The following is a 54,924-nucleotide window of genomic DNA, read 5'->3' as shown; positions in this document are numbered from 1 at the left end:
GACCAGCCACATCGCGCTCTCCGGTCGGCACCTGGTCTACGTGCCCAACGGCAACGCCTCCGGGATCAGCCGCAAGCTGCCGGACAACGAGCGCAAGCGGCTGCGGGACGTGCTCAAGAAGCTGGTCCCGGACGGCGCGGGCGTGATCGTCCGGACGGCCGCCGAGGGTGCCAGCGAGGACGAGCTGGCCCGCGACGTCAAGCGGTTGCAGGCGCAGTGGGAGGACATCCAGGCCAAGGCCGCCGAGGGTGGCGCGCCGGTGCTGCTCTACGAGGAGCCCGACCTGGTCATCCGGGTGGTCCGGGACCTGTTCAACGAGGACTTCCGCGAGCTGGTCATCGAGGGCGAGCAGTCGTACGGCATGGTCGAGTCGTACCTGTCGCACGTCTCCCCGGACCTGGTCGACCGGGTCCGCCGGCACGTCGGCACGAACGACGTGTTCGCCGAGTACCGGATCGACGAGCAGATCATCAAGGGTCTGGACCGCAAGGTGTTCCTGCCGTCCGGCGGTTCACTGGTGATCGACAAGACCGAGGCCATGACGGTCGTCGACGTGAACACCGGCAAGTACACCGGCTCCGGCGGCAACCTGGAGGAGACGGTCACCCGCAACAACCTGGAGGCGGCGGAGGAGATCGTCCGCCAGCTCCGGCTGCGGGACATCGGCGGCATCGTGGTGATCGACTTCATCGACATGGTGCTCGAGTCGAACCGGGAGCTGGTGCTGCGCCGGCTCACCGAGTGCCTGGGTCGGGACCGCACCAAGCACCAGGTCACCGAGATCACCTCGCTCGGCCTGGTGCAGATGACCCGCAAGCGGATCGGCGCGGGCCTGCTGGAGGCGTTCAGCGAGACCTGCGAGTGCTGCAAGGGCCGGGGCGTCATCATCCACACCGAGCCGGTGCCGGAGAAGCCGCGCAACGGCGGGGCCGCGGAGAAGGTCAAGGCCGTCGCGTCGTCGGCACCGGCCGCCCCGGCCGCCCCGGCCGCGGAGAACGGCACGCCGTCCTCCCGCCGCCGGGCGCGCAAGAGCACCCCGGCCGAGCGCGCCGTGGTCGAGGTCGTCGACACCGACAACCGCGCCGAACCGGACGCCGACTACCAGGACACCATGGGGTACGACCTGTCCCGCTACGAGACGGAGACGGAGGCCGCCCCGGCGGTGTCCGACAGCCAGCGGGGTGAGTCGGCCCGGCTGGCCGCGGCGGACGACCCGGACGCTCTCGCCGACGCCGACGGCGACGAGGAGGCCGCCGAGGGTGGCACCGGACGTCGTCGTTCCCGCCGGGGTGGCGCCCGCCGACGGACCCGCCCCTGACGGCTGACCGGCCCGGTGTTTGACGAGGTCCCTTTCCCGGCAATGTGACGGGCGAGGGACCTCGCCGCTCGGGTCACCCCGACGCGGGAACGGTCGGGCCCGGTCAGGAGAAGAACATGCGTCGCCTGCTCGCTCGTACCCTGCTGGTGGTCGTACTCCTGACCGGAGCGGGCTGTTCCGACGACCGCTCGGGTGGCACGGGCCCGACCGGGTCCGGGGGGTCGACCGCCACCCCGGCCGGTCAGGTGGTGGGCGGCGACGTCCAGGTCTGTGCCGGGGCGCGGCGGGCCGGGGCCACCGCCGTCCGGGAATATGTCGAGGAGCTGGGCCGGATGGTGGCCGCGGTCGGCGCGGGTGACACCGTGACGGCCGACGCGGCCCGGACCCGGGCGCAGGCGGCGCTGGCCGGCTGGCGGGCCGCGCTGCGGGAGCAGCGGGCACAGGCCACCGACGCGCAGCTCAGGACGCTGCTCAGTGACCTCGGCACGGAGGTCGCCGCCCTCGGCGTCGACGTCGAGTCGATCGACGAGACCGAGCTGGACCGGCTCCAACAGCGCCTCGATCAGCTCTGCCCCCGGTGACCAGGGCGGGCCGGTTTGGGGTCCACGGCGGCGATGGCGTACTCTTGCCTACGGCCCACCTTTGGTGTGCCGAGTTCCCGCGTGCCCGCGCCGCCGTGCACTGCTACCCGGCGAGCCGCCGCGGGGACGACCAGTCAGCAGCCTCAACGACAGGGAGTCCGCCTCCGATGTACGCGATCGTCAAGACCGGCGGCAAGCAGTACAAGGTCGCCGAGGGCGACGTGATCGAGGTCGAGAAGCTCACCGGTGCCCCCGGTGACGCGGTGAAGCTCACCGCGGTGCTCCTCGTCGACGGTGACGACCTGGTGACCGACGCGGCGAAGCTTGCCGAGGTCGCGGTGTCCGGCGAGATCGCCGCGCACACCAAGGGCCCGAAGATCCGGATCCACAAGTTCAAGAACAAGACCGGCTACCACAAGCGCCAGGGTCACCGCCAGCCGTTGACCCAGGTCAAGGTGACCGGCATCTCCAGCGGGAAGTAGGTCGTCCTCCAATGGCTCACAAAAAGGGTGCGTCCAGCTCGCGTAACGGTCGTGACTCCGCGGCCCAGCGACTTGGCGTGAAGCGCTTCGGTGGTCAGGTCGTCAGCGCCGGTGAGATCCTCATCCGGCAGCGTGGCACCAAGTTCCACCCCGGTGACCTGGTCGGCCGTGGCGGCGACGACACGCTGTTCGCCCTGGCCGCCGGCTCGGTCCTGTTCGGCACCAAGCGCGGTCGCAAGACCGTCAGCATCGTTCCGCAGCAGTAGTTCTCTTCGCTGAGCGGGCCGCGGACCTCCGGGTCCCGGCCCGCTCGGCTTTTTCGACGTGCGGGGTCGACCCTCGCTGGAAGGATTGACGCCGTGGCGACGTTCGTTGACCGGGTCGTCCTGCATCTGCAGGCCGGCGATGGTGGGCACGGTTGTGTCTCGATCCACCGCGAGAAGTTCAAGCCCTTCGGTGGGCCGGACGGCGGCAACGGCGGCCACGGCGGCAGCGTGTCGCTGGTGGTCGACCCGCAGGTGACCACGCTGCTCGACTTCCACTTCCACCCGCACGTCAAGGCCGACAACGGCAAGGGCGGCGCCGGGTCGAACCGGGACGGGGCCAACGGCCACAACCTGGTACTCAAGGTGCCCAACGGCACGGTCGTGCAGACCACCGACGGCACCGTGCTGGCCGACATGGTCGGCGCCGGCACCACCTTCGAGGTGGCCCGGGGCGGGCGTGGCGGGCGCGGCAACGCCTCGCTGGCCAACGCCCGGCGCAAGGCGCCCGGCTTCGCCGAGTTGGGGGAGCCCGGCGACCAGCTCGACATCGTGCTGGAGTTGAAGAGCGTCGCCGACGTCGGCCTGGTGGGTTTCCCGTCGGCCGGCAAGTCGTCGCTGATCTCGGTGATCTCCGCCGCGAAGCCGAAGATCGCCGACTACCCGTTCACCACCCTCGTGCCGAACCTCGGCGTGGTCCGGCTGGACAACCACACCTTCACCGTCGCCGACGTGCCGGGCCTGATCCCCGGCGCGGCCACCGGCAAGGGCCTGGGCCTGGAGTTCCTGCGGCACATCGAGCGCTGCGCGGTGCTGGTGCACGTCATCGACTCGGCGACCCTGGAGCCGGGCCGCGACCCGGTCGCCGACATCGACGCGATCGAGGCCGAGCTGAGCCAGTACGGCGGGCTGGCCGACCGCCCCCGGTTGGTGGCCGTCAACAAGGTCGACGTGCCGGACGGCCGGGACCTCGCCGAGATCGTCCGCCCCGACCTCGAGGAGCGCGGCTACCGGGTGTTCGAGGTCTCGGCGGCCACCCGGGAAGGGCTCAAGGAGCTGACGTACGCGATGGCCGAACTGGTCGAGGCCGAGCGTAAGGCCGCCCCGCCGGCCGAGCCGACCCGGATCGTGATCCGGCCGATGGCCGTGGACGACGCCGGCTTCACCATCACGGCGGAGGCCGACGGGTCGTTCACCGTGCGCGGCGTACGCCCGGAGCGGTGGGTCAAGCAGACCAACTTCGACAACGACGAGGCGGTCGGCTACCTCGCCGACCGGCTGGCCCGCCTCGGGGTGGAGGACAAGCTCGCCAAGGCCGGCGCCGAGCCCGGTGACCTGGTCCGGATCGGTGAGCGCGAGTTCGACTGGCAGCCGACGCTCTACGCGGGTGTGGAGTTCGTGCCCGGTAACCGGGGCACCGACGTACGCCTGGAGGAGAAGTCGAGCCGGGCGTCGGCGGCGGAGCGGCTGGCCGCGCGCAAGGCCCGCCGGGTGCGCCCGGCCGACGAGGTCGGCGTGGACGAGGTCGGCGCGGACGCGGGCGACGACGACATCGAGGATGACGCCGAGTAGCCGGTTGCGCTCCGTGATCGGGTTGATTGCTGGAAACCTTCGCGAAATCCATCCCGCTTAACGTCGGGTGATGCTGATCGAGTCGCGGCCCGCCATCGATCCCGAGATCGCCGCCCTGGTCGTCGCCCAGCAGCGTGAGCTGCGCGACGCTGACGGCGGGTTGGACGGGCAGGTCACCGTCACCCACGACGACATCCGCTACCTGGCCGTGGTGGTGCGCGGTCGGGCGGTCGCCTGTGGCGGGCTCCAGTCGCTCGACGCCGCCACCGGCGAGGTCAAGCGGATGTACGTGCGGCCGGCGTACCGGGGCCGGGGTATCGCCCGGCAACTGCTCGCCGCCCTGGAGGAGTGCGCTTTCCAGCAGGGGCACACGGTGGTCTGCCTGGAGACCGGCACGTACCTGCCGGCGGCCATCGGGCTGTACACGTCGTGCGGCTACGAACCGATCCCGGTGTACGGCGAGTACGTCGGCAACCCGTACAGCGTCTGCTTCGCCAAGCGGCTCCCGATCGCGGCCTGACGGGCCACCGGTGCTCCGGTCGGCAGTGGTGGCCTCAGGCGCCGGTCTCGGCGTGCGCGACGGTGACCGGCTTCGACTCCGGTGAAGCGTGCTGCCGCAGCACGATGCTCAGCAGGATGAGGGCGCCGACCGCCAGGAACTCGCTCTGCCAGTTCTGCATGGACTGGAACCAGAAGTCGCTCGTGCCGAGGAAGTCCCACACACTGACCGGCGGCGCTCCGCTCTGCAACGCCTGCTCCTGGTTGTAGGCGGCCGTGCCGCCGAGCAGGTGCCCGACGAACGAGCCGGCGAAGATCAGCAGCAGCGCGATGGAGAGGCTGTTGCGGTAGACCACCAGGGGCAGGCCACCGGCGCGTACCGGCCACGGCGACCGCGCGGTGGCCCGGCGGGCGTCGTCCTCCGGCCGGTCGGTCTGGTCGACCGGCTTCGACTCGGCCGAGCCGCGCTGCACCAGGTACGCGGTGAGCAGCACGTACCCGCCCATCTGGAGGAACTCCGACTCCCAGTTCTCGAAGACGGCCTCGGCGAAGTGCCCGCTGGTCAGGTACGCGGGCCAGCTCAGCGGGGCCGCGCCGAACTCGGTCAGCTCCTCGTTGTGGGTCTGCCAGCCGAATACGCTCTGCAGGACCAGGAACACCACGAAGGCACCCAGCATCGCGGCGGCGAGCGCGTTGTCGCGTATCCAGCGAGGCATCATCGACCTCCTTCACGGATCATCACCCGTGACGTACCCCTGCCGCCGTCGCTCTCAAACGTGCGAAGCAGCAGCTCAGGGTCGGTCGATCGGGGTGTCGAGGCGTCCGCCGGTCCCGGCCTCGTTCGACAGCAGCAGGCCGAGCGCCAGCATGCCGAAGCCGAGCGCGAGGTGCAGCCAGTTGTCGGCGCCGTTGACGGGCAGGATGTTCGCGCCGCCGCTCTCGTCGATCGCCTCGATCGCCAGTCCGTACAGCCAGAGGGCCAGGTAGATCGCGCCGCCGCCGGCCAGGAAGACCCGCGCGCCGGCGACGCTGCGGGCCAGCGCCAGGCCCACCAGCCCGAACAGCAGGTGTACGGCGTTGTGCAGGATCGAGACCTGGAACACGCCGAGCAGCTTGGCCTCGGAGTGGTGCCCGGCGAAGCTCAGCTCCCCGTAGTCGGTCGTGATGCCGGGGATGTAGCCGAGGACGCCGATCAGCAGGAAGACCCCGGCCACGACCAGCGCGGCGACCTGCACCCGGGGTCGGGGCGCGGCGGGCCGGCCGCCCCGCGCGTCTCGTGCCATCGGTGCCCCTTTCGTGGATCTGCCCGGTCCCGCGAACGTCACTGTCCGCAGCGGCGAGGTGACGCAGCCCGACGATCCTCCATTTTGAAGTCGGTCCCGGCCCTCGCGCAGAGAAATGCACGAACAGGTATGGAAGCCAAAACGCCGGGTAGGTGAGTTGTCAGCGGCCACGGGCGACACGGCCGCATCCCCCCAGCACAACCGCGAAGACACTTCCGAGCGGAAGGGAAATCATGACTTACGATCTGTCACCCACGACCTCCACCTACGGTCACGAGTCCACCAACGGCGGCGGCGTCCGCGAGCAGGCCCGGCACGTCGGGTCCGAGGCGGCGCACGCCGGTGGCGCGGTCGCCCAGACCGCCAAGGAGCAGGGCACCGAGGTCGGCCGCGAGGCCGTCCGGCAGGCCCGCAACCTCTACGGCGAGGCCCGCACCCAGCTCGCCAGCCAGACCGGTGAGCAGCAGCGCCGGGCGGCCGGCGGACTGCGGTCGATCGCCGACGAGATGCGCTCGATGGCCGAGCAGGGTGGTCAGGCTGGTCCGGTGAGCGAGCTGGCCCGCCAGGCCGCCGACCGGGTGCACGGCGTGGCCGGCTGGCTCGAGGAGCGCGAGCCCGGCGACCTGATCAACGAGGTACGCGACTACGCGCGGCGCAACCCGGGCACGTTCTTGGTCGGCGCGGCGGTGCTGGGTGTGCTGGCCGGTCGACTGACCCGCGGCATCTCGGCCTCCGGTGACGACTCCGGCAACGGCTCCGCCGGTTACCGCGGCGCGGGCGCGTACGACCCGGAGCGCACCGCGGTGATCCCCACGCCGCCGCCGGCGCCCCGTACGGCTGCGGACACCACCCCGGCCGGCGGCTACCTCGACCCGACCCCGGGCACCTACACCGAGCCGACCTCCGGCGGTTACGCCGAGCCGACGCCGGGCGGCTACCGCGACCCGGCCCGTCCGGGCGGTTACACCGAGCCGGCGAGCACCGGTCAGCCGCTGCCGCCGGTGACCCAGACCGACCCGCTGCCGGGCGTGCCGTCCAGCGGCAGCCCCCGCCCGTGAGGCGCCGAGTCATCCGAAAGGAGGCGGCGGCATGAGCATGCCGACGCAGGGGTCCGGACTGGACTCCGGTTACCACCCCGACGCGGGTGCCCCGCACACCGCGGCCGAGGTGAAGGGCAGCTCGATCGGTGACCTGATGCGTCAGGTCACCACCGACCTGTCGACGCTGATGCGCCAGGAGGTCGAGCTGGCCAAGGCCGAGATCCGGCAGGAGGGCAAGAAGGCCGGCAAGGCCGCGGGTCTCTTCGGCGGCGCCGGCTTCGGCGGCTACATGGTGGCCCTCTTCGTGTCGATCGCCATCTGGCAGTTCCTGGACAACGTCATGGACTCCGGCCTCGCCGCGCTGATCGTGGCCGTGATCTGGGCCGTGGTCGCCGCCGTCCTCTACTCGGCAGCCAAGAAGAACGCCCAGCACGTACGCGGGCTCAAGCAGACCAACGACAGCGTGCAGCGGATCCCCGACGCGCTCAAGCCCCACCCGGAGGGAGTCACCCGATGAGCACCGATCCCGACCAGATCCGCCGGGAGATCGAAGCCACCCGCAACAGCCTCAGCTCCGATGTGGACGCGCTGGCGTACAAGGTCAGCCCCAGCCGCATCGTCGACGACCGTAAGCAGCGGGCCCGCTCCGCGCTGCAGAATGTGAGGGACAAGGTCATGGGAACCGCTTCCGACCTCGGCCACGGCACCGGCCACGCCGCCCACTCGGTGGGCGACCGGGCCTCGTCGGCGGCGTCCAGCGTCAGCGACGCCGCGCACTCGGCGGCCTCCTCCGTCAGCGACGCCGCCCACAGCGCGCCCCGGGTCATCCGGCAGAAGTCACAGGGCAACCCGCTCGCCGCCGGTCTGATCGCCTTCGGCGTGGGCTGGCTAGCCTCCTCGCTGATCCCCGCCTCGCGCCGGGAGCAGCAGGCCGCCGCCCAGGTGAAGGAGAAGGTCGGTGAGCACAGCGGCGTCGTCAAGGAGAAGCTGGGCGAGGTGGCCAGTGAGCTCAAGGACGAGCTGCGCGAGCCGGCCCAGCACGCGGCCGAGTCGGTGAAGAGCACCGCCCAGGACGCCGTGCACGCGGTCAAGGACGACGGTCGTTCGGCCGCCCAGGACGTCAAGGATCAGGCCCAGCAGGCCCGCCAGCAGGTCAGCTCCTGAAGACACCAACGTCCACGACGGCTCGCGGCCACCCGGTGGCTGCGAGCCGTCGCCGCATCTCCCCGCGATCTTGCAGTTGCTGTTGCCGTTCTGTCGCCTAACGAGGCTTCTGTCCCAGCAGAAAGTGCAAGATCGCGGGGACTTGGGGGTGGGGCTGGGCCGGGGTGCGGATTCGGGTGTCGCCGTAGCGGGTGCCGCCTCTCAGGAGGCGCTGGGTCAGCGCCAGCCAGCTGCAGATGCCGCGTTCGAGGAGCCAGAGGGGCGCGGCCAGCGCGGTGCTCGGTGGGAAGACGGCGGTGCCGGCGGCGCGGCGGCGACCCGCCTCGGCCAGCGCGACGACGGTGGCCGTCATGCCGAGCAGCAGCCGGGGCCGGCGGGACGCGACCGCCGTGGCCAGCGCGGGCAGGACCGCGAGCGCGGTCAGCAGGCGGACCGGCTGGGCCAGGTCGTCGTACGCCTGCCGGACCCGCTGGCCCCGGAAGTGCGCCGTGTCCGGCGGCAGCCGGCGTACGTACAGCCACGGCGGCGCGGCCTCGCTGCCGCCGTACGCGTGCACGGTGCGGATCAGCTCCAGGTTCTCGAAGAGCACGTCGGGGTCGTACCCGCCCATGGCGACGAACGTGCTGCGGCGTACCGCCAGGGTGCCGGGGTAGTCGTTGCCGAGGGCCCGGTTGAGCAGCGTCCGCCCGGTGTCCCACCAGGCGTGCCAGGGCAGGGGGTCGAAGTAGTTCTGCGGCCGGACCAGGTCGACCCGGTCCAGCAGTCGGTGCACCGCGTGGAGCCCGGCCTCGTCGTAGCGGACGTCGTCGTCGGCGATCACCACGTGCTCGTGGCGTGCCGCGCCCACGCCGGTGTGCACCCCCACCACCTTCCCGTTGAGCCCGCGCCGAGCGGGGTCGGGCCGCAGGTGCCGGACCAGCCCGTGCCAGGCCGCCGCGTGCCGGGCGAACAGCTCCGGAGTCGACCCGTCGACCACGACCACGTCGACGAGACCGCCCAGCCGGCGCAGGTAGCCGGTCAGCTCGTCCAGGCCGGCGTCGGTGTGCCAGCGCAGCGGCAGGACGTACGCCATCGGCAGGGCCGTCGGCGGCAGGGCGGCCGGCGGTGTGTCGGCGTCGCGCCGGTCGGCGCCGGGTGCCGGGGAGAGCATCGGCGCCTCCTGGGCAGGTGGATGCGGTGCGTCGCCGCGCCCTGCGCCTGCCCGTTGCCCGGCCGTCCAAACCCGGACGAGGCGTCGGCGCCCACACCTGCGGGTGGGGCGAGATCAGGCGCGGCGGACGTTGGTGACGGTCATCCGGCCGGGCGGCAGGGCGGGCATCCGGTGCAGCTCCAGGCGTAGATCCTGTGGCGGCACCTCGTAGCGCATGCCGCCGGTCAGCTGGGTGACCGCCCGCTTCATCAGGTCGATGGTGATCCACTCGCCGGCGCAGCGGTGCCCGGCGGTGTGGTCGCCGCCGCCCTGCGCGATCAGCGCGAACGGGTCCACGCGCCGGTCGGCGAACCGCTCGGGGCGGAACAGGTCCGGTTCGGGCCAGAGCGCCGGATGGTGGTTCGTGCCGTACAGGTCGAGCAACACCCGTCGCCCCTGCGGGAAGTGGTGGCCCTGCCAGTCGAAGGAGCGCCGGACCCGGGCGGCGGCCATCGGGAAGAACGGGTAGTAGCGGCGTACCTCCTGGACGAACTGCTCGGTGGCCTCGTCGTCGCCCCGGACCCGCTGACGCCAGCCGGGATGGTCGCGCAGCGCGAGCGCGGCGAAGACGATGTACCGGTCCACGGCGACCGTGGGACGAAGCAGGTTGAGCAGTTCGACGGCGGCGATCCGGCGGGGGAGCAGCGCGCCGCGCGCGTCGCGGTACTCGGCGACCACCCGTAGCGGGCTGTCGGTCGGAGCCGGGTGGATGCCGACACGGGTCCGTTCGACGAGGTCGCCGATCCAGCGTTCGGCGCGGCGACGGGCGAGCAGGCCCCGCCAGTGCCGTGGGCCGACGACCGCCGGGCCCTCGATCATGGCGTGCAGGTCGACGGCCCGGCGGTCGACCTGCGACGTGGCCAGCGGCACGCCGGCCCAGGCGCAGACCACCCGGGTCAGCAGCCGACCCAGCTCGTCGTAGAGCGGCACCGCGCCGGCCGCCTCCCAGGCGGGAATTCGTGCCTGCCACTCGGCGTCGAAGAGGTGCCCGAGTCGCCCGATCGCCGTCGGCGTCATGATCGACATGAACATGGCCTTGCGGTCGGTGTGCGCGGCGCCGTCCAGCCCCTGCACGCCGCCCCGGCCGGTGAGGGTCCGCTGAATCCGCAGCGGCATGGCGCCCTCGCGCTGGAAGCGCCCGGTGTCGTAGAACAGCTCGGCGGCCGGCCGACCCCGCAGGCAGATGGTCGGCGCGAGCAGGATCCGGGTCGAGAAGACGTCGCTGCCCACCCGGTCGCAGCGTTCCCCGATGAACCGGTAGCCGGTGCGCAGCAGGGTGAGGGTGCTGTCCGGCATGATCGCCATCGGGCCTCCTCGGGTTCCGGCGGCGGCCCGTGTCGCCGCCGTGGCACGTCTACCCTCGTGGCCGCCGCGCAATCCCCGCGTCGACAGCGCGTCCGCTGGCCCCTCCCACGGGCGGCGGGACCTGGTTTGCTAGCCGGTGGGGGCGTCGCCGACCGGCACCGTCGGACGACGGAGGCGACCCCGCCGGGCCGACGTCCACGACCACGGGGGAGGACCCATGAACGACAACAGGTCGCCGCGCTGGCGGCTGCGGCGGGCGGTCGAGACGCCGGGTGCGGGTCGGGCCGCGCGGCCGCTGATCGGCCCGCCCGGTCGGCCGGCTCGGCCACGCCGGTTCTTCACCGTGCACCTGGGCTTCACCGCGCCGGGCCCGGCCGACGCGCTCGAACAGGCGGTGGCGTACGCGGAGGCGCTGAGTCTGCTCCGCCCGGAGCTGGCGCTCGGTGCGGCGGCCCTGTCGCCGGCCGATGCGTGGCACCGGGCCGAGCGGCTGTTCTGCGGCGCGGTCGGCCCGGACGGCGAACGCTGCGTCGACGTGGCCGACCATCCGGGCTTCCACCACGCGCCAGGCCCGGGTGGCCTGGGCTGGGGCGACGGCGACTAGGGGGTTGTGTGACGACGTGCCCCAACCCGGCTGACAAGCCGCACCGCACGCTCGCACCCATCGGCGCGACCCGTGCCGGTGTCCTCTCTTTCGAAGACGCCGGCACGGGCGACCGACGGTCGATCAGTCGAGGTCGAACTCGCCGTCCTGCGCGCCGGCCACGAACGCGTCCCACTCGGCCTGGGTGAAGACCAGCACCGGGCCCTCCGGCTCGGCGGAGTTGCGCATCCCGATCAGGTCGTCGACGAAGGCGACCTCGACAGCGCTCTCGGAGGTGTCCCCCTCGGCCCGTTGCCAGACCGCGCGGGAGAGGTCGAAATCGCCCTTGGGGTGCTGCGCCATGGTTCTTTCCTCCACTGCAGGGGGCCAGGTGGGGACCGCATGCCGATCCCCATCGGGCAGGATAAGCGGATGCCGAGCCTGACCCGTGTAGAGGCGACCGCGCGTGGCGCGGCGATTACTGTCGAGTCCTATCAGGTGGACCTCGACCTGACCGGCGACGGCGACCTGTTCCGGTCCCGCGTCGAGATCCGGTTCCGGGCGGCCGCCGGCACCGCCACCTTCGCCGAGGTCAAGCCCGCAAACCTGCTTTCGGTACGCCTCAACGACCGCCCCGTCGACCCCGCCACCCTGACCGACAACCGGCTGCCGCTGGGCGAGCTCGATCCGACCAACACCCTCGTCGTCGAGGCGGAGATGGCCTACTCCAACACCGGCGAAGGGCTGCACCGCTTCGTCGACCCGGCGGACGGCGAGACCTACCTCTACGCGATGTCGTTCCTCGACAACGCCCAGCGCATCTTCGCCGCGTTCGACCAGCCCGACCTGAAGGCCCCGTTCACCCTCACGGTCACCGCGCCGCCGCAGTGGACGGTCTCCGGCAACGCCGCGGTGGCAGCCACCCCGGCCCCGGGGCGCTGGGAGTTCGCCCCGACCGCGCCGCTGGCGACGTACTTCTTCTCGCTGATCGCGGGGCCGTACCACGTGCGCCGGGCCGAGCACGACGGCATCCCGTTGGCGATCTACTGTCGACGGTCGCTCGCCGAGCACCTGGACACCGACGCCGAGGAGATCTTCGACATCACCGGGCGGTGCCTCGACCGGTTCCACCAGCTCTTCACCGAGCGCTACCCGTTCGGCAAGTACGACCAGGCGTTCGTGCCCGAGTTCAACGCCGGCGCGATGGAGAACCCCGGCATCGTCACGTTCCGCGACGACTACGTGTTCCGGTCGGCGGTCACCGACAGCCAGCGCGAGGTGCGGGCCACCACGATCGCGCACGAGATGGCGCACATGTGGTTCGGTGACCTGGTCACCATGCGCTGGTGGGACGACCTGTGGCTCAACGAGTCCTTCGCCGAGTACCTGGGCACCCGGGTCACCGCCGAGGCGACCCGCTTCGACCAGGCGTGGACGACGTTCGCCATGCGCCGCAAGGCCTGGGGGTACGCGGCCGACCAGCGTCCCTCCACCCACCCGGTCGCGCCCGAGGAGGTCGCCGACGCCGACGAGGGCCTGCTCAACTTCGACGGGATCTCGTACGCCAAGGGCGCCGCCGTGCTGCGGCAACTGGTCGCCTGGCTCGGCGACGAGGCCTTCCTCGCCGGCCTGAACGCGCACTTCGCCGCGCACCGCTTCGGCAACGCCACCCTGGCCGACCTGCTGGCCAGCCTCTCCGCCGCCAGCGGCCGGGACCTGTCCGGTTGGGCCGAGCTGTGGCTGCGCCGGCCGCAGGTCAACACGTTGCGGGCCGAGGTCGGCGTCGACGCCGACGGCCGCTACACCGAGGTCGCCGTGGTGCAGACCGCCCCCGAGTCCCACCCGGTGCTGCGTCCGCACCGCATCGGCGTGGGCCGGTACGCGGCGGACGGCACCGTCCAGCGCGCGGAGGTGAGTCTGGATCCGGCCGTCGACGGTGGTCGTACGGTGCTCGGCGCGCTGACCGGCGAGCCGGCGGTCCCGGTGCTGCTGCTCAACGACGGTGACCTCACGTACGCCAAGGTGCGCCTCGACGCGGCGTCGGCGGACGCCGTCGCGCTGGTGCTGCCGGGCCTGACCGACCCGCTGGGCCGGGCGGTGCTCTGGGGCGAGGCGCTGGACGCGGTGACCGACGGTGAGCGGCCGGTCGGCGGCCTGGTCGACCTGATGGTGGCGGCGCTGCCCGCCGAGACCGAGGTGATCATCGCGGAGGACGTGCTGCTCCTCAGCCGATCGCTGGTGGACCGGTACCTCGACCCGCTGGCCCGTGCGACGGCGCTGGCCCGGATCGCCGAGGCGTGCCGGCGTCTGCTCGACGGCGCGCCGGCGGGGGAGTCGGTGCAGCTCGCCGCCGCGCGCGGCTGGATCGCCGCGACCACCGACAGCGACCTGCTCGTCGGCTGGCTCGCCGGGCGGGACGTGCCGGCCGGGCTGGCCGTCGACGCGGAGCTGCGCTGGGCGGTACTGCGCCGGCTCGTGGTGCTGGGCGCGGCGGGCGAGGCGGAGATCGCCGCCGAGGCGCGGGCCGACGTCAGCGCCGCCGGGGCGGAACAGGCCGCCTACTGCCGGGCCGCCGTGGGCGACCCGGCTGCCAAGCAGGCGGCGTGGGAGATCATCGTGCGGGAGACCGAGCTGTCCAACCGGCTGCTGGAGGCGACGGCGGAGGGGTTCTGGCAGCCCGAGCAGGCCGACCTGACCGCCGGGTACGTCGGGCGGTACTTCGCCGAGATGCCGGCCGCCGCTCGTCGGCGTACCCCGTGGACGGCCGACCGGGTGGCGAAGCTGGCGTTTCCCCGCTACGCCGTGGCGCAGCCGACCCGGGAGGCGGCCGCGGCGTTGCTGGCCCGCGACGACCTGACGGCGGGCCTGCGGCGGGTGGTCACCGACGCCGACGACGACCTGCGGCGGGCGCTCGTGGCCCGCACGGCGGTGGCCGCCGCCTCGGCCTGAGGCCGACGGGGTGGCGTGGCCGGCTCGGTCCGAGACCGAGCCGGCCACCCCCGCAAGTGGTCGGGCGCGGGGTGGCCCAGGGGTCACCCCCGCGCCCGTGCTCAGCGCAGCGCGGGCTCGGCCGTGACCGGGGCGTCGAAGTCGATGACGTAGCGCTGTTCGTGGGCGATGGTCCGCTCCGGGTCCATCGCGGTGCGCACCAACAGCGGCATCAGCAGGGGCAGCAGCGTCCGGGCGACCGGGCCGGGGGCCTTGGCGTGGTTGATCCGTGCCGCGCGGGCGGCGACCTTCTCGACCCGGGTGCGACGCAGCCGCACGTACGCCTCGAACGCCGACGTCACGTCGGGCAGGTCCCGCAGGCACCGGGCGAGCTGCACCGCGCTCTCGATGGCGAGCGACGCGCCCTGCCCGGAGCTGTTCGACGGCGCGTGCGCGGCGTCGCCGACCAGCACCATGCGCCCCCGGTGCCAGTGCGGCACGGGTGGCATGATCTGCAACGCGCCGACCACCTGGAGATCGTCGGCGGAGCTGGTGGCCATCAACTCGCGGCCCGGGTCGTCGTCGCCGTAGGTGGCGCGCAACGTGTCCAGCCACTGCCGCGCGGGCACCGCACGGGCCTCGACGAGGCTCATCGGCCGTTGCCCCGGCAGGTTGACGCCCCACCGGGTGCCGCCACCCGGCTCCGGCCAGTACAGGTAGTAGCCGCGCCGACCGAAGGCGAACGTCATCGTGCCCGCCTCGGCGTCCACCTCGTGCCGGGCGACCGCCTCGAAGCCGAGCAGTCCGGTGAACCGGGGGCCGGGCGCGGCCGGATCGATGAGGCCACGGACCGTGGACCGGATGCCGTCCGCGCCGATCAGGACGTCGGCGGTCACCGTGCTGCCGTCCGCGAAACGCGCGGTCACGCCGTCGTCGGTCTGCGTGACGTCGACAAGTCGTCTGCCGTACGCGAAGGTGATGCCCGCGGCGACGGCCCGGTCGTGCAGCACCCGGTGCAGCTCGGCCCGGTGCACCACGCGCAGCGGCGGCACCCCGGCCAGCGTCGGCAGGTCGACGCGTCGGGCGCCGACGGCCATGACGCTGCGGTGGATGGGTGTGGCGATCGCCGTCACCGCCTCGTCCGCGCCGACCGTCCGCAGGGCTGCCACGCCGTTGGGCGCGAGCGCGAGGGTGCCGCCGATGCCACCCGCTCCGCTGGCGGTCGCCGGGTACGCCTCGGCGACGGTGGCGGTGATGCCGGCGCGGTGCAGCGCGAGGGCCGTCACCGGCCCGGCGATGCCGCCGCCGATGACGAGTGCGGTTCGTACCGTTGTCATGCTCTTTCTCCCTGGTGTCGTCGCGTGGGTGCGGACGAACCGTCCTGGGAGGGAACCCGGTTATCCTCGTGGTTGCCGCTTCGGGCCGGGTGCCTGCTCAGGTGTCGGTTCGAGGTAGGGCTCCGGCGGGGTGTTGGCGCACCCCGCCGGAGCTGTCTTCTCAGTCGGCGGTGTCGGGGTCGCTGCTGGTCCTCGCGGCCAGCTCGGTCAGCTCGGCCGGCATCTCGCCGGTCTCGTGGAAGGCTCGCCACGTGTCCAGCCCCGGGTAACTCCCCGAGGTCAGCTCCGCCAGCAGGGCCCGCAGCCAGGTGGCCTCGGCCTCCCGGATGGCGAGGTCGTACTCGGTCTCCACGAGGAACAGTCGCGGGATCTCGCGCAGGTGGGCGTCGAGCGTCGCGCGGTCACGGCGGAGCGCGTCGTCGAGGTGGTCGAGCCGCTGCCGGAGCAGGTCGGTCGCCTCGTCGGGGTGCAGGGCGGCCAGCACGGAGAGGCCGGCCCGGAAGCGGGGATGTTCCGGCATGGGTGTGCCGACCAGCTCCCGCGCCCAGTCGACCAGCTCGGCCCGGCCCGCGTCGGTGATCCGGTAGACGGTGCGTTCCGGGCGTCGTCCCTCGCGGACGCTCTCCACGGCGGCGATCAACTGGTGTTTGTCCAGGTTGCGGATCACCGTGTAGAAGGAGCCCCACTTGAACTCCATGTCCTGGTCCTTACCCCAGGCGCGCAGCGTGCTGGCCATCTCGTAGGGATGCATGGGCCGTTGGACGAGGGCGGAGAGCACGGCCAGCGCCAGCAGGTTGCCGACCTTGCGCCGCTTCGGCATGACGCACCTCCCAAATACTCGTCGACGAGTATACGCATGCGAGTATCCGGGTCGCCAGGTCTCGGGCCGATACGACCGGTTCGGACGCCCGGCCTACGATCACGGGGTGGAGGAAGATATCCGGCGGATCGGGATCATGGGTGGCACCTTCGACCCGATCCACCACGGGCACCTCGTCGCGGCCAGCGAGGTGGCGGACCGGTTCGGCCTGGACGAGGTGGTCTTCGTCCCCACCGGCCAGCCGTGGCAGAAGGCCGACGAGCCGGTCAGCCCCGCCGAGGACCGGTACCTCATGACGGTCATCGCCACCGCCTCCAACCCCCGCTTCCAGGTCAGTCGCGTCGACATCGACCGCAGCGGCCCGACCTACACGGTCGACACGTTGCGCGACCTGCAGGCCGAGTACGGCTCCAAGGTCCAGCTCTTCTTCATCACCGGAGCGGACGCGCTGCAACGCATCCTGTCCTGGAAGGACCTGGACGAGATCTTCGAGCTGGCCCACTTCATCGGAGTGACCCGGCCCGGTTTCGCGCTGACCGACAAACACCTCCCGGCGGACACGGTCAGCCTGATCCAGGTGCCCGCGATGTCCATCTCGTCGACCGATTGCCGCGCCCGGGTCGCCCGGGGTGAGCCGGTCTGGTACCTGGTGCCCGACGGTGTGGTGCAGTACATCGCCAAGCGACGCCTCTATCAGTCCTGATTGCGTCCGGTATGTGCCGGTTAGTGGGTCTAACCGACCAGAACTGACGGGTCGGGACCTCGCCGGGTGTGAGACGCTTGGAGGATCGCACGCCTGATCGAAGGAGAACGGTGACAGTTTCCGAACGCGCGCACGAGCTGGCGATCGCCGCCGCGCAGGCCGCCGCCGACAAGAAGGCGCAGGACATCGCGATCATCGACGTCGGCGACCAGCTCGCCATCACCGACGCGTTCCTGCTCGCCGCCGCCCCCAACGAGCGTCAGGTGCTCGCCATCGTCGACGCCATCGAGGAGCGCCTGCTGGAGCTGCCGGAGAAGGCGAAGCCGGTGCGCCGCGAGGGCGAGCGGGGTGGCCGCTGGGTGCTCCTCGACTACGTCGACATCGTGGTGCACGTCCAGCACACCGAGGAGCGCGAGTTCTACGGGCTCGACCGCCTCTGGAAGGACTGCCCCACCATCCCGTTCGTCGACCGCGACCTGGTCGAGGCCGACGCCAGCGGGTCCGTCGCAGCCGAATGACCCGGCTGATCGTCTGGCGGCACGGCAACACCGACTGGAACGCCGCCAACCGCGTCCAGGGCCAGACCGACGTACCCCTCAACGAGCGGGGCCGCGACCAGGCCCGCGCCGCCGCGCCGCTGCTCGCGTCGCTGCGACCGGACGCCATCGTCTCCAGCGACCTGAGCCGCGCCGCCGAGACCGCCGCGGCGCTGGCCGCGATCACCGGGCTCGGGGTACGCACCGACGCCCGGCTGCGCGAGCGGCACTTCGGCCAGTGGCAGGGCCTGCACCTCAGCGAGGTCGCCGAGCGGTTCCCCGGCGAGTACGCGCGCTGGCGGGCCGGCGACCCGACGCCCGGCGCGGACGTGGAGCCGCTGCACGAGCTCGGTGAGCGGGTCGCCGCCGCGTTGCTGACGGCGGCCGACGCGACGCCCGGCGGGACGGTGGTCCTCGCCACCCACGGCGGCGCCTCCCGCCAGGGCGTCGGCCACCTGCTCGGCTGGCCCTCCGACGTGCTGCGCACCATCGGCTCACTGGCCAACTGCCACTGGACCGAGCTGCGGCACGACGACGTCCGGGGCTGGCAGCTCCGCGGCCACAACGTCGGCGTCGTCACCGCCCCGGCCGTCGTCGACGCGGTCTGAGCGCCGACCGGCTCCCGGCCGGCGCTCGCACCTCGGCGCGGCGCGGCGTGATCGGCTAGCGTGCCGGGCATGCCCGTCGCGGTCGTCACCGACTCCACCGCCTACCTCGCACCCGAGCTGGTGCGGCGGCACCGGCTGACCGTCGTCCCGCTGACCGTCGTGCTCAACGGCGCGGAGGGACTGGAGGGGGTGGAGACCCAACCCGCCGACGCCACCCGAGCGCTGGGGGAGCGGCGGGTGTCGGCCAGCACGTCCCGCCCGGCGCCCGAACAGTTCGCCCGGACGTACCGCCGTCTGCTCGACGACGGTGCCGACGGCGTCGTCTCGGTGCACCTCTCCGCCGGCCTGTCCGGCACCGTCGAGGCGGCCCGACTGGCCGCCGTCGACCTCGGCGGTCGGGTCGAGGTCGTCGACAGTCGCTCCACCGGCATGGGGCTCGGTTTCCCGGCCATCGCCGCCGCCACCGCCGCCGAGGCCGGAGCGGACCTGGCCGGCGTACGCGACGCCGCGCTCGCCGCGGTCGCCCGGACCACCGTCTGGTTCTACGTCGACACGTTGGAGTTCCTGCGCCGGGGTGGCCGGATCAACGCCGCCGAGGCGCTGCTCGGCACCGCCCTGTCGGTCAAGCCGATCATGCACATGCCGGACGGCGCGATCGTGCTGCGCGAGAAGGTGCGTACCGCCAGTCGGGGAGTCGCCCGCCTCGTCGACCTGGCCGTCGAGGCGGCCGGCGACGACGACGTCGACCTCGGCGTACACCACCTGGCCGCACCGCAACGCGCCGAGACGCTGCTCGCCGCGCTCAGCACGCGCCTGGGCGAACGGGTGCACGACACGTACGTCTCCGAGGCGGGCGCGGTGGTCGCCGCGCACGCCGGGCCGGGTCTGGCGTGCGTGGTCGTGCACCGTCGGCCCCGGAGCTGACCGCAGTGGCCGGCACGTGCGTGGTGACCGGCGGTGGCCGTGGCGTCGGCCGGGCCGTGACGCACCGGCTGGCGAGGGCCGGCGTCACCGTCGTCGTGGTGGAACGCGACGCCGAGGCGGTGGACTGGCTCGCCGGGCACCCGGCCGCCGACCGCCTGCTCGCGGTGGTCGGCGACGCCGCTGACGAGCGGGTGGCCGAACACGCCGCCGAGATGGCCGAACGCGTCGCCCCGCTCAGCGGCTGGGTGAACAACGCGGCGATCTTCCGGGACGCGGCCCTGCGCACGGCGTCGGCCGACACCGTGCTGGACCTGATCGGGCTGAACCTGCGCCCGGCCGTGGTCGGCGCCACCGTGGCGGTACGCCGGTTCCTGGCCGCCGGCACGGGCGGGCGCCATCGTGAACGTCTCGTCGCACCAGGCCCGCCGGCCCGTGCCGGGCGCCCTGCCGTACGCCACGGCGAAGGCCGCCGTGGAAGGGCTGACCCGGGCGCTGGCCGTCGAGTACGGGCGGCACGGCATCCGCGCCAACGCCGTCGCGCTCGGCTCGATCGCCACCGAGCGGCACGCCGAGTTCCTCGCCGCACAGGAGCCCGCCCGGGCCGAGCAGGTCGACGCCGAACTGGCCCGGCTGCACCCGGTGGGCCGGATCGGGCGTGCCGACGAGGTGGCGGAGGCGGTCGCCTACCTGCTGTCGCCGGCCGCGAGCTTCGTCAACGGGGTGACCCTGCCGGTGGACGGGGGACGAGCGGTGCTCGGCCTCGACCCGGAGGCCCGCTGATCCGGTGCCGTCGGGCCGCCTCCATCCGGAGGCGGCCCGACCGCTGCCCGCTCAGCTCCGCAGGGACCACTGCTGGTTCTGGCCACCGTTGCAGGCCCAGAGGATGAGTTTCGTGCCGTTGGCGGTGGCGGCACCGTTGGCGTCCAGGCACAGCCCGGACTGGACGCCGGTGACGGTGCCGTTGGCGTTGACGTTCCACTGCTGGTTCGTGCCTCCGTGGCAGTCCCAGATGATCACCTGGGTGCCGTTCGCGGTGCCCTGGCCGTTGGCGTCGAGGCACTTGTTGCCGTACACCTGGATCTGCTTGCCGGCCGTGTAGGTCCAGCGCTGCGCGGTGCTGTTGCTGATGCAGTCCCACAGTTGCACCTGGGTGCCGTTGGTGCTGGTGCCGTTCGGCACGTCGACGCAGCGACCGGACTGCGCGCCCACGATCTGGGCGTTCTGCTGCGGGTTGCCGCCGCTGGCGGGGGTGTACGCGGCAGCGGCGATGTTGGCCTGCACGGCGTCCTCGGTGGCCGCCGTCGGGTAGCCGGAGGTCAGCACACCCTCGAAGAAGGTGCCGCGACCGGTGATGCTGTTGTCGCCCCCGATGCCCAGGAGGATCGCCCCCTCCTTCTTCATCGGGTGGTAGCCGTTGGGCCGTCGACCGTCGAAGTAGGTGGTCAGACCACCCGACTGCGAGTTCCCGCCGCGGATCGCCCAGTGGTTCGGCTCGCCCTTGACCATGGCCGTCACGAAGCGGTGGTTGATGGACGGGATGTTGTTGTAGCCCGCGTTCACGCCGGAGAACAGGCCCCACTCCAGGTCGGCCATGATCCAGGGGCCCGCGCCCGCGCCGTAGCCCCACTGCTTGTTGGCGCCGAAGTAGACCGTCTCCATGATGGCGCGCTCGTCGGCCAGGACGTTGGTCTGCGCGTTGCCGTAGTCGAAGCAGCACCACTGGTTGTAGTGCGTCCCGTCCACGACGGCGTAGATGCCCTCGGGCTGGTCGCCGGTCGCGACGCCGTTGGTGTTGTTGTTGCGGTAGCCGGTGCCGGGGGCGATGTAGACGCCGTACGCCTTCTGGCCGCCGATGGTGACCGGGGCCGCCTTCGCGTCGGCGAGGTTGTCGTACCCGCCCGGCGCCGGGCCGGTGAAGCCACCCGGAGGGGCCTGGGTGAGGCGGTTGTTGCGGCCGGACTGGTCGTAGATGATCGTGATGACGCAGCTCGTGTTGGCGCAGAACGTGTCCTGGGTGGCGGCGTTGGCGACGCCACCGGCGCTGAGCACGCCGACGTCGCGGGTGGTGTTGTCCGACGATCTGCGGACCTGGTAGAGCGGGCCGTTGTACGCCCCGTACAGGGCCCGGGTGGTGCTGTGCGCGGCGACGCACGGCGTGCCGCCGGAGGCGTAGATGTCGCACGGGCCGGTGCCGGCCGCCCGGGCGACGCCGGGCGTCTCCGTGACCAGGTAGACGCCGGCCCCGGCGACGAGGACCAGCAGGGTCCCCGCTGCGGCCAGCAGGCGGTGCAGCCTTCTCTTCACGTCCATGGTTCCCCTCAGGTGGCGGTGGTGGTGGGGGGCGATGATAGCGTTAACATTAATCCTCATCCATGAATGCGCGCTACCTCCGGGCGGCCGGTGTCCGGTGCTCCCGTAGCAGAAGCGAGCATGATCAGGCCGTTGTCCACAGAGGCCTCGGCTGTCCACAGGCCGGGCCAGCGAGGCAGCCGTCGTGGCGTCCGGCGTCCTAGCGTCGCGGCGTGGCAGAGGACGAGGAGACAGCGGTACGTCAGCGGCTGCGCCGGTTGACCGCCGCGACGGGCGGCGCGGCGCCGCCTCCCTCGGGGGCCGACGCGTCGGCAGCGGACGTGCCCGCCGAGCCCGGCGCAACGGCACGGCTGCCCGGCCCCGGAGCATTCGACCCGGGCAGACGCGGCGTACGGGCGTTGGCCGCGGTGGCCCTCGTGGTGGTGCTGGCCGCCGCCGGCTGGGCCTGGCGCTCCCGACCGCACGCCGAACCGGTCACCCCGCCGGTCGGCGAGGCCACCTCGACCGTCGTGGCCGGGCCGGCCAGCGCGTCCGCGTCCGGCGAGCTGGTGGTGGCGGTCGCCGGCAAGGTGCGCAAACCGGGACTGGTGCGCGTACCGGCCGGGGCCCGACTCGCCGACGCGCTCCGGGAGGCCGGTGGCCCGCTGCCCGGCGTCGACGTGGCGCTGCTCAATCCCGCCCGCAAGGTCACCGACGGCGAGTTGATCGTCGTCGGGGTGACGCCACCGCCGGTGCCGGGCGCGGCCGGTCCCCTGGCCGGCGGGACGCCGGCCCCCGGGGGAGTGCTGAACCTCAACTCCGCGACGCTCGCCCAACTCGACGCGCTGCCCGGGGTGGGGCCGGTGCTCGCCCAGCGCATCCTCGCCTACCGGGACCAGCACGGCGGTTTCACGGCCGTCGGTGACCTGCGCCAGGTCGAGGGGATCGGCGACGCGCGTTACGAGCAGCTCAAGGACCTGGTGACGGTGTGAACGTCCCGCCGGTCGTGGGCGACCCGCCGCCACCGGACCTCCGGCTCGCCGGGCTGGCCGTGGCCGCCTGGCTCACCGCGCTCGCCGGCCTGCACCTCGGCCCGCGACCACTGCTGCTGGTGGCCGGCGCGGCAGCCGTGTCGACGGCGCTGAGCACCCTGCACCTGCTCGGTCGGCTCGGTCGCCCCGGGACTCTCGCCCGCCGTTTCGGCTGGATCGTCGTCGCGGTCGGCCTCGGCGTCCTCTGCGGCGCGGCGGCGACCTCGGCCCGGCTGGTCGTGCGGGACGCGCCACCGGTCCGCACGCTGGCCGAGGAGCGTGCCCCGGTCACCGCCGACCTCGTCGTCCGGGACGATCCCCGGCCGATCCGTTCCGCCGGGCGTCCCGGCATGCTGCTGGTGTCGGGCCAGCTGACCCGGCTGACCGGTCCCGACGGCCAGCCGCTCCGGGTATCGGTACGGGTGCTGGTCCTCGCCACCGACCCCGGCTGGCGAGGGCTGTTGCCGGGGCAGCGGCTGACCGCCGAGGGGCGGCTCGGCGTTCCGCGCGGCGGTGACCTCACCGCAGCGGTCCTCGCGGCCACCGGTCCACCGGAGCGGCGCGGTACGCCGTCGTGGGCGCAGCGCGTCGCCGGCACCCTGCGCGCGGGTCTGCAACGGGCCTGCGCGCCGCTGCCCGACGACCCTGGTGGCCTGCTACCGGGACTGGTGGTGGGGGACACCAGCCGCCTGCCGCCCGCCGTCGAGGAGGACTTCCGGGCGACCGGCATGACGCACCTCAACGCCGTCTCGGGCAGCAACGTCGCGATCGTGGTGGGTGCGGTGCTGCTGCTGGCGCGCTGGGCCCGCGCCGGCCCGTTGCTCGCCGGTGTGCTCTGCGGGGTGGCGCTGGTGGGCTTCGTCATCCTGGTGCGTCCGTCACCGAGCGTCGTACGGGCCGCCACGATGGGGGCGATCGGGCTCGCCGCGCTGGCCGCCGGTCGATCCCGGGCCGCGCTGCCCGCGCTGGCCGCCGCCGTCACCGTGCTGGTGCTCGTCGACCCCGAGTTGGCCGGCGACGCCGGGTTCGCGCTGTCCGTACTGGCCACCGGGGGTCTGCTGCTGCTCGCGCCGCGGTGGCGGGACGGGCTGCGCCGCCGGGGCGTACCGGCCGGGTTGGCCGAGGCGTTGGCGGTTCCGGCGGCCGCCCAGGTGGCCTGCGGGCCGGTCGTCGCCGGGATCTCCGGCACGGTCAGCCTGGTGGCGGTGCCGGCCAACCTGCTGGCGGTGCCGGCCATCGCACCGGCGACGGTGCTGGGCGTGACGGCTGCCGTGCTGTCGCCGGTCTGGCCGGCCGGGGCCGGGTTCGTCGCCTGGCTCGCGAGCTGGCCGGCCTGGTGGCTGGTCGTCATCGCCCGGCACGGCGCTCGCCTCCCGGCCGGCACCCTGGCGTGGCCGGGCGGGGCGTGGGGCGCCCTGCTGCTGGCCGGGCTGACCGTGGCGCTGCTGGTGGCGGCACGCCGACCGCTGGTGCGCCGGCTGGTGGCGGTGGTCGCCGTCGCCGCCCTGGTGGGCGCTCTCGGGGTCCGGTTGGTCGCCAGCGGCTGGCCGCCGCCCGGCTGGGTGGTGGTGGCCTGCGCCGTGGGGCAGGGCGACGCCCTGGTGCTGCCCGTCGCGCCCGGCCGGGCGGTGCTGGTGGACACGGGGCCGGAGCCGGGCGCGGTGGACGCGTGTCTGCGACGGCTCGGCATCCGGGAGGTGTCGCTGCTGGTGGTCAGCCACTTCCACCTCGACCACGTGGGCGGGGTGGCCGGGGTGTTCCGGGGGCGACGGGTGGCCGCCGTGCTGACCCCGCCGTCGACGGAGCCGGCGAGCGGCCGGGCGGCGGTCCGCGCGGCGGCGACCGGCGGCCGGGCCACGATGCGGGACGCCACCGCCGGGGCACGGCACCGGGTCGGCGGTGTCGAGCTGCTGGTGCTCGGTCCGCCGTACCCGCTGTCCGGCACCCGCTCGGACCCGAACAACAACTCGCTGGTGCTGCGGGCCACGGTCGCCGGCGTCTCGGTCCTGCTGCCCGGTGACGCCGAGACCGAGGAGCAGCACGCCGTCCTGGCCCGTACGCCGCCCGACCAGCTACGGGCGGACGTGCTGAAGATCGCGCACCACGGTTCGGCGTACCAGGACGAGGGCTTCCTCGTCGCTGTGCGGCCGGCCGTGGCGTTGGTGCCGGTCGGCACGGGCAATACGTACGGGCACCCGAATCCGGCGCTGCTGGCCCGGCTGAGCAGGAACGGCACCCGGGTCCTGCGCACCGACACCGACGGCGACGTGACGGCGGTCCGGACGACGGACGGGCTGGCGGTGGCCCGTCGCGGGGTACCGCCGGGACGACCACCACCGGGATAGGCACGTGGAAATTGCGCGTACTCGGCCCGGAATCTTTACCATTTGCGGATTAGGTGGTGAACCGAGATAAATGTCTGGATTTGCGCTAAGTGCGGGCTGCGCCGACCGGGCGACGAATGAGCAGGCCCGTACCCGCCACAGGCCGTGCGAATATGGGCGACGTGACCCCCGCCAGCCTCGCCCCCATTGTGCTCGTCCTCGGCGACGAGGAGCTGCTCGCCACGCGCGCGGTCTCCGAAGCTGTCGAACAGGCCCGCGCCACCGACCCCGAGGTGGACGTTCGCGAGTACCAGGCGGGTGCGCTCACCGTCGGCGAGATAGCCGAGATGCTCAGCCCGTCGCTGTTCGGCGGCCGGCGGCTGCTCATCCTGCGCTCCGGCCAGGACGCCCGCAAGGATCTGGTGGCCGCGCTGCTGGCGTACGCGAAGAATCCCGACCCGGAGGTGCAGCTCTTGGTGCTGCACCTCGGCGGGGCCAAGGGCAAGGCGTTCGCCGACGGGCTGCGGTCGGCCGGCGCGACGGTGGTCCCGGCGGCCAAGCTCAAGGGTCACCGCGACCGGGTCGCCTTCGTCCGCGACGAGATCCGCCGGGCGGGCGGCCGATGCGCCGACGATGCCGCCGAGGCGCTGATCGCGGCGGTCGGCAACGACCTGCGCGAGCTGGCCGCCGCCTGTTCCCAGCTCATGGCCGACACGGACGGGCGGATCAGCGCCGAGACGGTGTCCCGTTACTACCGGGGGCGCGTCGAGGTGACCGGCTTCACCGTGGCGGACGCCACCATGGTCGGCGACGTGCCGGCCGCCCTGGAGGCGCTGCGCTGGGCCCTGCACGTCGGTGTCGACCCGGTGCCCATCGCCGACGCCCTGGCCGACGGGGTGCGGACGGTGGCGCGGGTGGCGTCGGCCGGGCGCGGCAACGCGTACCAGCTCGCCAGCAGCCTCGGCATGCCGGCGTGGAAGATCGAGCGAGCGCAGCGACAGGGGCGCGGCTGGACCCCGGAAGGTCTGGTCCGGGCCATGCAGGTCGCCGCGGAGTGCAACGCGGCCGTCAAGGGCGGCTCGGACGACCGGGCGTACGCCCTGGAGCGGGCGGTCTTCTCGGTCGCGGCGGCCCGGCAGGGCAGCAGCCGGTGACGGGGCCGAACCGTACGGCCTGGGCCACCGTGTCCGCCGACGAGGAGCGGTACCGGCCGCTCTACGCCCGGCTCCTCGGCCTGCGGTTCGTCAACCCCGGTGGGGTGCTCTGCTTCCTGTTCTTCGAGGGCGTCATCGCCCTGGCCGTGCTGCTCGCCCTCGCGGAGCTGGTCAGCTGGTGGGCGGTGCTGGTGCTACCCGTGGTGGTGGCGGCGATGGTCAAGCTCAACGACATGGTGGCCGCGGTGGTGGTCCGGTCCGCCGCGCTCGTACCGGAACAGGAGCGGGACCGCTTCCGCCGGCAGATGGAGCCGGTGGTCGGCCGGGCACGGGTCGAGTGGAGCGCCGTGACTCCGGTGGTGGTCAGGCCCGACGCGGTGCGGCCCAGGCGTCGTAGGGACCCGCTGGACTGACGGCCGTCCTAGCCGCGGGCGCGTCCAGGTCGGGCGATGGTCCGTGGACACACGGAAGCCCCGGACCGAGGTCCGGGGCTTTCCGAATCAGTCTGACGATGAAGCGTCAGGCAGAGAGGGCCACCACGCGCTTCGCGATCGCCGACTTGCGGTTCGCGGCCTGGTTGGCGTGGATCACGCCCTTGCTGACGGCCTTGTCCAGCTTGCGCGAGGCGTCCTGCATGAGAGCGGTGGCCTTCTCGACGTCACCGGCCTCGGCGGCCTCGTGGAACTTCCGGACGGCGGTCTTCAGCGACGACTTGACCGACTTGTTGCGCAGCCGGGCCTTCTCGTTCTGCCGGTTGCGCTTGATCTGGGACTTGATGTTCGCCACGCGACAGCCTCGTCTTGATAGCTCGGGTTGGTCAGCTTGTGCACGGCATGACGACACGAGTCATCGCCGCGCGAAAAGCCAGGTTACCAGGTCGTCCGGGACGAGCCAAAACGGCTCCGCCGCCCGCGTCCACCCGGGCGTTCAGGCCGTGATCCACTCGGCTTCCTGGAAACCAGGGTATCCGCCGCCTGCTGACCGCCCGACTTCCCGCAACCCGAGTGGATCACGCCGCGTGTTCACCCCCAGCCCTGCCGGCGGGCGAGCCAGCCGAGGGCCTGTTCGCCGCTGAACCGCTGGTGTGCCGACCGGTGCGGCGAGGCCGTCACCGGTGTCGCGTCCGCCCCGGTGATGTAGTAGCCGGCCAACGCGGCGAGGGTGGCGTCCAGCGCGTCCGGGGGAGCGCCCGCGCTCGCCGGGTGCGCGGCGAAGATCCGGTCGACGTCCAGGCCGCTGGCGTACGCGGTGAGCAGCAGGGTCACCAGGTCGAACCAGGCCGGCCCGGTGCAGGCCCAGGTCCAGTCGCAGATCCAGGCCCGGCCGTCCGCGCCGATGAGCACGTTGTCCACCCGCAGGTCGCCGTGGATCACGCCGGTCACCCCGTCCGCGTACGCGGGGAGGCGGGACTCCAGCGCCACCAGCTCGGGAAGTCGGCCCCGGGCGGTGGCGGGCAGCGCGGGGAGCGGCTCCCGGCCCGCGGCGACCTCCTCCCACCAGAGGACGTCCGAGCGGGCCAGGTCGGCCAGGCGGGGCAGGCCGAGCGCGGTCAGACCGGCCGGCGGGTCGGCGAGGGCGGCGGCGACCTCGGCGTACGCGGTGAGGGTGGCGTCCAGCTCGGCACCCGCCCAGGGCAGGCGGGGGACGTGGCCGTCGACCGCGTCGGCGCAGAGCGCGAACCAGCCGGCCTCGTCCAGCGTCCACCGCAGGCGGGGCACGGGCAGGTCGGCCGGCAGCCGGTCGAGGATCGCGGCCTCCCGGGCGTACCCCTGGACCAGGTGCGGTTGCGCGGCGGCGGGTGCGGCCTTGACGAAGGCCCGGCCGCCGTCGGCGGTGTGCAGCACGGCGGCGAAGCCCCGGGTGAAGCCGGCGGCGGCGGCCCGGGCGGTGACCACCGGCGCGCCGAGCCGATCGGCGATGGCGGCCCGCAGCGCCGCCGGCAGCTCCGGCCACGACGGGCGCAGCGCGCCCACGTGGTACGGCGGTGGAGAGGACACCCCACCATGCTGCCCCGGGGTACGTGCGCGGCGCGCGGCGACACTGCCAGACTGCCAAGCCATGAGGACCGAGGACTTCTGGCAGCTGATCGACCAGGCCCGCGCCGGGGGCGGGGGTGAGCCGGGGCCGGTCGCCGCGCGGGCCGTGGCGCTGCTCGCCGAGCGCGATCCGCAGGACATCGTCGGGTACGCCCAGCACCAGGCCCGGGTGCTGGCGGCCTCGCACAAGGCGGACCTGTGGGGTGCGGCGTACCTGATCAACGGGGGCGCCTCGGCGGAGGGCTTCGAGCACTTCCGGGGCTGGCTGATGACCCAGGGGCGGGCGGTCTTCGCCCGCGCGGTCGGCGACCCCGACTCGCTGGCCGAGCTGCCCCAGGTGCGGGCCGCGTCGCTCAGCGGGGAGGAGTTCTCCGCCGAGCAGATGCTCGCGGTGCCGTGGGACGCGTACCGCCGGGCCACCGCGGCGGAGCTGCCGACGGACCGCGAGCCGGTCCGGACACCGGACCTCAACGACTTCTGGGACTTCGACGACGAGGACGAGGCCCGCCGCCGGCTGCCCCGGTTGGCCGCGCTCTTCGTGGAGCCGCCGATGGAGTGAACGGTCTTCGGGACCGATCCGTCGCCCGCGCCGTGGGCGTACCCCGGCGGCGTGGGAACATGGAGGGGGTCGGCGGCGCGCCGGCCTGTTCACGTCAGCCGACCAGAACGGACCGCTGTGCCACCGAAGCTCGATCCCGGCGCGAACGCCCCTGGTGCCACCGACCCCGGTCGCATCCGGAACTTCGGCATCATCGCCCACATCGACCACGGGAAGTCGACCCTGGCCGACCGGATGTTGCAGCTCACCGGCGTGGTCGACCCCCGGCAGATGCGCGCTCAGTACCTGGACCGGATGGACATCGAGCGCGAACGCGGCATCACCATCAAGAGCCAGGCCGTCCGCATGCCGTGGACCATCCGCGAGGGCGAGCGGGCCGGCGAACAGGCCGTGCTCAACATGATCGACACCCCGGGGCACGTCGACTTCACGTACGAGGTGTCCCGGTCGCTGGCCGCCTGTGAGGGCGCCGTGCTGCTGGTCGACGCCGCGCAGGGCATCGAGGCGCAGACCCTGGCCAACCTCTACCTGGCGCTCGAGAACGACCTGCGCATCATCCCGGTGCTCAACAAGATCGACCTGCCGGCCGCGCAGCCGGAGAAGTACGCCGAGGAGTTGGCGCACCTCATCGGCGGTGACCCCGCCGACTGCATCCGGGTCTCCGGCAAGACCGGCGAGGGCGTACCGCACCTGCTCGACGAGATCGTCCGGCAGTTCGTCCCGCCGGTCGGCGACGCCGAGACGTCCGCCCGGGCCATGATCTTCGATTCGGTGTACGACGTGTACCGCGGCGTCGTCACGTACGTCCGGGTCGTCGACGGCCGGATCAGCGCCCGCGACCGGATCAAGATGATGTCCACCGGCGCGGTGCACGAGCTGCTGGAGATCGGCGTCATCTCGCCGGAGATGGTCAAGGCCGACGGCCTCGGCGTGGGCGAGGTCGGCTACCTGATTACCGGCGTGAAGGACGTCCGGCAGTCCCGGGTCGGTGACACGGTCACCATCAACAGCCAGCCGGCGGCCGAACCCCTCGGTGGCTACAAGGACCCGAAGCCGATGGTCTACTCCGGCCTCTACCCGATCGACGGGTCCGACTACCCGAACCTGCGCGAGGCGCTGGACAAGCTCAAGCTCAACGACGCCGCCCTGGACTACGAGCCGGAGACCTCCGGCGCGCTCGGCTTCGGCTTCCGCTGCGGCTTCCTCGGCCTGCTCCACCTGGAGATCATCCGGGAGCGGTTGGAGCGGGAGTACAACCTCGACCTGATCTCCACCGCGCCCAACGTGGTGTACCGGGCGATCCAGGACGACGGCGCCGAGATCGTGGTGACCAACCCGAGCGAGTACCCGACCGGCAAGATCGCCGAGGTGTACGAGCCGGTGGTGCGGGCCACCGTGCTGACGCCCAACGACTACGTGGGCGCGGTCATGGAGCTGTGCCAGGGCCGGCGCGGCAGTCTGCTGGGCATGGACTACCTCTCCGCCGACCGGGTGGAGCTGCGCTACACGCTGCCCCTCGCCGAGATCATCTACGACTTCTTCGACCAGTTGAAGAGTCGTACCAAGGGGTACGCCTCACTGGACTACGAGCCCTCCGGCGAGCAGGCGTCCGACCTGGTGAAGGTGGACATCCTGCTGCACGGCGAGCCGGTGGACGCGTTCAGCGCCATCGTGCACAAGGACAAGGCGTACAACTACGGCGTCACGATCGCCGCGAAGCTCCGTACGCTGATCCCGCGCCAGCAGTTCGAGGTGCCCATCCAGGCGGCCATCGGCAGCCGGGTGATCGCCCGGGAAACCATCCGCGCCATCCGCAAGGACGTGCTCGCCAAGTGCTACGGCGGTGACATCAGCCGTAAGCGCAAGCTGCTGGAGAAGCAGAAGGAGGGCAAGAAGCGGATGAAGATGGTCGGCCGCGTCGAGGTCCCGCAGGAGGCCTTCATCGCCGCTCTCTCCTCCGACTCCGGCGACGCCAAACCCACCACCAAGAAGTAACCCGGCCGACCCTCCCGGCCGTCACCCCACCCGCTGCCCGCGGTGATCAAGAGGTTCGCGTCATCCGAAGCCCGGATCCTGACGCGAACCTCTTGATCACCGAGGCGGGGTGGGGATTTTTTTGGGGTCGAGGTCTGGGGTTGTTGCCCGGGGCGACAGGTTGTCTGAGCTGTGTGGACGTCGGGCCGGGCCAACCGACGCAGCCGATCGACATCGATGCCGGCAACTTCTTGTGCGGCTGAGTCGGTTTGGATTTTTGGTGGGTCGGGAACTTAGCGGTCACGACAGGAAGCACACGTTGTGTGTCAGACATTCTTTGAAGGAGGGCGACCGTGGAGCTCACCGTGTGGGGCATCATCACTGCCATCGTTGTTGGTCTCATCGTCGGGGCGCTCGGCCGCCTGGTCGTTCCGGGCCGCCAGAACATGCCGATGTGGTTGCACCTGCTGATCGGTATCGGCGCGGCTCTGCTGGGCACGGTGCTGGCGCGGGCGATGGGTATCGCGACCGAGACCGCCGGTGTGGACTGGGCGGAGTTGCTGGTGCAGGTCGTGGTGGCGGCGATCGCGGTCGCGCTGGTGGCCGGTGTGGGTGGCCGCCGCCGCGTCACCCGGTAACACCACACACCTGTAGCACCGCAACACTTTCGAAGGGCGCTCGGCCATCAGGCCGGGCGCCCTCGGTGCTTTGCTGAACCTGGATCGCCGAGGCATCGCGCCCCGGCGATCCGGGCCTGTCTCGCGCCCGTCCCGCGCCAAGATCGTGCTCGATCCCGAGACGCAACGCTGCGCGCGGCGGACCCCCCCCCACCACCCCCACCCGCGCCGATCTTGCACTTTCTGCTGAGACACAAGGCATTCCACTCCTACCGACAACGGAAAGTGCAAGATCGGCGGGGTGCGGGGTGCGGGGTGCGGGGTGCGGGGTGCGGGGTGCGGGGTGCGGGGTCTGGTGGTACGTGCCTCTGTTCACCAAGTCGTGATCGTTTGGGCGATCGAAACGGTTTGGATTTTTGGTGGGTCGGGAACTTAGCGGTCACGACAGGAAGCACACGTTGTGTGTCAGACATTCTTTGAAGGAGGGCGACCGTGGAGCTCACCGTGTGGGGCATCATCACCGCCATCGTTGTTGGTCTCATCGTCGGGGCGCTCGGCCGCCTGGTCGTTCCGGGCCGCCAGAACATGCCGATGTGGTTGCACCTGCTGATCGGTATCGGCGCGGCTCTGCTGGGCACCGTGCTGGCGCGGGCGATGGGTATCGCGACCGAGACCGCCGGTGTCGACTGGACCGAGTTGCTGGTGCAGGTCGTGGTGGCCGCGATCGCGGTCGCGCTGGTGGCCGGTGTGGGTGGCCGCCGCCGCGTCACCCGGTAACAACCTGGCATCACCGCAGGAAGCGAAAAGAGCGCCCGGCCGGACGGCCGGGCGCTCTTTCGTGACGTCCTGCCCTTATTCGGCCCGGTTTTGCGAGCTGCTCGCGTCGGCCACCTGCGATACGGTCGCCAGGCTTCGGCCCGGCCGCCCACTGTCGTAAAGGATTTCTTCGTACTAAGGTGCGGCGGAGAAGGTTAGTTCCAGGCGGCGCGAGGGGAGAAGTGGCGTGAACAGGTGGAAGCGGCTGGCCCCGGTCACCGCCGTGGTGGCCTCGGTGGCCATGGTGATGGGCGGCTGTGGCGGCTCCGGCGAGAAAGCGGCCGACGACAGCAAGCTCACGGTCTGGATGATGGGCGAGGGCGGCGACGCCCAGAACGCCTTCCTCGACAGCGTGGAGACCGAGTTCCGGCAGAAGCACCCCGACACCGATGTGGTGGTGCAGTACATCCCCTGGCTGGAGGCGCCGAAGAAGTTCCAGGCCGCGCTCGCCGGCGGTGAGGGCCCGGACATCACCGAACTGGGCAACACCGAGACCCAGGGCTGGGCCGCGCAGGAGGCGCTCGCCGACGTCAGCGGTCGGATGGGTGGCTGGGCGGACGGCAAGGACCTGCTGCCCGACCTGGTGCGCAACGCGCAGCTCGACGGCAAGCAGTACGGCGTCCCCTGGTACGCGGGCGTGCGGGCCATCTACTACCGCACCGACTGGTTCGCCGAGGCGGGCGTGCAGCCGCCGAAGACGTGGGACGACCTGGTGACCGTCGCCAAGGCCGTGCAGGCCAAGAAGAAGGGCACCTACGGCATCGCGCTGCCGGGCAACTCCGAGCTGCCCTTCTACTCCTTCCTCTGGGGCGCGGGCGCGGAGATCGCCACCAACCAGGGTGGCGCCTGGAAGTCGGGCTACTCGACGCCGGAGGCGCAGCGGGCCGTCAAGTACTGGACCGACCTGGTCACCGTCCACAAGGTCGCCCCGCCGGCCGCCGCCGGTTGGAACGAGATCGACGCGCGGACGCAGTTCGCCACCGGCAAGGCCGCCATGGCGTTCGCCGGTAGCTGGCAGCAGGCCGCCATCAAGAAGGACAACCCCGAGATCGAGAAGGTCTGGGGTACGTTCCCGATCCCCGGCCCGGACGGCAAGGCCGCGCCCGGTTTCGCCGGCGGCTCCGACGTGGCGATCTGGAAGGACAGCGAGCGCCAGGACCTCGCCTGGGACTACCTGACCGTGCTGCTGAACAAGAAGAACGCGCAGAGCTTCGCCAGCAGCCTCGGGTTCTTCCCGGTCTACAAGGACCTGGTCGCCAGTGACACGTACGCCAACGACAAGGTGATGGCGGCGTTCGCCACCACCATGCAGAACACGAAGCTCACGCCGCTCACCCCGAAGTGGGTGGAGGTCAGCCGGACGAAGACGGTGACCCAGGCGATGAACAGCTCGGTCATGAAGGGTCAGAAGACGGTCGAGAAGGCTACCGCCGACGCGGCCGGTGAGATGGAAAGCATCCTCAACTCCAAGTGACCACGCTGACCGAGGTGCCGGAGACGTCCGCCGCGCGGGAGAACCCCGCGCGGCGGCGTCCCCGGGTCGACCGCCTGCCCTATCTGCTGCTCCTGCCCGCGCTCGTCATCATCGGGGTGCTGCTGCTCTGGCCGCTCGGCCAGGTGGTGGCGATGTCCTTCTACCGGCTCAACAGCGTCCGGCAACTGCGCGGCGACCGGGAGTGGCCGTGGGTGGGGCTCGGCAACTACACCGACATCCTCACGGACCCGTTCTTCCTGACCGTACTGCGCAACACCGTGCTGTTCGCCGCGGCGAACGTGCTGCTCACGATGGTGCTGGGCACCCTGGTCGGGCTGCTGCTCAACCGGCTCGGTCGCAAGATGGCGACCTTCGTGGCCAGTTGCGTGATGCTCGCCTGGGCCACCCCCGCGCTGACCGGCACGATCGTCTGGAAGTGGATCTTCGACGATACGAGCGGACTGGTCACCTGGCTGTTCAACGCTCTGCCCGACGGGCTCTCGAACGCCCTGTTCGGTCGCAGCGACTGGACCGGTTACGGCTGGTTCAACTCGCCGCTGCTGTTCTTCGCCATCCTCACGCTGGTGGTCGTGTGGCACTCGTTCCCGTTCATCGCGGTGAGCGTGCTCGCCGGCCTCAAGAGTGTGCCGAGTGAGCTGCACGAGGCGGCCCGGGTGGACGGCGCGAGCCCGTGGCGGGTCTTCTGGAAGATCACGTTTCCGCTGTTGCGACCGGTCTTCGGGATCCTGATCGTGCTCTCCACCATCTGGGACTTCAAGGTCTTCACCCAGCAGTTCGTGCTGGCCGGCGGCACCCAGGACCGGCCCACGTTCATGCTGTCGATCTACTCGTACGCCGAGGCCTTCTCGCCGCCGCCGAAGTACGGGCTCGGCGCGGCCATCGCGGTGATCCTCACGCTGATCCTGCTCGTGGTCACCGGCTTCTACGTGCGGATGGTGCTCAAGCAGGAGGACGAGTCGTGAAGAAGGTCGCCCTCAACGCCGCCGGGCTGCTGGTCGCGCTCTTCGCGGCGTTCCCGGTCTACTGGATGATCTCGACGTCGCTGAAGCCGAGCAACGAGATCTTCTCGGCCACCCCGCAGCCGGTGCCGACCCATCCCACGCTGGCGCACTACCGGGAGATCCTCACCGGCAACCTGATCCCCGGGGTGACCTTCCTCGACTTCTTCGTGAACAGCGCGATCGTCGCGGTGTCCACCGTGGTGCTCAGTGGGCTCGTCGCCCTGCTCGCGGCGACGGCGGTGGCCCGGTTCCGCTTCAAGCTCCGGACCAGCTTCCTGATCATGCTGCTGATCGTGCAGATGATCCCGTTGGAGGCGCTGGTCATTCCGCTGTTCCTGATGATCCAGCGGCTCGGGCTCTACAACACGCTGCCCAGCCTGATCCTCACGTACCTCGGCTTCTCGCTGCCGTTCGCGGTGTGGATGCTGCGCGGGTTCGTCGCGGCCGTGCCCAAGGAACTGGAGGAGGCGGCGGCGATCGACGGCGCGAGCCGGGCCCAGACCTTCCGCCGGGTGCTGTTCCCGCTCGTCGCGCCAGGACTGGTCGCCACCAGCATCTTCTCGTTCATCACGGCGTGGAACGAGCTGATCTTCGCGTTGACGTTCGTCAACGACCAGGGGCGCTACACGCTGCCGGTGGCGATGACCTTCTTCTTCGGCCGCGACGACACCAACTGGGGGCCGGTGATGGCCGCCTCCACGCTGTTCACCCTGCCGGTCATCATCTTCTTCCTGCTGGTGCAGCGGAAGATGGTCTCCGGCCTGGTCGCGGGAGCGGTCAAGGGCTGACAGACCCTAGGCTGGCCGTCATGACGGGCAGGGTGGCAGCGGTGAACCTCGGCATCGTGACCGAGGCGGAGTGGGCCGGCGACGCGAGCGGTCGCAGTGGCATCGACAAGCGTCCGGTCGACGGGCCGGTGTCGCTGCTGACGGAGGGCTTGGCCGGTGACTTCATCGGCGAGCGAGCCCACCACGGCGGGCCGGAGAAGGCCGTCTACGCGTACGCCGAGGAGGACGCCGCGTGGTGGTCGGCCGAGATCGGTCGGTCCATCCGCCCCGGCGGCTTCGGGGAGAACCTGACCACGTACGCGGTCGACGTGACCGGGGCGGTCATCGGCGAGCAGTGGGCGGTGGGTACGGCGCTGCTCCAGGTGACCATGCCGCGTACCCCGTGCACCACGTTCGCCGGCTTCTGGGGCGTACCGGATCTGATCAAGCGGTTCACGGTCCGGGCCACCCCGGGGGCCTACCTGCGGGTGCTCCGCGAGGGGGAGGTGGGCCCGGGTGACCCGGTCGACGTGGTGGACCGGCCCGCGCACGGGGTGACCATCGGCGAGGTGTTCCGGGCCACCAGCCTGGAGCCGGAGCTGTTGCCCCGGCTGCTGGAGGCACCTGACCTGCCGGAGCCGATCCGGGACAAGGTCCGCCGCCGTCTCGCCACCCGTAGCTGACGTCCAGGGTCGAGCCCCACCGCTCGTGTGGACACCCGCCGAGCGATGTCGCCCTTTCATTATCACTATCGATAGTGATAACGTCTGGTCGTGGAGATGTCGCGAGAGCGCTGGGCGGACCTGGCGCTGCACCCGCTGCGGATCCGGATCCTGCGTGCGGTCGCGGGCACGCGCCTGACCACGCAGGGCCTGCTCGAGCTGCTGCCCGACGTCCCGCAGGCCACGATGTACCGGCACCTGGCGATCCTGGTCAAGGCCGGGCTGGTCGAGGTGATCGACGAACGCAGGGTGCGCGGCGCCGTCGAGCGGGTGTACGCGTTGCCCGCGCGCGGCGCGACGCTCGACCCTGCGGCCCTCGCCACGGCGACGCCGGAGGACCACGCGCGTTACTTCACGGCGTTCATGTCGAGCCTGCTGTCGGAGTTCTCCCGCTACCTCGCCCGGGAGCGGATCGACTTCACCGCCGACGGTGCGGGCTACCAGCAACTCGTGCTGCACCTGACCGACGCCGAACTGGGCGAGTTCGCCGCCGGTCTCAGCGCTCTGGTGGGCCCGTTGCTCGGCAACCAGCCCGGCGATGGACGGATACCGCGACTGTTGGCGACCGTTCTGCTGCCCACCGACCTGCCGGCTGCCGACAGGCGCGCGCCGCCGCCGACGGACAACTCCGACACGACGAGAGGGGATGACTGATGGCATCGGTCATGGTGACCAACGATGTGATCGACATTCGGTTCACCGGATGGGAGCGGGTCTGGGTCGGACGGGCGCGGTTCGCAGTGCCCCTCAGCGCGGTGCGGCGGGTCGCCCTGGCGGACAACCCACTGCGACTGGCCCATGGCGCCCGCCGGGGATACGTGGTGTCCGGCTTCGTCAAGATCGGAGTGTGGGGCCTGTACGGCGGTCCTCGACAACTCGTGGCAGCCCGCCGGTCGGAGCCGGGGCTGCACCTCGTCCTGGACCGGGCGGCTTCCGGCGGCGAGTTCGACGAGGTCGTGCTCTCCAGCCCGGTCGCGCCGGGCATCGTGGAGACGGTCATGGCGGCCCGCGCATGACCGGCGACCACCTCGCGATCGAGGTGTCGCGCCTGACGAAGCGCTTCGGTGACGTCACCGCCGTGCGTGATCTGAGCTTCACCGTGCAGCCCGGCGTGATCACCGGATTCCTCGGCCCGAACGGCGCCGGCAAGACCACCACGATGCGCATGATGACCGGGCTGGTGTCGCCGACCAGTGGCACCGCCACGATCGGCGGGCAGCCGTACGGCCAACTGGCCCGGCCGTCGCGCACGGTTGGCGCCGTGTTCGACGCCAACGCCTTCCACCCTGGACACACCGCCCGCGACCACCTGCGCGTCTACGCCGCCATGGGCGGGTATCCGGACAACCGCGTCACCGACCTGCTCGACCTGCTCGGCCTCGCCGAGGCTGCGCACCGTCGGATCAGGGGATTCTCCACGGGCATGCGGCAGCGGCTCAACCTCGCCACGGCGTTGCTCGGCGACCCCCGCGTCCTGCTGCTGGACGAGCCCGGCAACGGCCTGGACCCGGAAGGGATGTCGTGGCTGCGCGGCTTCCTGCGCCAGTTCGCCGACGAGGGCCGCACCGTCCTGATCTCCAGTCACGCGCTCGGCGAGATCCAGCAGCTCGTGGATGACGTGGTGGTGATCCGGCGCGGCGAACTCGTCGCCGCCGGGCCCTGTTCCCGGCTTGCCGGCCCGCCGGCGGTGCTGATCACCTCACCCGACGCGGACGCGCTCGCCGCCGTCCTGACGGCCGAACCGGCAGACGGCGGCACGGCACCGCACGTCGAGGCCGCCGGGCCCGATCGGCTGCGCGTACGGGGGCTGGACGCGCCGGGCGTCGCCGACCTCGCCGCCGCCCATCATGTCCGGGTGCACGAGCTGGTCGTCGAGACCACCGGCCTCGAAGAACTCTTCCTCCACCTCACCAGGGACAAGGCGGCCAGCTGATGAACCTCCTGATCAGAGCGGAGTTCCGCAGGCTGCTGGCCACCCGGATGTGGGGTGGCCTGCTGCTCGCCGCCGCCGCGCTGGGCGGCGGCATGTTCGGGGCCATGGCGCTGGTGGGGCCGGAGAACTTCGACCCGCCGATGCCCGGCCTGGACACCGAGGCCGGTCTCCGCGCGATCCTCGGCATCCTCGGCTACACCGCATTCGTACCGGCCGCGGCCGGGGCCCTCGCGGTCACCTCCGAGTACCGACACCACACCGCCGCGGTCACCTTCCTGTTCGCCCCGCGCCGTGGGCGGGTGCTCGCCGCCAAACTCACCACGTACGCGGTCGTCGGTCTCGCCTACGGGCTCGTCCTCGCGGGCACCGCCGCGGTGGCGCTGTTCGCCGTCGTCGCCGTCCGCGACGTCCCGCTCGGTATGCCAGTGACCACCGTGCTGGCGCTGCTCGGTCGGATCGCCGTCGCGATGGTGGTCTACCTGCTCCTCGGGGCCGGGGTGGGCGCTCTCGTCCACCACCAGATCGCGGCGCTGTGCGTCGTGGTCGGCTATCTGTACGTGGGGGAGCCGGTGCTGATGATGATCCCGGGCGTCAATACGCTGTACCCGGTGCTGCCCGGCGGAGCCACGGCCGCGCTCACCGATTTCACCTACGTCGCCGACGCCATCTCCGCGGAACTCGGCAGCGGCACCGTCCATCTGCTCCCGCCGGCGGCCGGCGCTCTCCTGCTCACCGCGTACGCGTTGGCCGCCTCGGCGATCGCCGTGCTGCTCGCCCTGCGCCGGGACGTCGCCTGACCGTCCTCGCGCCGCCGGGACGACGCGCGGTGAGAACCGTCGACCCCTGGGGGAGGCGGATACGGGAACGACCCCCCGCCGATGGCAGGGGGTCGTTCGCAGGCGCGGGTGATCAGCGCAGCCAGGGGATGTTGCGGTCGAGCAGACCGCGCTCCTTGAGCTCCTTGCGCAGCGGGATCTCGTCGTCGACGTACCCGTCCCAGTTGATGCCCCAGTAGTTGGCGGTGTGGGTGCCCTCACCGATCAGCTGGCGCTGCACGGGCGTGCGGTTGCGGTACCACTCGCCGTTCACGTCGGGGTGCAGCTCGTCCAGCGGACGGATCCACCGGTAGGTGTAGCCGACGAAGAGCATCTTGCGGGTGATGGTCGACAGGTTCGTCGAGCGCGAGTGCCACTGCCGCCGGTCGAAGATGAACGCGTCACCCGGGTTGGCGGTGATCTCCACCGTGCCCTCCGGGTCCGGGTTGTGCACGCTGAGGTCCTTGGGACGGTCCAGCGAGTTCCACAGGTGGCTGCCCGGGATGACCTTGGTGGCGCCACGGCCGGTCTCCGACAGGTCGGAGAGCACGTAGGCGACCTTCAGCGAGAACATCGGGCGGGGCAGGTTCGGGTCCATCGTCTCCGGGTCGGAGTTCTGCCGGTACCCGTCCTGGTGCCAACCCCAGTACGGCTTCTCCGGCTCGGCGGCCGGCGGGGTGACGTCCAGGTGGTTGTGGTGGGTGTAGATGTTCCAGCCGGCCAGCCCCCACATGTACGGGAAGGCGATCGGGTGGGTGAGCAGCTCGCCGAAGAGCTCGTCGCGCTCCAGGAAGCCCAGCAGGTGCAGGGTGCCGTCCTTCTTGGTGGTGCCCTTGGCCTGCTCCTCCGCGTAGACGCGGTCGACAGCCGCCTCCAGCGCCGCCCGGTGGTCCTCCGTCAGGACGTTGCGCAGCAGGAGGAAGCCCTGCTCGTGGAACTCCTTGCGGTCAGTGTCGCTGATCGGTTCGTAGCCGGTCCGGTCGCCGTAATCGAACACCGCGTCGTACCCCTCCCCATGAGGTGAAACCATTTCTGGCACAGGCCGCCGATCGTAACGCGAGCGCCGGGGCGGTGGGAGGGCGAGCGGCGGCGGTACGGCCCGGGGCCGGACCGCGTGCAGCGGAACCAGTGCGGGGAGTCACATTTACGCGACCACCAGCCAGCTATGTAGGCTTTTGTCCGATTGTGCGGTCACTGCCGGTTAAGAGATCCGGGTTCGGTCAGCCCTCGGCGAAGACCTCGGCCAGCACCTGGCCGGCGGGACCCTGTTCGCCGGTCACCTGGCTCCAGGTGCCCTTACGGGCGGTCCACTCCAGGTCGCCGAAGCGGACCCGCTTCACCCCGTGGTCCTGGGCGTGCGAGACCAGCCAGTGTGCGTACCGCCAGCCGTCGCGCTGGTCCTGCGCGGTCACCGCCAACCCGGTCTGACTGGCCTTCTCGGCGCTCGACACACCCCAGTCCAGCGCCAGGTTGCGGGTCAGCTGCGCGGCCGCCGCCGCGCCGTGCATCACCGGGGTACGCCCCACCGTGCAGGCCACCGCCTCGGTGGCGTCGCCGAGCAGGGCCTTGGTGAGTACCTCGGAGTCGTCGGCCCACTTCTGGTACGCCTCGGGGAACGCCGACCGCTGCACCCGCTGGGCGGCGTCGGTGACCCGCATCTCCTCCCAGCCGCGCACCTTCTTGAGCGCCTTGTAGAACCTGTTCGCCGCGTAGCGGGGGTCGCGGATCTGTTCCGGCGTGCCCCAGCCCTTGCTCGGGCGCTGCTGGAACAGCCCGAGCGAGTCGCGGTCACCGTGGTCGAGGTTGCGCAGCCCCGACTCCTGGTACGCGGTGGCCAGCGCGACCACCACGGCGCGCTCGGGCATGCCGCGCTGGACGCCGATCGCCGCGATGGTCGCCGCGTTCGCCATCTGCTCGACGTCCAGGACCACCCGGCCGTCGGCCTGGACCGTGCAGGTGCGTCCCGCCAGCGGCAGCCGCAGTTCGTCGCCGACCCGCTTGAGGACGAGCCAGATCGCGATCACGGCGACGAGAATGAGCACCACTCCGCCCGCCACGGCTGCCCGAGTTCGCACCCACACCTCCTGATCGACAGTTCGACAAGCGTACGTCCCCGTCGGCGTCGTCCGGGTCGTTCGACCGGTTCGGGCTCCGCTCCGCCGTCGCGTACGGATCGGGACGTTCCCGCTCCCGCGCCGAACTCACCTGCCGCTGGAGATCGTGTCTGCCACGTCACCCCTCGTCAACCGGCGGAAGATATTGCCTGGTCACGGGCTTTTCTCGGTTGACACGTCAATCGGACGTGGGAGCCAAGGAGGAGTGCGATGGGAACGCTTGACGGCAAGGTGGTGCTGGTGACCGGCACCGGCGGCGGGCTGGGTCGCGTCGCGGCGCTGACCTTCGCCCGCGAGGGCGCGAAGGTGGTCGGGGCCGACATCCAGGTCGACGGCAACACCGAGACGGTCGAGCTCGTCCGGGCCGCCGGTGGGGAGATGACGAGCATCGCGCCCGTCGACCTGACCGACCCGGAACAGGTCCACCAACTGGTCGAGGACGCCGCAGCCGCCTACGGCGGGCTCGACGTGGTCTACAACAACGCGGCCGCGCTGCGCTTCGGCCCACTGCCGGACTTCTCGGTCGAGGACTGGCGGTACACGATCGCCGGCGAACTCGACATTCCGTACCTGGTGTCCAAGTTCGCCTGGCCGCACCTGGTGCGGCGCGGCGGCGGCGTCATCATCAACGCCGCCTCGATGGCCGGAATGATCGCCGGTCACGTCCCGCCGATGGTCGGCCACACGGCGGCCAACGCGGGCGTCATCGGGATGACCCGGCAGCTCGCGCTCGAAGGGGCGCCGCACGGCATCCGGGCGGTGGCGGTCAGCCCCGGGCCCATCCTCACCCCGGCCAGCGACCGCGACCTGGGGGACAACCAGGCGGACCGGGACGCGATCACCGCCAAGACGATGCTGAAGCGGTTCGCCCGCCCCGAGGAGGTCGCCGAACTGGTGGTCTTCCTCGCCTCCGACCGGGCGTCGTACATCACCGGTGCCAACTACGCGGTCGACGGCGGCGCGAGCGCGTGGTGACCGACCTCGGGGCACCGCCGCGCCGGGGCCCCGCCCCTTCCGGGCGGGGCCCGGCCCTCATCGAGAACCTTTGCTCTGCTTCACCGGACGCAACACTCGAAGCCCTCGAATGTTGCGCCTGTTGAAGCAGAGCAAAGGACGTGCGGGAGGGCATGGGCACCCGGCACCCCGGCGATCACCGCGACCGGGCGACGCCCCCGGTCCTACCCGGTGTGATCAGCCGAACCAGCGTCCAGAGCGGCAACCCACCGCGCCGGCCTCTTCTCCCGGAACGCCATGACCCCCTCGCGGCCCTCGTCGGAGAGGAAGTAGCCGGTCGAGAGCGCGGACAGTCGGGCCAGGTCGCCCCGCAGCTCGGCGGTGCCCGGTCGGCGCAGCAGATCCTTCGCGCCGGCCAGCGCGCCGGGCGCGCCACGGACCAGCGAGTCGCAGTAGTTCCGCACCGCGTCGTCCAGCTCGTCAGCCGGCACCGAGGCCGTCACCAGGCCGACCTCGGCGGCCCGCCGCCCGTCGAAGGTGTCCCCGGTCAGGTACAGCTCGGCGGCGGCGCGGGGGTGTAGCCGGGGCAGCACGGTCGCCGAGATCACCGCCGGGATCACCCCGATGCGGACCTCGGTGAACGCGAAGGTCGCCTCATCGGAGCAGACCGCGAGATCGGCGGCGGCGATGAGGCCCAGCCCGCCCGCCCGCGCGGGCCCGGCGACCCGGGCCAGGACCGGCTTCGGGCACTCCCAGAGCGCCGCCAGCACGTCGCCCAGCATGCCGGCGGGCACGGTGCCGCTGGCGTACGCCGCGGCGGTCTCCTTCAGGTCCGCGCCGGAACAGAAGACCGGCCCGGTGTGGTCGAGCACGATCACGCGGACCGCCTCGTCGGCCACCGCGTCGGCCAGCCCGGCCAGCAGCTGGGTCATCAGTGCGGTGGAGAGCGCGTTGCGGTTGTGCGGGCTGTCCAGGGTGAGGGTGGTCACCCCACGGGCCGTGGCGACCCGCACGAGCACGTCGGGAGAGGTCATGCCGGGCACACTAGTGGCCATGCCCGGCGTCCTTCCAGATGGTGAGACCGTCCCCGTCGACGGATCGTTGCCCGCCAGCGCCACCACGGCGGTCGGCGCGCGCGGCTTCGGCGTGTACGTGCACGTTCCGTTCTGCGCCAGTCGGTGCGGCTACTGCGACTTCAACACGTACACGGCCGCCGAGCTGGGTGGGGGCGCGAGCCGCGAGGCGTACGCCGACACCGTGCTGGCCGAGCTGGCGCTCGCCGCCCGGGTGCTCGGCGACAACCCGCCGCCCCGCGTCGACACCGTCTTCGTCGGTGGCGGCACGCCCACCCTGCTCCCCGCCGACGACCTGGCCCGCATCCTCGACGGCATCGACCGCACCTGGGGGCTCGCCGCCGACGCCGAGGTGACCACCGAGGCGAACCCGGAGTCGGTCACCCCGGAGTCGTTGAAGCTGCTGCGGGCAGCCGGCTACACCCGGATCTCGCTGGGCATGCAGTCCGCGTCGCCCGGGGTGCTGGCGATCCTCGACCGCAAGCACAGCGCCGGCCGGGCCACCGCCGCCGCCCGCGAGGCACGTGAGGCCGGATTCGAGCACGTCAACCTGGACCTGATCTACGGCACGCCGGGGGAGCGGACCGAGGACTTCGCCGCCACGTTGGAGCAGGTCGTGGCCGCCGGGGTCGACCACGTCAGCGCGTACGCCCTCATCGTGGAGGACGGCACCCGGCTCGCCGCGCGGATGAAGCGCGGCGAGGTGCCGTACCCCAGTGACGACGTGGCGGCGGACCGCTACCTGGCCGCGGAGGCCGCCCTCGACGCGGCCGGCCTCTCCTGGTACGAGGTGTCCAACTGGGCGCGCACCGACGAGGCCCGGTGCCGGCACAACCTGCTCTACTGGACCGGCGCCGACTGGTGGGGCCTCGGCCCGGGCGCGCACAGCCACGTCGGCGGGGTGCGCTGGTGGAACGTGAAGCACCCCACGACGTACGCCCAGCGGCTGGCGGCCGGCGCGTCGCCCGGCCTGGCCCGCGAGGTGCTCACCACGGACGAGGCGCACATGGAGGACGTGATGCTCCGGCTGCGGCTCGCCAGCGGACTGCCGCTCGGGGTGCTCGACGACGCGGGCCGGGCCGGTGCCGCGCGGGCCCTCGCCGACGGTCTGCTGGACGCCGAGGGGTACGCCGCCGGACGGGCGGTCCTCACCCTGCGCGGCCGACTGCTCGCCGACGCGGTCGTGCGGGACCTGCTGCCCTGAGCCGGACGCCCGCCCGGCCGGCGGCGGTGTGCCGGACCGGCCGGGGAGCGGCCGGCCCGGATCACTTGATGAAGGTGGCGGAGAGCGGGTAGCGGTAGACCTGCCCCTCGTTGGCCTTGATGCCGGCGAGGATGCCGCACACGGTCCCGAGGATGACGGCCGCCGCGACCGCGATGAAGCCGATCAGGATGCACGACAGCACCCAGCCGACCAGGCCGACGATCGACCAGATGAGCTGGAAGTTGAGCGCCGACACGGCGTGCGCCCGGACGGTCGGGGACTGGCTGCCCCGGGCCAGCAGTGCCACCAGCGGGGCGATCCAGCCCAGCACGCCAGCGCTGATGATCATGCCGGCAGCGCCGCCGAAGTGGGCGACGAGCGCCCAGGTCTTGTCCTCGTTGTTGGCGTAACCGCCGCCGGGACCGCCGTACGCGCCGCCGGTCGGATAGCCGACGGTCGTGCCGCCCGGTGGGGGATAACCGCCCGGTGGGGGATAGTTGCCCGGCGGAGGGTAGCCGCCCGACGGCGGTTGGTCACCGGTGGGCGGCGGATAGCCACCGGCTGGGGGATAGCCGCCCGGGCCGGGTGCCCCGGACAGTGGTGCGGTGGGCGGCTCGGCCGACGGGGTCGAGCCGGGGAGATTCGGCTCCGGCGGGTAGCTGCCGGGGTCTCCCGCGCCGGGAGGGCGAGGTGGTTCAGTCATGGTTGTCACGGTAGGTGCCGTGGGCAACGTCGCACCAGTGCGACACCGGCGGCCCGGTCCAGGACAACCTTGATCATCGCGTCGGCGGGCACGCCGACGTAGACTGGCACTCGTTACAGTCGAGTGCCAGGACGGTCCGTCGGCCCGCGTGGGCCGGCGGCCGACGTGCGAGAGGAGGTGCGGAGGATGGGTCTGGACGACCGGAAGCTCGCCGTGCTCCGCGCCATCGTCGAGGACTACGTCTCGACCCAGGAGCCGGTCGGCAGCAAGGCGCTGGTCGAGCGGCACCAACTCGGGGTCTCCCCGGCGACGGTCCGCAACGACATGGCCGTGCTGGAGGAGGAGGGCTACATCCGGCAGCCGCACACCAGCGCCGGCCGGGTGCCCACCGACCGCGGCTACCGTCTCTTCGTCGACCGGCTGTCGCGGGTCAAGCCGCTCAGTCCGGCCGAACGTCGGGCCATCGAGCGCTTCCTCGTCGGGGCCGTCGACCTCGACGACGTGGTCCACCGCACCGTACGGCTGCTCGCCCAGTTGACCCGGCAGGTGGCCGTGGTGCAGTACCCGAGCCTCGCCCGCTCCTCGGTGCGCCATCTGGAGCTGGTGCCGATCTCCACCACCCGGTTGATGCTCGTCATGATCGCCGACACCGGCCGGGTCGAGCAGCGGCTGGTGGAGCTGCCCGGGCCGGTGCCCGCCGACGACGTCACCGACCTGCGTCGCCTGGTCAACGAGAAGCTCGCCGGCGAGCGCATGTCGGACACGCCTCCGCTGGTGCAGGCGTTGGTGGAGGAGGCGCCGGTCGAGCTGCGCCCGGCCATGACCACGCTCTCCACCGTCCTGCTGGAGACGCTTGTCGAGCGGCACGAGGAGCGCATCGCCCTGGCCGGCACCGCCAACCTGACCCGGGGTGGTCTGCTCGACTTCCAGGGTTCGCTGCGGCCCATCCTGGAGGCGTTGGAGGAGGAGGTCGTGCTCCTCAAGCTCATCGGCGAGACCGAGCCCAGCACGACCCGCGTGCTGATCGGCGACGAGAACGAGTTCGACAACCTGCGTGCCGCCTCGGTGGTCAGCACCGGGTACGGCCCGGGGGCCACCATCGTGGGTGGCCTGGGAGTGCTGGGGCCCACCCGGATGGACTACCCCGGCAATATCGCCATGGTGCGCGCCGTGGCACGCTACGTGGGCGAGCTGCTGGCCCAGAACTGACCAGTCAGGGCCGACGGCCGGCTGCGGCCGCCGGTCGGCGCAACGCGAGACGAACATGAGGACACGGAACGCAGTGGCCAGGGACTACTACGGCATCCTCGGTGTCAGCCGGGAAGCCTCCGATGACGAGATCAAGCGCGCCTACCGCAAGCTGGCGCGCCAGTTCCACCCGGATGTCAATCCGGACCCGGAGGCCCAGGAGAAGTTCAAGGACATCAACGCCGCGTACGAGGTCCTCTCGGACGACCGGAAGCGGCAGATCGTCGACCTGGGTGGCGACCCGCTCGCCCCCGGCGGCGGGGGCGCGGGCGGCCCGGGTGGTCCGGGCGGAGCCGGCCCGTTCGTCGGTTTCCAGGACATCATGGACGCGTTCTTCGGTGGCGCCGGGGGCGGCGCCGGCCGTGGGCCACGTCCACGGACCCGACCGGGCGCGGACGCGATCCTGCGCCTCGAACTGGACCTGCACGAGACGGCGTTCGGCGTCGAGGCTCCGATCACCGTCGACACCGCCGTGCTCTGCACCACCTGCTCGGGCGCCGGCACCGCGGCCGGTACCCACCTGGCCACCTGCGAGGCGTGCGCCGGCCGCGGCGAGGTGCAGTCGGTGCAGCGCACCTTCCTCGGCCAGGTGGTCTCGGCCCGGCCGTGCACCGTCTGCCAGGGCTACGGCACCACCATCCCGCACCCCTGCCCGACCTGCGCGGGCGACGGCCGGGTACGCACCCGCCGCTCGCTCACCGTCAAGATCCCGGCCGGCGTCGAGGACGGCATGCGGATCCGGCTGGCCCAGCAGGGTGAGGTGGGTCCGGGCGGTGGCACCGCCGGCGACCTCTACGTGGAGATCCACGAGCGCCCGCACGACGTCTACTCCCGCAAGGGCGACGACCTGCACTGCCGCGTCACCGTGCCGATGACCGCCGCCGCGCTGGGCACCCGGCTCACCATCAAGACGCTGGACAGCGAGGAGACCGTCGACGTCAAGGCCGGCACCCAACCGGCCAGCACGCTGCGCCTGCGCGCCCGGGGCGTGCCGCACCTGCGCGGCACCGGCCGGGGCGACCTCTACGTGCACCTGGACGTCCGGACGCCCACCAAGCTCGACCCGGACCAGGAGAAGATGCTGCGCGACTTCGCCAAGACCCGGGGCGAGGAGGTCGCCGAGCTGACCAAGCAGGGCGGCTTCTTCTCCCGGATGCGCGACGCGTTCAACGGCCACGCCTGACGTGTCGGCGCCGCTGTTCCTCGTCGACGCGCTGCCCACCGGTGACGCGTTGACGCTCGACGGCCCGGAGGGGCACCACGCCGCCACCGTGCAGCGGCTGCGCGTCGGCGAGGAGCTGCTGCTCGCCGACGGTCGGGGCGGCACGGCCGCCGCCGTGGTCACGGCCGTCGGCCGGGGCAGCCTGGAGGTCACCGTGACCTCCCGGGGGTACGCGGACGCGCCCGTACCCCGGATCGTCATCGTGCAGGGCATCGCCAAGGGTGACCGGGGCGAGCTGGCCGTGCAGGCGATGACCGAGGTCGGGGTGGACGAGATCGTGCCCTGGGCGGCGTCGCGCTCGGTGGCCCAGTGGCGCGGCGACCGGGGCGTACGCGCCCGCGAGAAGTGGGTCGCCACCGCCCGCGAGGCGGCGAAGCAGGCCCGCCGGCCCTGGCTGCCCGTCGTGGCCGGCGCACCGGACGAGTCCACCGCCACGGTCGCCCGCCGGATCGCCGACGCCGCCGCCGGGTTCGTCCTGCACGAGGAGGCCGACGAACCGCTGACCGGGGTCGACCTGCCGTCGGGCGGGGAGATCGTCCTCGTCGTCGGCCCGGAGGGCGGCATCGCCCCGGCCGAACTCACCGCCTTCCGCGAGGCGGGCGGCCGGCCGGTACGCCTCGGACCGGAGGTGCTGCGTACCTCCACGGCCGGCGTGGCCGCGCTCAGCGTGCTCGCCACCCGCCTCGGCCGCTGGTAGCTGGTGTGACCCGCCGCTCGCGGGACGGTGGTCCGGCCGTGGGTCAGCTGCGCAGGTACGAAGCGCCGTTGAGGTCGACGATCGTGCCGGAGGCCCACTCGGCCTCGGGCGAGGCCAGCCAGTGCACCGCGGCCGCGATCTCCTCCGGTCGAGCCACCCGGTCGAACGGGCTCTGCGCCCGGATCGCCGCGCCCCGCTCACCGCGCAGGTGCTCGGTCGTCATGTCGGTCGCCACGAAGCCCGGGGCCACCGTGGCGACCGTGATGCCGTACGGCGCGAGCGCCACGGCGAGGGACTGACCGAGCGCGTTCAGCCCCGCCTTGCTGGCGCCGTACGCCGGCTGCTCCGGTTCGCCCCGGAACGCGCCCCGGGACGACACGTTGACGATCCGGCCACCCCGCTCGCGCAGGTGCTGGGCGGCGCACCAGATCACGTTTCCCGCACCGGTCAGGTTGGTGTCCAGCACCTGCCGCCAGCGAGCCTGCCACTCCTCGTACGAGGTGCCGAAGATCGGGTGCGGCACGTCCCGGTCGCCGTACGTGCCGGCGTTGTTGACCAGCACGTCCAGGCCGCCGAGCTGTTCGGCGGCCCGGTCGACCATGCCGCGTACCGCGTCCGGGTCGGTGAGGTCGGCGCGGACCACCACGTGCCCCGACCCGGGCAGCCCGGCGCGCAGCTCCTCGGCCGCCCCGGCGGAGTCGCGGTGGTGGATGGCCACCCGGTCCCCACCTGCGGCGAACGCCTGCACCACCGCCCGACCGATGCCGCGCGAGGACCCCGTCACCAGAATCGCCCGATCCGTCATGCCGGCCATCCTGCCTCAGCCGTGCCGTCCGTGCTCACCCGGTCGCCGCAGTGGCCGACGGTGGACGCACCGGTGCTCCCACCCCTGTTGACGCTTCGATATCCGAAACAGTAACGTCCACGTCCGTCGATTCGATTTTCGAAGCAACGGGGGGCTGCTGCGGAGAAGGCGGTGTTGTTCGATGTCGACGGTGTGCTCGTCGATTCGTACCCTGCGTACCGCCGGGTCTGGAGCCGGTGGGCGACGTACCGCAACCTCGACCCCGACCTGGTCTGGTCCCACACCCATGGCCGCCGGCCGGTCGACAGCGGCCAGGTCCGGCGCGGCAAACCCGCTCCAGAGGGCTGAAGGTGGGTCGATGTTCTGGCCGGAGGTCACGCTGGTCGATGCCTGTGTGCGGCGCGACGGCGAGGGTGGGAGCCCCACTGCCGTCACCCACGACGATCCGGCGGCGACGGACGCCGACCGGTGTGCGGTGGCTGCCACGGCCGGCACGTCGCACGCGGCGTTCGTCGGCCCGGGGCGGACGCGGGACGGCGCCTGGCCGGTCCGGTTCTTCACCGTCACCACCGAGCTGTCCGGCTGCGGCCACGGCACCGTCGCCGCGCAGGCCGTCCGGTTGACCCGCAGCGGGCGTGATGAGCTCAATGATCGCCAACACACCGGCGGGCGCACGTTCGACACCGTCGCGATCCGCCAACCCGCCGGCATCGAGGTGTGGTTCGACCAAGGCCTCGTCGCACTGCGTCACCCGGCACCGAACGAGCGGACCGCGATCGTCGAAGCGCTCGGACTCGCGGCGGACGATCCGCATCCGGAAGACGCGCCACGGATCGCCGCGCCGGGGGCACCCCGCATGCTGGTACCGGTCCGCGACCGGTCGGCGCTGGACCTAGTCAACCCACATCTCGGCAGGCTGGCTACGGCGTGCCGGCGGTACGGGCTCCTCGGCTGTTTCGTCTACGTACCGCCGGTGGGCGACCGACCGGCCGCGGCGCGGATGTTCGCGCCGGCCGTCGGTGTCGACGAGGACGTCGCCAACGCCAACAGCGCCGGCTGCCTCGCCGCCCACCTGCTCGACTCGACAGCCGCACGATCGGTCGCGATCGAGGTGGAGCAGGGCGACACTCTCGGTCGACCGGCCAGCGTGCTCGCTTCGGCCCGACGCGGGCCTGCGGGCATCACGGCCCGGGTCGGCGGGTTGGCGGTGGTCCGTGGCGAAGGCTGACGCGACGACGTGATCGCCGCACGCAGCCACGTGGTCGCTTCGGATGTCGAAGCACGATGCCGAACGCTGCTGTAGCGGACATCGAAGCACCGAGAGGGGCGGTAAGGCGATGACGGTGCCCAGGCCGGGCCAGCCGGTACGCGGATCGAGTACCGGACGACCCCTCATGGCCGCCCTCGACCTGTTCGGCCGCCGGTGGAACCTGCGCCTCGTCTGGGAGCTGCAGCACGGGCCGCTCGGGTTCCGCGCATTGCAGCAGCGCTGCGACAACATGTCGTCAAGCGTCCTGCGGCAACGGCTGACTGAGCTACTCGACGCCCGTCTCGTCGCCCAGCAGCCGGACACGGCCTACACGCTCACCGACCTGGGGCGCGGCGCCTACCAGGCACTGCGCCCGCTCGTCCGCTGGTCCCACGCATGGGCCTCGGCGCTGAGCGAGGACGCGGAGGTACCCGTGGTTCGGGAGGATCGGAGCCGCCCACTCCATTGAGCGTGATGCCGGTCGGTCATCAAGATGACGCACAGGCATCAGGCTCGACATGTGTCCGCCGCCCGCCCGCGAAGGCCGCAGCGCTCCGTCGGGCGCATGGTGTGCCGCACCGCACGCCCCTGGTCCCTACACTGCCCCGATGGGATCCGACTGCCTGTTCTGCCGCATCGTCGCCGGGGAGATCCCGGCCACCGTGGTCCGCGAGACCGACACCACGCTCGCCTTCCGCGACATCGACCCGAAGGCCCCGGTGCACGTCCTGGTCATTCCCAAGGAGCACTACGCGGACGTCGCCGCCCTGGCCGAGGGTGACCCGGCGCTCGCCGGGGCAGTGCTGGCCACGGCCGCCGACGTGGCCGAGGACGAGGGGCTGCTCGGCGACGGCTTCCGGCTGATGTTCAACACCGGGGCGTACGGCGGGCAGGAGGTGTTCCACGCGCACGCCCACCTGCTCGGCGGTGCGCCCCTCGGCCCGATGCTCGCCCGGGACCTGACGTGACGGCCGGCCCCGACACGTACACCCGGTTGGTTCGTCGGGTGCAGGCCGACGCCCGCGTCCCGGCGGTGTCGGCGGCGCTGCACCGGGCCGACCGCCCGCTGTGGAGCTGCACCGTCGGGGGCACCGGCACCGACAGCGCGCTGGGACCGCAGACCCAGTTCCGGATCGGCTCGGTCACCAAGACCTTCACGGCGGTGCTCACCCTCCAGTGCCGCGACGACGGGCTGCTGGATCTGGACGACCCGGTGGGTCGGCACCTGGACCTGCCGGCGCACGGTGAGCTGACCGTACGCCGGCTGCTCTCGCACACCGCCGGTCTGCAACGCGAACCGTTCGGCGACGTCTGGGACACCCTGGACGCGCCGGACGTCGCGCGCTTGGTGGCCGAGTTGGGCCGGGCCGAGCGGGTGCTGCCGCCGGGCCGACGGTTCCACTACTCCAACCTCGGTATGGCCGTGCTCGGCCTGCTGGTCGGTCGGCTGCGCGGCGGCACCTGGGGCGAGGTGCTCGCCGAGCGGGTGCTGACGCCGCTGGGGCTGACCGACACGACCGTGACCCCACAGCCCTCGGCGGCCACCGGGTTCCTGGTCGACGCGTACTCCGACGAGGCGCACCCCGAGCCGCCCACCGACTTCGGCGCGGTCGGCCCGGCCGCCCAGCTCTGGAGCACCGCGCCGGACATGGCCCGCTGGGCGGCGTTCCTCGCCGACCCGGCGGAGCTCGACCCGACCGGGGCGGTTCTCGCCCCGACCACGCTGGACGAGATGCGCTGGCCGGCGACCACCACCGACGAGACGCTCTGGGGCGCGGGCTTCGGACTCGGCCTGATCCTCGTCCCGCAGGGCGAGCGCGTGGTGCACGTGGGGCACGACGGGGCGATGCCCGGATTCCTCGCCGGGGTGTACGGCCGCCGGGGCGGCGACGGCACCGCCGGGGCGATGGGAGCCGCGGTGCTCGGCTCGTCCGGTACCGCGACCGAGCTGTTCGACCTGCCGCACCGGTTGCTCGCGGAGGCGGTCGCGCACGACCCGGCCGACATCCTGCCGTGGACGCCCGGCGCGGCCGCCCCGGCCGCCCTGCGGGGGGTGCTCGGTCGCTGGTGGGGTGAGGGTTTCGAGTACGTCTTCTCCTGGCGCGACGGCACGCTGCGGGCGCAGGGCGTGGGCGACCCGCCGGGCCGTCCACCGGCGGTCTTCGCACCGCTGCCGGACCGGCCGGACGTGTTCCGGACGGTCTCCGGCCGGGAGGTCGGCGAGCTGCTGCGGCTGACCCGCGACGAGGCTCGGACGGTGGTCCGGATGCACTGGGCGACCTACCGGTTCACCCGTCACCAGGAGACCTTCGACGGGTACGACTTCCGGGCCGGTAGTTGATCGCGGCCAGCGGAAATGGGCGCGATGCGGCCCGCGTTGACCCGATACGATGGGTGTAACGTCCGCACGCCGTGCCAGCAGGGCCGGCGCAGAGATCGAGAGCAGGTGCGCAGGGCCCCTCGGCCCGACCTATGACTGGCACCCCACCTCCCGGCCCGCCCCGGGTGCAGACCAGGATCACCGTGCCCGACCCCAAGATCATGGTCAATCTGCTGGGCGCGGGTGACGAGATCCTGCGCCTCGTCGAACGCTCGGTCGCCAGTGACGTGCACGTCCGCGGCAACGAGATCACCATCACCGGCGCCCCCGCCGACAACGCCCTCGCCGAGCGGGTCTTCAGTGAGCTGCTCGAACTCATCGAGAAAGGCGAGATCCTGACCACTGACGCCGTCCGGCGTACCGTCGGCATGCTCGAGCAGGGCAGCGCCGAGCGGCCCGCCGAGGTCCTGACCCTCGACATCCTCTCCCGCCGTGGGCGCACCATCCGCCCGAAGACGCTCGGGCAGAAGCGGTACGTCGACGCGATCGACTCGCACACCATCGTCTTCGGCATCGGTCCGGCTGGTACCGGCAAGACGTACCTGGCCATGGCGAAGGCCGTCCAGGCGTTGCAGGCGAAGCAGGTCAACCGAATCATCCTGACCCGGCCGGCGGTCGAGGCCGGCGAGCGGCTGGGCTTCCTGCCCGGCACGCTCAACGAGAAGATCGACCCGTACCTGCGCCCGCTCTACGACGCGCTGCACGACATGCTCGACCCGGAGTCGATCCCGAAGCTGATGGCCGCCGGCACGATCGAGGTCGCCCCGCTGGCGTACATGCGCGGTCGGACCCTCAACGACGCCTTCATCATCCTGGACGAGGCGCAGAACACCACGCCCGAGCAGATGAAGATGTTCCTCACCCGGCTCGGCTTCAACTCCAAGATCGTCGTGACGGGTGACATCACCCAGGTGGACCTTCCCGGCGGGACGAGCAGCGGGCTGCGCGTCGTCCGGGAGATCCTGGGAAACGTCGACGACGTGCACTTCGCCCAGTTGTCCAGCTCCGACGTGGTACGCCACCGGCTGGTCGGGGAGATCGTCGACGCGTACGCCCGCTGGGACGCCGAGCGGGAGAACCAGCAGGCGCAGGGCGTTCACGCCGTGCCCGGGCGACCCGCCCAGGGCGGCCGGGCCGGCCGTCGCCGCTAAAGCAGAGGAAAGCAGTTGTCCATCGAGATCGCCAACGAGTCCGGTGTCGACGTCGACACCGACGCCGTGCTCGCCGTCGCCCGGCACGCCCTCGACGAGATGGGGGTCAACCCCCTCGCCGAGCTGTCCGTGCTGCTGGTCGACATCGACTACATGACCGAGCTGAACCACCGCTGGATGGGCGGGGACGGCCCGACCGACGTCCTCGCCTTCCCGATGGACGAGGGAAGCGTCGACCACGGCCCGGGCGAGTCCGCCCCGGCCGGCGGCGAGCCGGCCCTGCTCGGCGACATCGTGCTCTGCCCCGAGGTGGCGGCCAAGCAGGCCGCGACCGCCGGGCACGCCCCGGCCGACGAGCTGCACCTGCTCACCGTGCACGGGGTGCTGCACCTGCTCGGGTACGACCACGCGGAGCCGGAGGAGGAACGGGAGATGTTCGGCCTCCAGGCACGGCTGCTGGCGAGCTGGCGGTCGACCCGTACCCCGTGATGTCCACTCCCGTGTTACTCGCGATCGGCCCCACGGCCGGTCTTCCCGACCTGCAACTGATCGTCTTCGCGGCCGGCCTGGTGGTGCTGGCCGGTGTGATCGCGATGACCGAGGCGGCGCTCGCCGCGGTCTCGCCGGCCCGGGCCGCCGAACTGGCCCGGGACGGCGTACGCGGTGCCCGTACCCTCCAGGCCGTGGCCGGGGACGTCGTCCGGCACCTCAACCTGCTGCTGTTGTTGCGGCTGCTCGCCGAGCTGACCGCCACCACGCTGGTGGCGCTGGTCGCGGTGGACAGCTTCGGTGCGGGTTGGCGTGCCGCGCTGGTCACCGCGGGCGCGATGACGGTGGTCAGCTTCGTGGTGGTCGGTGTCGCGCCGCGCACCATCGGTCGGCAGCACGCGTACGCCGTGGGTCGGGCGGTCGCGCCGCTGGTCCGCTGGCTGGGTCGCGCGCTCAACCCGCTCGCGTCGCTGCTCATCCTGATCGGCAACGCCGTCACCCCCGGGCGCGGCTTCCGGGAGGGGCCGTTCGCCAGCCAGGTGGAGCTGCGTGAGCTGGTCGACCTGGCCGAGCAGCGTGGTGTCGTGGAGCACGGCGAGCGTCAGATGATCCACTCGGTCTTCGCGCTCGGTGACACCATCGCCCGCGAGGTGATGGTGCCGCGTACCGAGATGGTGTGGATCGAGGAGGGTAAGACCCTGGCCCAGGCGCTGGTGCTCTTCCTGCGCTCGGGCTTCTCCCGCATCCCGGTCATCGGCGAGAGCGTCGACGACGTCCTCGGGGTGCTCTACCTGAAGGACCTGATCCGCCGGTCGCGCGGCGGCGATCCCGGCGCCGAGCAGGTGCCGGTGGCTGAGCTGATGCGCCCGGCGACCTTCGTGCCGGAGTCCAAGCCGGTCGACGACCTGCTGTCGGAGATGCAGGCGGCCCGCAACCACCTGGTCATCGTGGTCGACGAGTACGGCGGC

Annotated in this window: 60 protein-coding genes and 1 pseudogene (2 of these 61 only partly in view); 46 read left to right on the top strand and 15 right to left on the bottom strand. The window is 72.2% G+C overall.

Annotated elements, in window-relative coordinates; translation table 11 throughout:
• The 6 genes from ACN269_RS13150 to ACN269_RS13125 form a co-directional block, all read left to right on the top strand.
• Window positions 1-1,318, top strand: partial view of an Rne/Rng family ribonuclease gene (locus tag ACN269_RS13150; protein WP_421472720.1) — the final stretch only. It extends 1,778 nt beyond the left edge of the window; the window shows 1,318 of its 3,096 coding nt (coding positions 1,779-3,096); its start codon lies beyond the left edge, outside the window; its stop codon occupies window positions 1,316-1,318.
• A gap of 116 nt (window positions 1,319-1,434) precedes the next feature.
• Window positions 1,435-1,899, top strand: a complete 465-nt coding sequence (locus ACN269_RS13145; protein WP_421472719.1) for a hypothetical protein — start codon at window positions 1,435-1,437, stop codon at window positions 1,897-1,899.
• Between the two features lie 167 nt (window positions 1,900-2,066).
• Entirely contained in the window at window positions 2,067-2,381 is a 315-nt protein-coding gene (gene rplU, locus ACN269_RS13140) for a 50S ribosomal protein L21 (RefSeq protein WP_007464063.1), read from the top strand.
• An 11-nt stretch (window positions 2,382-2,392) separates the two neighbouring features.
• Complete coding sequence (gene rpmA, locus ACN269_RS13135; protein ID WP_043966727.1) at window positions 2,393-2,647, top strand: 50S ribosomal protein L27; 255 nt, start codon at window positions 2,393-2,395, stop codon at window positions 2,645-2,647.
• A 93-nt stretch (window positions 2,648-2,740) separates the two neighbouring features.
• A complete protein-coding gene (gene obgE / locus ACN269_RS13130) occupies window positions 2,741-4,216 on the top strand; it encodes a GTPase ObgE (RefSeq protein WP_421472718.1) in 1,476 nt (491 codons plus the stop codon).
• A gap of 70 nt (window positions 4,217-4,286) precedes the next feature.
• Entirely contained in the window at window positions 4,287-4,736 is a 450-nt protein-coding gene (locus tag ACN269_RS13125; protein ID WP_421472717.1) for a GNAT family N-acetyltransferase, read from the top strand.
• 34 nt (window positions 4,737-4,770) lie between these two features.
• Here the strand turns inward: ACN269_RS13125 and ACN269_RS13120 are convergent, their stop codons facing one another.
• On the bottom strand, window positions 4,771-5,430 hold the full coding sequence (locus ACN269_RS13120; RefSeq protein WP_421472716.1) for a DUF6766 family protein: 660 nt from the start codon (window positions 5,428-5,430) through the stop codon (window positions 4,771-4,773).
• A gap of 75 nt (window positions 5,431-5,505) precedes the next feature.
• Window positions 5,506-5,997: a DUF4383 domain-containing protein gene (locus tag ACN269_RS13115; protein WP_421472715.1), complete on the bottom strand. Its 492-nt coding sequence runs from the start codon at window positions 5,995-5,997 to the stop codon at window positions 5,506-5,508.
• Between the two features lie 233 nt (window positions 5,998-6,230).
• On the opposite strand from ACN269_RS13115, the gene ACN269_RS13110 reads away from it, so the two are divergent.
• The 3 genes from ACN269_RS13110 to ACN269_RS13100 are packed head-to-tail and all read left to right on the top strand — an operon-like array spanning window position 6,231 to window position 8,201.
• A complete protein-coding gene (locus ACN269_RS13110) occupies window positions 6,231-7,055 on the top strand; it encodes a hypothetical protein (RefSeq protein WP_421472714.1) in 825 nt (274 codons plus the stop codon).
• A gap of 31 nt (window positions 7,056-7,086) precedes the next feature.
• A complete protein-coding gene (locus ACN269_RS13105) occupies window positions 7,087-7,554 on the top strand; it encodes a phage holin family protein (protein ID WP_421472713.1) in 468 nt (155 codons plus the stop codon).
• Entirely contained in the window at window positions 7,551-8,201 is a 651-nt protein-coding gene (locus ACN269_RS13100) for a DUF3618 domain-containing protein (RefSeq protein WP_421472712.1), read from the top strand. The genes ACN269_RS13105 and ACN269_RS13100 overlap by 4 nt, the downstream gene beginning before the upstream one ends.
• A 97-nt stretch (window positions 8,202-8,298) precedes the next feature.
• On the opposite strand, the gene ACN269_RS13095 is transcribed toward ACN269_RS13100, so the two are convergent.
• Both ACN269_RS13095 and ACN269_RS13090 read right to left on the bottom strand, forming a co-directional pair.
• A complete protein-coding gene (locus ACN269_RS13095; RefSeq protein WP_421472711.1) occupies window positions 8,299-9,351 on the bottom strand; it encodes a glycosyltransferase in 1,053 nt (350 codons plus the stop codon).
• Window positions 9,352-9,465: 114 nt separating this feature from the next.
• On the bottom strand, window positions 9,466-10,695 hold the full coding sequence (locus ACN269_RS13090) for a cytochrome P450 (RefSeq protein ID WP_421472710.1): 1,230 nt from the start codon (window positions 10,693-10,695) through the stop codon (window positions 9,466-9,468).
• A 217-nt stretch (window positions 10,696-10,912) separates the two neighbouring features.
• On the opposite strand from ACN269_RS13090, the gene ACN269_RS13085 reads away from it, so the two are divergent.
• Entirely contained in the window at window positions 10,913-11,299 is a 387-nt protein-coding gene (locus ACN269_RS13085; protein WP_421472709.1) for a hypothetical protein, read from the top strand.
• A gap of 123 nt (window positions 11,300-11,422) precedes the next feature.
• On the opposite strand, the gene ACN269_RS13080 is transcribed toward ACN269_RS13085, so the two are convergent.
• Window positions 11,423-11,641 carry a DUF397 domain-containing protein gene (locus ACN269_RS13080; RefSeq protein ID WP_007464035.1) on the bottom strand — a complete coding sequence of 73 codons (219 nt, stop codon included), beginning with the start codon at window positions 11,639-11,641 and terminating at the stop codon, window positions 11,423-11,425.
• A gap of 69 nt (window positions 11,642-11,710) precedes the next feature.
• Here ACN269_RS13080 and pepN point away from each other — a divergent pair, with 69 nt between their 5' ends.
• Window positions 11,711-14,227 carry an aminopeptidase N gene (gene pepN / locus ACN269_RS13075; RefSeq protein ID WP_421472708.1) on the top strand — a complete coding sequence of 839 codons (2,517 nt, stop codon included), beginning with the start codon at window positions 11,711-11,713 and terminating at the stop codon, window positions 14,225-14,227.
• A 101-nt stretch (window positions 14,228-14,328) separates the two neighbouring features.
• Here the strand turns inward: pepN and ACN269_RS13070 are convergent, their stop codons facing one another.
• Window positions 14,329-15,543 (bottom strand): FAD-dependent monooxygenase, encoded by a 1,215-nt coding sequence (locus ACN269_RS13070; protein WP_421472707.1) that lies wholly within the window; start codon window positions 15,541-15,543, stop codon window positions 14,329-14,331.
• Window positions 15,544-15,703: 160 nt separating this feature from the next.
• Window positions 15,704-16,363 carry a PadR family transcriptional regulator gene (locus tag ACN269_RS13065; RefSeq protein WP_421472706.1) on the bottom strand — a complete coding sequence of 220 codons (660 nt, stop codon included), beginning with the start codon at window positions 16,361-16,363 and terminating at the stop codon, window positions 15,704-15,706.
• A gap of 106 nt (window positions 16,364-16,469) precedes the next feature.
• On the opposite strand from ACN269_RS13065, the gene nadD reads away from it, so the two are divergent.
• From nadD to ACN269_RS13035, 6 genes and pseudogenes are all read left to right on the top strand, one after another.
• Entirely contained in the window at window positions 16,470-17,066 is a 597-nt protein-coding gene (gene nadD / locus ACN269_RS13060) for a nicotinate-nucleotide adenylyltransferase (RefSeq protein WP_421472705.1), read from the top strand.
• A gap of 110 nt (window positions 17,067-17,176) precedes the next feature.
• Window positions 17,177-17,584, top strand: a complete 408-nt coding sequence (gene rsfS / locus ACN269_RS13055) for a ribosome silencing factor (protein ID WP_421472704.1) — start codon at window positions 17,177-17,179, stop codon at window positions 17,582-17,584.
• A complete protein-coding gene (locus ACN269_RS13050; RefSeq protein WP_421472703.1) occupies window positions 17,581-18,210 on the top strand; it encodes a histidine phosphatase family protein in 630 nt (209 codons plus the stop codon). Before rsfS ends, ACN269_RS13050 begins: the two co-directional genes overlap by 4 nt.
• Before the next feature lie 69 nt (window positions 18,211-18,279).
• The gene (locus tag ACN269_RS13045; protein ID WP_421472702.1) at window positions 18,280-19,134 is read left to right on the top strand and encodes a DegV family protein; all 855 of its coding nucleotides are present in this window, start codon (window positions 18,280-18,282) and stop codon (window positions 19,132-19,134) included.
• Window positions 19,101-19,466: pseudogene (locus ACN269_RS13040) on the top strand (SDR family NAD(P)-dependent oxidoreductase); the annotation flags it as partial. The gene ACN269_RS13045 and the pseudogene ACN269_RS13040, both read left to right, overlap by 34 nt.
• Window positions 19,467-19,533: 67 nt before the next feature.
• Window positions 19,534-19,914, top strand: coding sequence for an SDR family NAD(P)-dependent oxidoreductase (locus ACN269_RS13035; protein ID WP_421472701.1), 381 nt, complete (start codon window positions 19,534-19,536; stop codon window positions 19,912-19,914).
• Window positions 19,915-19,965: 51 nt separating this feature from the next.
• Here ACN269_RS13035 and ACN269_RS13030 read toward each other — a convergent pair whose 3' ends face one another.
• On the bottom strand, window positions 19,966-21,444 hold the full coding sequence (locus tag ACN269_RS13030; RefSeq protein WP_421472700.1) for an arabinofuranosidase catalytic domain-containing protein: 1,479 nt from the start codon (window positions 21,442-21,444) through the stop codon (window positions 19,966-19,968).
• 212 nt (window positions 21,445-21,656) lie between these two features.
• Here ACN269_RS13030 and ACN269_RS13025 point away from each other — a divergent pair, with 212 nt between their 5' ends.
• From ACN269_RS13025 to ACN269_RS13010, 4 genes are all read left to right on the top strand, one after another.
• Window positions 21,657-22,415, top strand: a complete 759-nt coding sequence (locus ACN269_RS13025) for a helix-hairpin-helix domain-containing protein (protein ID WP_421472699.1) — start codon at window positions 21,657-21,659, stop codon at window positions 22,413-22,415.
• Window positions 22,412-24,799, top strand: a complete 2,388-nt coding sequence (locus ACN269_RS13020; protein WP_421472698.1) for a ComEC/Rec2 family competence protein — start codon at window positions 22,412-22,414, stop codon at window positions 24,797-24,799. Before ACN269_RS13025 ends, ACN269_RS13020 begins: the two co-directional genes overlap by 4 nt.
• Window positions 24,800-24,951: 152 nt before the next feature.
• The gene (gene holA / locus ACN269_RS13015) at window positions 24,952-25,932 is read left to right on the top strand and encodes a DNA polymerase III subunit delta (protein ID WP_421472697.1); all 981 of its coding nucleotides are present in this window, start codon (window positions 24,952-24,954) and stop codon (window positions 25,930-25,932) included.
• Window positions 25,929-26,345 (top strand): hypothetical protein, encoded by a 417-nt coding sequence (locus tag ACN269_RS13010; RefSeq protein ID WP_421472696.1) that lies wholly within the window; start codon window positions 25,929-25,931, stop codon window positions 26,343-26,345. The genes holA and ACN269_RS13010 overlap by 4 nt, the downstream gene beginning before the upstream one ends.
• Before the next feature lie 106 nt (window positions 26,346-26,451).
• Here the strand turns inward: ACN269_RS13010 and rpsT are convergent, their stop codons facing one another.
• Both rpsT and ACN269_RS13000 read right to left on the bottom strand, forming a co-directional pair.
• Window positions 26,452-26,718 (bottom strand): 30S ribosomal protein S20, encoded by a 267-nt coding sequence (gene rpsT, locus ACN269_RS13005; protein ID WP_421472695.1) that lies wholly within the window; start codon window positions 26,716-26,718, stop codon window positions 26,452-26,454.
• A gap of 236 nt (window positions 26,719-26,954) precedes the next feature.
• Complete coding sequence (locus ACN269_RS13000) at window positions 26,955-27,992, bottom strand: phosphotransferase (protein ID WP_421472694.1); 1,038 nt, start codon at window positions 27,990-27,992, stop codon at window positions 26,955-26,957.
• Here ACN269_RS13000 and ACN269_RS12995 point away from each other — a divergent pair.
• The 12 genes from ACN269_RS12995 to ACN269_RS12940 all read left to right on the top strand — a co-directional run bounded on the left by ACN269_RS12995 (window position 27,991) and on the right by ACN269_RS12940 (window position 38,649).
• On the top strand, window positions 27,991-28,527 hold the full coding sequence (locus tag ACN269_RS12995; protein ID WP_421472693.1) for a DUF4240 domain-containing protein: 537 nt from the start codon (window positions 27,991-27,993) through the stop codon (window positions 28,525-28,527). The two genes, ACN269_RS13000 and ACN269_RS12995, sit on opposite strands and share 2 nt — an antisense overlap.
• A gap of 117 nt (window positions 28,528-28,644) precedes the next feature.
• Window positions 28,645-30,522, top strand: a complete 1,878-nt coding sequence (gene lepA, locus ACN269_RS12990; protein WP_421472692.1) for a translation elongation factor 4 — start codon at window positions 28,645-28,647, stop codon at window positions 30,520-30,522.
• A 332-nt stretch (window positions 30,523-30,854) separates the two neighbouring features.
• Window positions 30,855-31,139, top strand: coding sequence for a GlsB/YeaQ/YmgE family stress response membrane protein (locus ACN269_RS12985; RefSeq protein ID WP_421472691.1), 285 nt, complete (start codon window positions 30,855-30,857; stop codon window positions 31,137-31,139).
• A gap of 471 nt (window positions 31,140-31,610) precedes the next feature.
• Window positions 31,611-31,895, top strand: coding sequence for a GlsB/YeaQ/YmgE family stress response membrane protein (locus tag ACN269_RS12980; protein ID WP_421472690.1), 285 nt, complete (start codon window positions 31,611-31,613; stop codon window positions 31,893-31,895).
• A 226-nt stretch (window positions 31,896-32,121) separates the two neighbouring features.
• Window positions 32,122-33,408, top strand: a complete 1,287-nt coding sequence (locus ACN269_RS12975; protein ID WP_421472689.1) for a sugar ABC transporter substrate-binding protein — start codon at window positions 32,122-32,124, stop codon at window positions 33,406-33,408.
• Window positions 33,405-34,391, top strand: a complete 987-nt coding sequence (locus tag ACN269_RS12970; protein ID WP_421472688.1) for a carbohydrate ABC transporter permease — start codon at window positions 33,405-33,407, stop codon at window positions 34,389-34,391. Before ACN269_RS12975 ends, ACN269_RS12970 begins: the two co-directional genes overlap by 4 nt.
• Window positions 34,388-35,218 carry a carbohydrate ABC transporter permease gene (locus tag ACN269_RS12965; RefSeq protein WP_355053198.1) on the top strand — a complete coding sequence of 277 codons (831 nt, stop codon included), beginning with the start codon at window positions 34,388-34,390 and terminating at the stop codon, window positions 35,216-35,218. The genes ACN269_RS12970 and ACN269_RS12965 overlap by 4 nt, the downstream gene beginning before the upstream one ends.
• Before the next feature lie 20 nt (window positions 35,219-35,238).
• Window positions 35,239-35,880 carry an MOSC domain-containing protein gene (locus ACN269_RS12960; protein ID WP_421472687.1) on the top strand — a complete coding sequence of 214 codons (642 nt, stop codon included), beginning with the start codon at window positions 35,239-35,241 and terminating at the stop codon, window positions 35,878-35,880.
• 96 nt (window positions 35,881-35,976) lie between these two features.
• Window positions 35,977-36,573, top strand: a complete 597-nt coding sequence (locus ACN269_RS12955) for a helix-turn-helix domain-containing protein (RefSeq protein ID WP_421476312.1) — start codon at window positions 35,977-35,979, stop codon at window positions 36,571-36,573.
• Entirely contained in the window at window positions 36,573-36,935 is a 363-nt protein-coding gene (locus ACN269_RS12950; protein WP_421472686.1) for a hypothetical protein, read from the top strand. The genes ACN269_RS12955 and ACN269_RS12950 overlap by 1 nt, the downstream gene beginning before the upstream one ends.
• Window positions 36,932-37,852 carry an ABC transporter ATP-binding protein gene (locus ACN269_RS12945; protein ID WP_421472685.1) on the top strand — a complete coding sequence of 307 codons (921 nt, stop codon included), beginning with the start codon at window positions 36,932-36,934 and terminating at the stop codon, window positions 37,850-37,852. Before ACN269_RS12950 ends, ACN269_RS12945 begins: the two co-directional genes overlap by 4 nt.
• Window positions 37,852-38,649 carry an ABC transporter permease gene (locus ACN269_RS12940; RefSeq protein WP_421472684.1) on the top strand — a complete coding sequence of 266 codons (798 nt, stop codon included), beginning with the start codon at window positions 37,852-37,854 and terminating at the stop codon, window positions 38,647-38,649. Before ACN269_RS12945 ends, ACN269_RS12940 begins: the two co-directional genes overlap by 1 nt.
• A 112-nt stretch (window positions 38,650-38,761) precedes the next feature.
• Here the strand turns inward: ACN269_RS12940 and ACN269_RS12935 are convergent, their stop codons facing one another.
• Both ACN269_RS12935 and ACN269_RS12930 read right to left on the bottom strand, forming a co-directional pair.
• Window positions 38,762-39,664: a phytanoyl-CoA dioxygenase family protein gene (locus ACN269_RS12935; RefSeq protein ID WP_088988074.1), complete on the bottom strand. Its 903-nt coding sequence runs from the start codon at window positions 39,662-39,664 to the stop codon at window positions 38,762-38,764.
• A gap of 223 nt (window positions 39,665-39,887) precedes the next feature.
• Entirely contained in the window at window positions 39,888-40,742 is an 855-nt protein-coding gene (locus tag ACN269_RS12930; RefSeq protein ID WP_421472683.1) for a hypothetical protein, read from the bottom strand.
• A gap of 249 nt (window positions 40,743-40,991) precedes the next feature.
• Between ACN269_RS12930 and ACN269_RS12925 the strand changes: the two genes are divergently transcribed.
• The gene (locus tag ACN269_RS12925; RefSeq protein ID WP_421472682.1) at window positions 40,992-41,756 is read left to right on the top strand and encodes an SDR family NAD(P)-dependent oxidoreductase; all 765 of its coding nucleotides are present in this window, start codon (window positions 40,992-40,994) and stop codon (window positions 41,754-41,756) included.
• A gap of 203 nt (window positions 41,757-41,959) precedes the next feature.
• Here ACN269_RS12925 and ACN269_RS12920 read toward each other — a convergent pair whose 3' ends face one another.
• Window positions 41,960-42,769 (bottom strand): enoyl-CoA hydratase-related protein, encoded by an 810-nt coding sequence (locus tag ACN269_RS12920; RefSeq protein WP_421472681.1) that lies wholly within the window; start codon window positions 42,767-42,769, stop codon window positions 41,960-41,962.
• Window positions 42,770-42,788: 19 nt separating this feature from the next.
• Here ACN269_RS12920 and hemW point away from each other — a divergent pair, with 19 nt between their 5' ends.
• Window positions 42,789-44,012 carry a radical SAM family heme chaperone HemW gene (gene hemW / locus ACN269_RS12915; protein ID WP_421476311.1) on the top strand — a complete coding sequence of 408 codons (1,224 nt, stop codon included), beginning with the start codon at window positions 42,789-42,791 and terminating at the stop codon, window positions 44,010-44,012.
• 61 nt (window positions 44,013-44,073) lie between these two features.
• Here the strand turns inward: hemW and ACN269_RS12910 are convergent, their stop codons facing one another.
• Window positions 44,074-44,715 carry a DUF4870 domain-containing protein gene (locus ACN269_RS12910; RefSeq protein WP_421472680.1) on the bottom strand — a complete coding sequence of 214 codons (642 nt, stop codon included), beginning with the start codon at window positions 44,713-44,715 and terminating at the stop codon, window positions 44,074-44,076.
• A gap of 186 nt (window positions 44,716-44,901) precedes the next feature.
• On the opposite strand from ACN269_RS12910, the gene hrcA reads away from it, so the two are divergent.
• From hrcA to ACN269_RS12895, 3 genes are all read left to right on the top strand, one after another.
• Complete coding sequence (hrcA, locus tag ACN269_RS12905; RefSeq protein WP_421472679.1) at window positions 44,902-45,924, top strand: heat-inducible transcriptional repressor HrcA; 1,023 nt, start codon at window positions 44,902-44,904, stop codon at window positions 45,922-45,924.
• A gap of 73 nt (window positions 45,925-45,997) precedes the next feature.
• Window positions 45,998-47,146 (top strand): molecular chaperone DnaJ, encoded by a 1,149-nt coding sequence (gene dnaJ / locus ACN269_RS12900; protein ID WP_421476309.1) that lies wholly within the window; start codon window positions 45,998-46,000, stop codon window positions 47,144-47,146.
• A 1-nt stretch (window position 47,147) separates the two neighbouring features.
• Window positions 47,148-47,882, top strand: a complete 735-nt coding sequence (locus ACN269_RS12895) for a 16S rRNA (uracil(1498)-N(3))-methyltransferase (RefSeq protein WP_421472678.1) — start codon at window positions 47,148-47,150, stop codon at window positions 47,880-47,882.
• A 43-nt stretch (window positions 47,883-47,925) separates the two neighbouring features.
• On the opposite strand, the gene ACN269_RS12890 is transcribed toward ACN269_RS12895, so the two are convergent.
• Complete coding sequence (locus ACN269_RS12890; RefSeq protein WP_421472677.1) at window positions 47,926-48,687, bottom strand: SDR family NAD(P)-dependent oxidoreductase; 762 nt, start codon at window positions 48,685-48,687, stop codon at window positions 47,926-47,928.
• A 171-nt stretch (window positions 48,688-48,858) separates the two neighbouring features.
• Between ACN269_RS12890 and ACN269_RS12885 the strand changes: the two genes are divergently transcribed.
• The 8 genes from ACN269_RS12885 to ACN269_RS12850 all read left to right on the top strand — a co-directional run.
• A complete protein-coding gene (locus ACN269_RS12885) occupies window positions 48,859-49,035 on the top strand; it encodes a hypothetical protein (protein ID WP_421472676.1) in 177 nt (58 codons plus the stop codon).
• 10 nt (window positions 49,036-49,045) lie between these two features.
• Window positions 49,046-49,915 carry a PhzF family phenazine biosynthesis protein gene (locus ACN269_RS12880; protein ID WP_421472675.1) on the top strand — a complete coding sequence of 290 codons (870 nt, stop codon included), beginning with the start codon at window positions 49,046-49,048 and terminating at the stop codon, window positions 49,913-49,915.
• 109 nt (window positions 49,916-50,024) lie between these two features.
• On the top strand, window positions 50,025-50,405 hold the full coding sequence (locus tag ACN269_RS12875) for a winged helix-turn-helix transcriptional regulator (RefSeq protein ID WP_421472674.1): 381 nt from the start codon (window positions 50,025-50,027) through the stop codon (window positions 50,403-50,405).
• A 139-nt stretch (window positions 50,406-50,544) separates the two neighbouring features.
• The gene (locus ACN269_RS12870) at window positions 50,545-50,904 is read left to right on the top strand and encodes a histidine triad nucleotide-binding protein (RefSeq protein WP_421472673.1); all 360 of its coding nucleotides are present in this window, start codon (window positions 50,545-50,547) and stop codon (window positions 50,902-50,904) included.
• A complete protein-coding gene (locus ACN269_RS12865) occupies window positions 50,901-52,277 on the top strand; it encodes a serine hydrolase domain-containing protein (RefSeq protein ID WP_421472672.1) in 1,377 nt (458 codons plus the stop codon). Before ACN269_RS12870 ends, ACN269_RS12865 begins: the two co-directional genes overlap by 4 nt.
• 131 nt (window positions 52,278-52,408) lie before the next feature.
• On the top strand, window positions 52,409-53,467 hold the full coding sequence (locus ACN269_RS12860) for a PhoH family protein (protein WP_421472671.1): 1,059 nt from the start codon (window positions 52,409-52,411) through the stop codon (window positions 53,465-53,467).
• 15 nt (window positions 53,468-53,482) lie between these two features.
• The gene (gene ybeY / locus ACN269_RS12855; protein WP_355053215.1) at window positions 53,483-53,956 is read left to right on the top strand and encodes an rRNA maturation RNase YbeY; all 474 of its coding nucleotides are present in this window, start codon (window positions 53,483-53,485) and stop codon (window positions 53,954-53,956) included.
• A protein-coding gene (locus ACN269_RS12850; RefSeq protein ID WP_421476308.1) for a hemolysin family protein crosses the window boundary here: on the top strand, window positions 53,932-54,924 show its 5' portion. It continues 432 nt past the right edge of the window; 993 of the gene's 1,425 nt are visible here — the first part of the coding sequence; its start codon is at window positions 53,932-53,934; the stop codon falls past the right edge of the window. Before ybeY ends, ACN269_RS12850 begins: the two co-directional genes overlap by 25 nt.

The sequence above is a fragment of the Micromonospora sp. WMMD736 genome (assembly GCF_049179015.1).
GTDB lineage: Bacteria > Actinomycetota > Actinomycetes > Mycobacteriales > Micromonosporaceae > Micromonospora.
The sequence above is the reverse complement of the archived record's forward strand: the minus strand, read 5'-3'. Positions and strand labels throughout refer to the sequence as shown.

Coding starts and splice junctions, on each gene's coding strand:
- ACN269_RS13145 (WP_421472719.1), top strand. CDS start 1,435: ATGCGTCGCCTGCTCGCTCGTACCCTGCTGGTGGTCGTACTCCTGACC.
- rplU (WP_007464063.1), top strand. CDS start 2,067: ATGTACGCGATCGTCAAGACCGGCGGCAAGCAGTACAAGGTCGCCGAG.
- rpmA (WP_043966727.1), top strand. CDS start 2,393: ATGGCTCACAAAAAGGGTGCGTCCAGCTCGCGTAACGGTCGTGACTCC.
- ACN269_RS13125 (WP_421472717.1), top strand. CDS start 4,287: ATGCTGATCGAGTCGCGGCCCGCCATCGATCCCGAGATCGCCGCCCTG.
- ACN269_RS13120 (WP_421472716.1), bottom strand. CDS start 5,430: ATGCCTCGCTGGATACGCGACAACGCGCTCGCCGCCGCGATGCTGGGT.
- ACN269_RS13115 (WP_421472715.1), bottom strand. CDS start 5,997: ATGGCACGAGACGCGCGGGGCGGCCGGCCCGCCGCGCCCCGACCCCGG.
- ACN269_RS13110 (WP_421472714.1), top strand. CDS start 6,231: ATGACTTACGATCTGTCACCCACGACCTCCACCTACGGTCACGAGTCC.
- ACN269_RS13105 (WP_421472713.1), top strand. CDS start 7,087: ATGAGCATGCCGACGCAGGGGTCCGGACTGGACTCCGGTTACCACCCC.
- ACN269_RS13100 (WP_421472712.1), top strand. CDS start 7,551: ATGAGCACCGATCCCGACCAGATCCGCCGGGAGATCGAAGCCACCCGC.
- ACN269_RS13095 (WP_421472711.1), bottom strand. CDS start 9,351: ATGCTCTCCCCGGCACCCGGCGCCGACCGGCGCGACGCCGACACACCG.
- ACN269_RS13090 (WP_421472710.1), bottom strand. CDS start 10,695: ATGGCGATCATGCCGGACAGCACCCTCACCCTGCTGCGCACCGGCTAC.
- ACN269_RS13085 (WP_421472709.1), top strand. CDS start 10,913: ATGAACGACAACAGGTCGCCGCGCTGGCGGCTGCGGCGGGCGGTCGAG.
- ACN269_RS13080 (WP_007464035.1), bottom strand. CDS start 11,641: ATGGCGCAGCACCCCAAGGGCGATTTCGACCTCTCCCGCGCGGTCTGG.
- pepN (WP_421472708.1), top strand. CDS start 11,711: ATGCCGAGCCTGACCCGTGTAGAGGCGACCGCGCGTGGCGCGGCGATT.
- ACN269_RS13070 (WP_421472707.1), bottom strand. CDS start 15,543: ATGACAACGGTACGAACCGCACTCGTCATCGGCGGCGGCATCGCCGGG.
- ACN269_RS13065 (WP_421472706.1), bottom strand. CDS start 16,363: ATGCCGAAGCGGCGCAAGGTCGGCAACCTGCTGGCGCTGGCCGTGCTC.
- ACN269_RS13050 (WP_421472703.1), top strand. CDS start 17,581: ATGACCCGGCTGATCGTCTGGCGGCACGGCAACACCGACTGGAACGCC.
- ACN269_RS13045 (WP_421472702.1), top strand. CDS start 18,280: ATGCCCGTCGCGGTCGTCACCGACTCCACCGCCTACCTCGCACCCGAG.
- ACN269_RS13030 (WP_421472700.1), bottom strand. CDS start 21,444: ATGGACGTGAAGAGAAGGCTGCACCGCCTGCTGGCCGCAGCGGGGACC.
- holA (WP_421472697.1), top strand. CDS start 24,952: ATGGGCGACGTGACCCCCGCCAGCCTCGCCCCCATTGTGCTCGTCCTC.
- ACN269_RS12995 (WP_421472693.1), top strand. CDS start 27,991: ATGAGGACCGAGGACTTCTGGCAGCTGATCGACCAGGCCCGCGCCGGG.
- ACN269_RS13000 (WP_421472694.1), bottom strand. CDS start 27,992: ATGGCTTGGCAGTCTGGCAGTGTCGCCGCGCGCCGCGCACGTACCCCG.
- ACN269_RS12960 (WP_421472687.1), top strand. CDS start 35,239: ATGACGGGCAGGGTGGCAGCGGTGAACCTCGGCATCGTGACCGAGGCG.
- ACN269_RS12955 (WP_421476312.1), top strand. CDS start 35,977: ATGTCGCGAGAGCGCTGGGCGGACCTGGCGCTGCACCCGCTGCGGATC.
- ACN269_RS12950 (WP_421472686.1), top strand. CDS start 36,573: ATGGCATCGGTCATGGTGACCAACGATGTGATCGACATTCGGTTCACC.
- ACN269_RS12945 (WP_421472685.1), top strand. CDS start 36,932: ATGACCGGCGACCACCTCGCGATCGAGGTGTCGCGCCTGACGAAGCGC.
- ACN269_RS12940 (WP_421472684.1), top strand. CDS start 37,852: ATGAACCTCCTGATCAGAGCGGAGTTCCGCAGGCTGCTGGCCACCCGG.
- ACN269_RS12925 (WP_421472682.1), top strand. CDS start 40,992: ATGGGAACGCTTGACGGCAAGGTGGTGCTGGTGACCGGCACCGGCGGC.
- ACN269_RS12920 (WP_421472681.1), bottom strand. CDS start 42,769: ATGACCTCTCCCGACGTGCTCGTGCGGGTCGCCACGGCCCGTGGGGTG.
- hemW (WP_421476311.1), top strand. CDS start 42,789: ATGCCCGGCGTCCTTCCAGATGGTGAGACCGTCCCCGTCGACGGATCG.
- ACN269_RS12910 (WP_421472680.1), bottom strand. CDS start 44,715: ATGACTGAACCACCTCGCCCTCCCGGCGCGGGAGACCCCGGCAGCTAC.
- hrcA (WP_421472679.1), top strand. CDS start 44,902: ATGGGTCTGGACGACCGGAAGCTCGCCGTGCTCCGCGCCATCGTCGAG.
- ACN269_RS12890 (WP_421472677.1), bottom strand. CDS start 48,687: ATGACGGATCGGGCGATTCTGGTGACGGGGTCCTCGCGCGGCATCGGT.
- ACN269_RS12880 (WP_421472675.1), top strand. CDS start 49,046: ATGTTCTGGCCGGAGGTCACGCTGGTCGATGCCTGTGTGCGGCGCGAC.
- ACN269_RS12875 (WP_421472674.1), top strand. CDS start 50,025: ATGACGGTGCCCAGGCCGGGCCAGCCGGTACGCGGATCGAGTACCGGA.
- ACN269_RS12870 (WP_421472673.1), top strand. CDS start 50,545: ATGGGATCCGACTGCCTGTTCTGCCGCATCGTCGCCGGGGAGATCCCG.
- ACN269_RS12860 (WP_421472671.1), top strand. CDS start 52,409: ATGACTGGCACCCCACCTCCCGGCCCGCCCCGGGTGCAGACCAGGATC.